The organism is Aureibaculum marinum (genome assembly GCF_003813905.1).
Classification (GTDB): domain Bacteria; phylum Bacteroidota; class Bacteroidia; order Flavobacteriales; family Flavobacteriaceae; genus Aureibaculum; species Aureibaculum marinum.
The window spans coordinates 1-50,999 of record NZ_RPFJ01000010.1 but is presented as its reverse complement, the minus strand read 5'-3'; the positions used below and the strand labels follow the sequence as shown (position 1 = coordinate 50,999).

Below are 50,999 nucleotides of genomic sequence, written 5' to 3'. Positions count from 1 at the left end.
TAGCACAGTTTAAAAGTAAAGTGAAAAAAAACAAAGCTTCACTGTTTTTTAGCAGTAGTATTTCGGCTTTTTTTCAAAATTCAGGCACATGTCAATATCACGGACCTTGTTATGATGGCTCTAAATGTATTATGTGCAATCAAAATCTAGAGGAAGTTGTTTTAATAGCAGGCGGTTCTACTGATGCTGGATTTTAAGTAACAAATATTTATTTTAACGGTCCTTCAGGTGGCGGAGATTTTAATGATGCAGAGGAAACTATCTCTTGGATTGCTGGAGGTGAAAGTGGTGGTGGATTTGAAGATCAAGATGAGGAGGACGACCCTTGTACCAAAATAGCCAACCAAATTGCCAATACCGCCTTTAAAGCAAAACTCGACCTTTTAAAAACCAAAACAGGGTTGAAAAAAGAAACAGGGTATGTACAAGATAAAAATGGAGTATTTACACAATTAAATGATACTAACGGAGGGCATTCTTTAGATATTAAAATTGACAGAGACAATACAACAGGTTATATTTATACACATTTAAATGACTTTCCAACTGGTAAGACAGATCCTAAAACAGGAAGGCCGTTTATTAATAAAATAAAAAGAATGTTCTCTCCTGCAGATGTTATAAAATTTTTGCAAATTGCAAAATACACCGAATACAATAATATCCCTTTGTCATCTGTTTATGGCACTATGGTTTCAAGTTCTGGCACATATACCCTAAAGTTTACTGGAAATACTGCTGATATAAAAGATCTAAAAACTGCGGAAGAGTATGAAAGCGATTATATAAAACTAATGAAAAAAGGAAATGAAAAAGGGTTTCTGCGTTTTTTAAGAGATCATATTAAAGTAGAAGGAATTGAATTGTATAAAATCAAAAATTCTGGACGCATTAGGCCAAAAACACTAGATGAAAGCGGTAAGGTTGAAACAGGTGATTGTTAATAATTAATTCAAAAAATGAAAAAAGTAATAACATTAATTTTAGTATTAAGTCTTTCAATATTTAGTTGCAAAGCACAACATATTATACCGGTAGAAAAAGCTGTAGATTATCTTGACAAAGAAGATGGTTTAATGGACGGTAAGGACTATGTGTACGTAAAAGACATTAACAACTTATTGACTAAGTTTACGGGTACTTGGAAAGGAACATATAACAGTAAAAACTTTGAATTCAAAATCGTAAAAACAACTACTGATGATGGTGAATTAAAAGAAGATTTGTTATTAGCTCGTTATAAGATTACTGATAGTAACGGGAGAGTTATTGAAAACACCCTAGATTTACCTGATGACAGCCCATATGTATTATTTGGTGGATATATAATTAAAGAAAGTATATACACTTATATGTTAAATTATATTGGTAAAAATACTAACTGTGGTCAAAACGGAAATGTTTTTATTTCCGTTTATGGTACAAACAATACGAAAATGAAATTATTTTTACAAGTAGCAGGTGAAATGTACTTTGATTGCACAACTGGAGCAGCTAAACAGGTTTTACCGACTAAGGTTGTTACTTTGACAAAGCAATAATCGCTTTAAAAAGGCTTAATTTATTTTACAACTTAACTTAAAAACATTACATTACTTATAAAAATTCATATGCTCAATATATTCCCAAACTTTATTAGGCAATAAAGGTTCTATGTTTTTTTTATCTGCAATAGCTTTACGAATAAAAGTAGAAGAAATCTCCATTATCGGAGCATCAACTTGATGTACTTTTGGATGATTATCAAACTGTGATTTCGGTTTTTCGCCATTATAAATACGGGGATAAACGTAAATATCATATTCTTCTAAAATAACTTCATAATTTTTCCACTTATGAAAAGAAGCTAAATTATCTTCTCCCATTATCAAATTAAATTGATGTTGCGGATATTTTTCTTCTAAATGTACTAATGTATTTATAGTGTAATTAGGTTGAGGCAAACGAAACTCAATAGTAGATGGTTTTAACCTTCTATAATCTTCTGTTGCAATTTGCACCAACTGATATCTATGATTATCCCCCAGTAAAGATGATTTTTTTTTAAAAGGAGAATGTGGTGTAATAACAAACCAAACCTCTTCTAAATCAGAAAATTCAACCATGTGGTTGGCAATAATTAAATGCCCAATATGTATGGGATTAAAGGTCCCAAAGTACAAGCCTATTTTCATTTGTTTTTATGCTTTACATCAATAAAATCTGCAACTAAATTTTCTGCTTCTTTTAACGCCACTTCCAAATCATAATTTTTTATAATTTTATCAAATTGTGGAGCTGTTGCCAATTCAACAGAGGCCTTTGCAATTCGCATATTTATTCGATCTTCGCTTTCGGTTTTGCGTTTTTTTAGTCGTATTTTTAATTCATCAACACTAGGAGGTTTCACAAAAACGGCTAATGTTTCTTTCGGAAATTTCTTTTTTATTCTTAACCCACCAGCAACATCAATATCAAAAATTACATGTTTACCTAAAGCCCAAATACGTTCTACTTCACTTTTTAAAGTTCCATAAAAATTATCTCTATAAACCTCTTCCCATTCTAAAAAATCATCATTTTTTATATGATTTTTAAATTCTTTTGTACTTATAAAATAATAATCTTTTCCATTAATTTCGTCACCGCGAGGCTCACGAGAAGTTGCTGAAATAGAAAACTCTAAATTCAACTTTTCTATGCCTAACAAATGTCTTACAATAGTAGTTTTACCAGACCCAGAAGGAGCTGAAAAAACAATTAATTTACCTTCTTTTTGGTTTGAACTTTTAGTTGGTAACATATTTTTATATTTCTGTTTCACAAATATGATTAAATACGCTTTAGTATTTATTTACCTGTAAACACGATATTAACTTTTGAATTTCAATTGATTATAAGAAAACTTATACTGATTAGTATGTTTTTTACTACTTAATTTACAATACATTTAGCAATTGTTCTTTAATTTTTTCCAATTCATCTTTCATTTGAACTACTACTTTTTGCATTGCAGCAAAATTAGATTTAGATCCAGTTGTGTTTATTTCTCTACCTATTTCTTGACAGATAAATCCAAGTTTTTTACCATTAGACTCTTCACTAATTAAGGCTTGTAAAAAATAATCTAAATGATTATTTAAACGTACTTTTTCTTCAGTAATATCTAACTTTTCTAAATAATACATCAATTCTTGTTCAAACCTATTTTCATCTACATTTTGTTTTAAATCAGCAACAGCTTTTTCTAACCGTTCACGTATCTGAGCCAATCTTTCTTTGTCTAATACCGCAACTTCTTCTGATAATTTTTGAATGTTTTGAATACGAATTGTAAAATCATGTGCCAACACTGCTCCTTCATCAGCTCTAAAACCTAATACCTCATCTATAGCTTCATCAATAGTCTGTTCAACTTTAACCCATTCCGTTTCGTCAAATTCTTCTCGTTGACATTTTAAAACATCAGGCAAACGCATTGCTATTTCAAGTAAACTTTCAGAAGAAACTTCTGTAACACTTCTTAATTGATCTATATAATTATTAACTACTTCTTGATTAATAATTGATGTAGTTTCTCCCCCAGTACTTTCAACATGGATTGTAAAATCTACCTTACCTCTAAATAATTTTTTAGATAATTTACTTCTAATTTCCAATTCCTTTTCTCTGTACATTGAAGGCACTCTGACATTCAAATCTAAATTTTTACTGTTTAATGTTTTAATTTCTACAGTTACTTTTTTTTGAGGTAATTCAGCTACGGCTTTTCCGTATCCAGTCATTGATTGTATCATATAGTAAGGGTAAGTTTACGCAAATTTAAACAAATTAAGTTATTTGTTTAGGGCGGTTGACATTTGTTACCATATAAACCCCTATAAAAATTAAAATTGTTGCCAATATTTTAACAATACTTAAGCTATCACTTTCAGTAATTAAGGCATAAACAGTAGCGATTACGGGTTGCAAGTAGACAAAAATACTTAATGTTGTAGGTTTTAACTTTGTTAGAGCAAACAAATTAAAAAGGTAGGTAAAAAAAGTAGTAAACACTACTATAAAACCTGCTTTTAATAGAACATCTGTAGGCATTAGTTGCCATTGTACTTCTTGCAACTCAGAAAATCCAAATGGTATAACTACAATTAATCCGATGGTATAAATCCACTTTACAAATGTAAAAGGATGATATTTGTCTGTTAACCGCTTTACCATGATTAAATAAAAACTATATAATGTAGCATTTACAAATACTAAAAAATTACCTAAAAGTGGATTTTCGCCTTTATTTATACTTTGTCCATAAACAATCAATATAAATGCACCTAACAAACCAATAGCTATACCAAATACTTTTATAAGATTAATTTTTTCTTTTAATATTAGTGTTGAAAGCAACAACACTACTATAGGTACAGTTAACATAATAACCGATGCACTTATTGGAGAAGTTAAGCTTAGCCCTTTAAAAAAAGTAAGCATATTAAAAGCTGCTCCAAAACATGCTACCAAAATAATTCTGATATAATCGTTTTTATCTATCTTCTCCTTTTTAGCAAAAAAACTAATAACCCAAAAAAGAATAGCCGCACCTAACACCCTCAATATAATAAATGCATAGGGTTTTACATATATAGGCATTACATCTTTTGCAACCGTAAAGCTAACTCCATAAATTAATGCAGCTAAAAATGCAAGGAGCAATGCAAAGTTTCTAGAATTCATAAAAGTTTATAGTTTGATTTGTATTTAAAGATTAGGTTTAGCTTTCTCTTTTCAATAATACTCAGATACGCACTTGTTTTAAATATTTAATTTTGGGGCTCAAAGCTAATCATAAAAAAAAGTAATGATTTGATATATCAAACCATTACTTTTAAAAGTTAACTTTTATAAATTCTTTTATAAACTATTTAGCAGCTTCATAACGTCTTTCAACCTCGTTCCAGTTGACTACTTTAAAAAATGCCTCAATATAATCTGGTCTTCTATTTTGATAATTTAAATAATATGCATGTTCCCAAACATCTAATGCTAAAATAGGTGTACCACCACACCCTACTCCTGGCATTAAAGGATTGTCTTGATTTGGCGTAGAACAAATTTCAACTTTACCTCCTTTATGAACACAAAGCCATGCCCAACCAGATCCGAAACGTGTTGCTGCTGCTTTAGAGAAAGATTCTTTAAATGCATCTACAGACATATATTCAGCTTCAATAGCCTCTTTTAATGGACCAGATAAACGGCCTTTTTCTTCAGGATTTAATATTTCCCAAAATAAATTGTGATTATAAAAACCACCTCCATTATTTCTAACTGCAGCATTACTCATGTCTAAACCAGTTAATATATCTTCAATAGATTTTCCTTCAAGGTCAGTGCCTTTAATAGCATTGTTTAGATTATTAGTATATCCTGCATGATGTTTTGTATGGTGTATTTCCATAGTACGTGCATCAATATGTGGTTCTAACGCATCATAAGCGTAAGGTAATTTTGGTAATTCAAAAGCCATAATTTTATATTTTTTTATTGTTAAACTTCATTTAAGAACTATAAATGTAACAAAGTATTTATACTTCAACTGCTCAAAGATAAAAATTATTAGTTTAAAAGCAGTTCTAGGCAAATAGAATGTTCCTATTAGACCATAGATTAATATTATTATTTAACTTTAATCTTTTCGGTTCTTAACTCATCCATTGCTTTACTTACTAAATTATAGGTAATCTGAGAACCATTTAATTTTTTTATAAGTATGTTTTTCTCATCTTTAGATGCTCCTAATTGATTTAAAATATTGTTTAGGTGCATTTTCATATGACCGTGCTGAATTCCGGTGGTTGTTAATGCTTTTAGAGCTGCAAAATTTTGAGCCAAACCAGCAACAGCAACAATTTGCATTAATTCTTTAGCTGTTGGATTTTGTAATAAATTCAAAGAAAATTTAGCCAATGGATGCAAAGCTGTCAATCCTCCAACTGTACCCAAGGCTAAGGGAACCTCTATCCAAAACTTAAAAACACCATTATCTATAGAACAATTACTAAGACTTTTATAGACACCATCTTTTGAAGCATAAGCATGTATGCCAGCTTCAACAGCTCTAAAATCGTTTCCAGTAGCAATTACAACCGCATCTATCCCATTCATTATTCCTTTATTATGAGTAACAGCTCTGTAAGGCTCAACTTGTGCAATTTGAACTGCCTGATAAAATTTTTGTGCAAATTCTAATCCATTGTCTCCTAATTCTTCAATCTTACAACTTACTTCAGCCTTTACTAAACAATCTGGAATATAATTAGATAAAATGCTCATTACTATTTCTATATCCTCTTTTTGAAATGTAGAAGCGATATTTTCTAAACATGAGTTAATAAAATTAGCACCCATACTATCTTTAGTTTCAAAAGTAACATGAAGTTGATAGTAATTTTCTAAACTTTTAGTTTTATCTTTTAGTTCAATATCTAAAATACCTCCACCACGCTTACGCATATTTTTAGTGATGAATTCTGTTGCACTTAACAAGTTAGATTTTACTGAATTGAAATAAGTTTCCAAATCTGCAAAATCACCAGAATACATAAAATGGACTTGCCCAATTTTTGTTGTAGATAGCACTTCTGCTTTAAACCCACCTCTTTTACTCCAAAATTTTGCAACCAAAGAAGCTGCTGCGACAACAGAACTTTCCTCAATTGCCATTGGAATAACATATGGTATATTATTAATCTTAAAGTTAGGTGCTACAGCAAATGGCAAATAAAAATTTGAAATTGTATTTTCAATAAACTCATCATGAAGTTGTTGTAATTTAGAATCTGAATTTAAATATTGACTTAAAACTGTTTTAGACTCTGGATAATCTAAAAGAAAATTATCCATAAGCCATGCTATTTTTTCCTCCTTATTAAGTTTAGAAAATCCAGAAATAAGTGTAGACATTTAGTATAAATTTAATTCAATTGTAAATATACTATTCAAACTTAAAATATCATGATTTTAAGATAATTTTTACCCAATTTTTGCCTAAAATTGAAACTCTTTTGAAAAAATGACTATTTTTATCAAAAATTATAATAAATCTCAACCTTATGTCAAATACTGCACTAAAACAACCCTATCAGAAAGAATTATTTGGACATCCAGTAGGACTTTATGTCCTGTTTTTTACAGAAATGTGGGAACGATTCTCTTACTACGGTATGCGTGCTATTTTAGTGCTATACATGATTTCTTCTGCAACGGGATCAAATCCTGGTTTAGGTTGGTCAAATTCAGATGCATTAGCCTTATACGGTTGGTATACAATGTTAGTATATTTAATGTCTATTCCAGGTGGTATTTTAGCAGATAAGTATGTAGGACAAAAGAAAGCTGTTTTATATGGAGGTTTAGTTTTGGTAGCTGGACACTCCATTTTAGCAATTACGGCACCTTGGGCTTTCTTTACTGGATTGGCTTTAATTGTAATAGGTGTTGGTGGGCTAAAACCTAATATTTCTACTATGGTTGGTGGGCTGTATCCTCCAAAAGATGAAAGAAGAGATTCTGGTTTTACCATTTTCTATATAGGTATAAATGTAGGTGCTTTTCTTGCTGCAATTATTGTAGGTTATGTTGGTGAAGAAATAGGTTGGCATTACGGTTTTGGATTGGCTGGTATAGGCATGTTATTAGGTCAAATAGTATATATGGCTGGACAAAAATTCTTAACACCAGTTGGAAATCCTCCATCTAAAGGAAAAAAAGGACAACCTTCACTAATAGATGCTGAAAATGAAGATGAAAACACTTCTTTTGGTCAGTTATTTGCCAATTTACTTAAAAGCCCGGTGCAATTAGCCATTACATTAATTGCTATTGTTGGATTAACAATTTTAGCATTCAATATTTTTGAAGAATTAGATAGATACCTTTATGCAGGTCTTTTTACTTTCTTAGCATTAGTAGCTGGATTAATGATGATGATTTATAAAGATATAAATTCCATTGAAAAAGATCGTTTTATAGTATTGCTTGTTTCGTTTCTAATAATTATCGTTTTTTGGGGAGCTTTTGAACAAGCAGGAGGTTTGTTAAACATTTACACTGATTCAAAAATAGACAGGTTTGTAAGCTTAAATGTATTGGATATACTTTTTTATGGTAGTGGTATAATATTATTAGTTTTAGGCATTATCAAAAAAATTAAAAAAAGTGATATAAGTTATATTTTTATCACTATTGCTTTACTTATTCTTGGAATTTACTTTTTCTTTAAAGATCAACTGTTCCACAGTAACCCTTATGAAATTCCAACATCCGTATTCCAATCTGTTAATGCATTATTTATTATTATTTTTGGAACTATTGTAAGTGGTGTTTGGCTTTGGTGGGCTCATAAAGGTAAAGAACACTCTTCTTTATTTAAAATGGCCATTGGTACCATTATTATGGGGGCTGGTTTCCTATTTATGGCTAAAGCCAGTTCAGATGTAACACATTATGGTGATAAGGCAGCTCTTATTTTACTTATTTTAGCCTATTTATTTCATACCATTGGAGAGCTTTGTACTTCTCCAGTAGCACTTTCTTTTATTACTAAAGTAGCCCCAGTAAAATACGTTTCTATTATGATGGGTGTTTATTTTGCTGCTACTGGCTTAGGAAACAAAGTAGCTGGCTCTATTGGTGAAGCCTCTCAAGCTAAACCTGTAAAAATTCAGTTAGCATCAAAATCTGTGGTACAAGATGGATTGGTAAAAAATGAAGATTTTTCTAAGGCTCATGATTTTGAACTTATATCTAAAGCCTACTTAAAAGGTAATGACATATTTTATATAGATAATTCTTTCAACGACTTACTTACGGTAAAAAATAACGACTTATTTGTAGAGTACTTAAAAGGTGAAGAGGCAACTGAAAACAACCCTAAAACAGTTATTGCTAGATTTAGTTACGACAAGGATAAAAAAATGGCTGTAGAAGAGGGTAAAATAACAGTCAATAGTGATGATTATAGTGGAACTATTGAAGTCTTTGATATGCAAAACAAACTTGAATTTAAAACCTATGTATATATCTTTATACTTACTCTAGTCTTTGGAATTTTATTATTAATATTTCTTAAAAAACTAAAGAAACTTACCCATGGTGCAGAATCTTTAGAAATTGATGATAAGGAAGAAGCCGAAACTTTTGAGTTAGGAGAACAAGATTCTAAAAAGTAAAACAATCAACCAAAATAGCATGAATACCGATATTGAAAATTTATTTAAAGACAAAGTTTTAGGACATCCAGCAGGATTATTTGTATTATTTTTTACTGAAATGTGGGAACGTTTTTCGTTCTATGGAATGCGAGTGTTGCTAGTTAATTTTTTAACAATGACCGTAATAGGATACAATCCTGGATGGGAATGGACAGCCGAAAATGCAGGTGCATTATTCGGTACCTATGCCATGCTATTATATATAACTCCAATTATTGGAGGTATTATTGCTGATAAATTGACTGGTTATCGTTGGGCTGTTGTAATTGGTGCATTTATCATGACTTTAGGGCATATATCAATGGCTTTTGAAACCGAGGCTTCTCTTTATATTGGTTTAGGCTTATTAGTAATTGGTACTGGTTTTTTTAAACCTAATATTACTTCAATTATTTCAGAAATGTACAAACATAATTCTGAAAAAAAAGATGGTGCTTACACCATTTTTTATATGGGAGTTAATGCCGGAGCCTTTTTCGGAATGATGCTTTGTGGATACTTGGCAGAAAAGTTAGGATGGTCTTACGGATTTGGTTTAGCAGGTATTTTTATGCTTTTAGGAACACTACAATTTTGGATGGCAAAACCTTTGTTTGGCCAAATTGGAGAAGTGCCATCAAAAATTCACGAAGTAGAAATTCCTCAAAATATAAATGAAAAAAATGTTGAAACTAACGAAGAAGTAGAGGTAGAAAAAAGAAATCCATTCACGTTACTTGATAAAATATTAATTGTTATTTGTTCTATTCTAGGATTAGGATATGCTATTAATGATCCTTTATCAAAAATTGCTGGAATAGATATGTTTTCAGCAATTCAAATCAACGATTTTGAAGGGCAATACGTTGCTATACTAATTGCTCTTGGGTTATTTTTATTCCTAGTTATTGGCAGAATTATGCGATATGCAAAAGTAATTAGAGACCGCATGCTAGCATTTATCATTTTTGCATTTTTTACAGTATTTTTCTGGATGAGTTTTGAACAAGGAGCAACATCCTTAATACTTTTTGCAAGAGATAGCGTAAATCGTGTATTAAGTGGTACTGCAGCCATCGCTTTTAACGTAGTTAATGCTCTATTAACGGTTGTACCTCTTGCCATTATTTCTTATGTTTTATTTCTACTATGGAAAAAAACAATCAAAAAAGTACCCTATTCAAACATAACTTTAGTTATTTGTTTTGTTTTAATGTGGGGTTTAGTTGGCTATATGTTAAACAGAGATTTCAATTCTATAGCCTATGAAGTAAATTACGATGCAATAAAATCACCTAAACTTGATAAAGACAACAAACAAGTTATTGACGATAAAGGAAATAAGGTATTTAATTACACTCCTATTACTCAAAATATGAGTTTAGCTGATACAGATATTGTTGTTAAACAAACCATAACCATAGCAGAGCCTGTTTCTTTAAATGAAGGTGAAGTAATTAATATAATACACAAAGACAAAGATAAAACTGCTTTTGGGTATTTGTCTCAAGAACGCTTAGATAAAGCAATAAATAATGCTAAAATTCGAAATACTGATGATGGTATTATAAAAGCCACAGTAAATAGAGTAAAAAGTAACGAAGTTGAAATAACAGTTTCTTGGTTTAGTATTCTAAATTCCTTTTTTATCATTGCCTTTGCTTCTTTTTTCTCAAAATGGTGGGATAGTAAATATAACCCTTCAGCAGCTGCAAAATATGCACTTGGGCTGATAGTAATGGCCTGTGGTTTCGGGTTGTTAGCATATGGCTCTTATGGACTTCAAGATGGAGTAAAAGTTAGTATGCTTTGGCTTGTTTTTGCCTATTTATTCCATACACTTGGAGAATTATGTTTATCTCCAGTTGGTTTATCTTATGTTAGTAAGCTTGTACCTGCTAGAATGATTGCTTTAATGTTTGGTATGTGGTATTTAGCAATTGCTATTGGAAACAAACTTGCAGCTGTTTTAGGTGGTCAAATTGAAAATATTACTAAAGAATATAGTCTATCTACATTCTTTTTAATTTTTACAATAGTACCAATTACCGCAGGAGTAATTATACTAGGATTAAATCCTCTATTAAAAAAATTAATGCACGGTGTAAGATAAAATAAACGAAAAAAACGACCGTTCTGTAATTTAGGCATATTATTTGCGACCTATTTTAAATAAAAAAGAAAAAATCACATGAAAAAACTGATCTTATTTGCAATGTTATTAATCTATTCTTTTAACGGAATAGCACAAGAAAAGGGTCAAATTAATTGGATTAGTATTGAAGAAGCAATCGCCGCACAAGATAAAGAACCTCGTAAAATTATGATGGATATGTATGCTACTTGGTGTGGCCCCTGCAAATTGCTTGATAAAAATACATTTCAAAATAAAGATGTTGCGGATTATGTAAATAAAAATTATTATGCGGTTAAATTTAATGCTGAAGGAAACACAAAAGTTACTTTTAAAGATAAGGAATATGGAAATCCAAATTTTGATGCCTCTAGAAAGGGAAGAAATTCTCAACATCAATTTGCTCAATATTTAGGTGTGCAAGCATATCCAACTATTATATTTCTGGATGAGAAAGCTGAATTAATTGCTCCAATACCTGGGTATCATGCACCAAATCAATTAGAAATTTTTCTAAAATTATTTGCAACTGACAAATACAAAGAGGTAACTACAAAAGAGCAATGGGAAGCATATCAAAAAGATTTTAAAGCTGAATTTAAAACAGAATAATAGAAGCTTTTAAACATTAAAACTAGAAAGTGCTACTTACATATAGCACTTCTTTTTATTGTACACTATACTAATCTTATTAATCTCGAAAAATTGCCTTACTTTGCAACACCTTAATTATCTGTTGTGAATTACCTATCTGTTGAAAATATTTCTAAATCTTACGGCGAGCGAGTACTCTTTGAAGACATTTCTTTTGGTATAAATAAAGACCAAAAAATTGCCTTTATTGCTAAAAATGGTACAGGTAAAACTTCTATTTTAAATATAATTACTGGCAACGACAGCCCAGATACAGGGCAAGTAGTTTCTAGAAAAGATTTACGTATTGCTTATTTATCGCAAACAGATAAATTAGATGCATCACAGACAATTGAAGAAGCTATTTTTAGTTCTGACAATCCCATTTTAAAAATAATTCATCAATATGAACAAGCCTTAAAAAATCCAGATGATTCGGAAGCATACCAAAAGGCTTTTGACTTAATGGATCAACATCAAGCATGGGATTTTGAAACTCAATACAATCAAATATTATTTAAATTAAAATTAGAAGACTTAAGCCTAAAAGTTAGTGATTTATCTGGAGGACAAAGAAAACGTCTCTCTTTAGCGATAATACTAATTAGCAAGCCTGATTTACTGATTTTAGACGAACCAACCAACCATTTAGATCTAGAAATGATTGAATGGTTAGAAAACTACTTTAAAAAAGAGAAAATAACTCTATTTATGGTAACTCATGATAGGTATTTTCTAGAACGGGTATGTAATGAAATTATAGAGTTAGACGATGGAAAGCTTTACAATTACAAAGGCAATTACTCTTATTATTTAGAGAAAAAAGAAGAACGCATTGCCATTGCCCAAACAACGATTGGTAAAGCCAAAAACCTTTTTAAAAAAGAATTGGATTGGATGCGTCGTCAACCAAAGGCTCGTACAACTAAATCTAAATCTAGAATTGACGACTTCTATAAAATAAAAGAACAAGCCAGTCAACGTAGAAAAGACCACCAAGTGCAATTAGAAATAAATATGGAACGCTTGGGTAGTAAGGTTTTAGAACTTCATAACATCTCTAAATCTTTTGATAAAAAAGTAGTATTAGACAAATTTGAATACGTTTTTAAACGCGGTGAACGTATTGGTATAATTGGAAAAAACGGAACAGGTAAATCAACTTTTTTAAATATGATTACTGGAAAGATTCCTGTTGATACTGGTAAAGTTGTCGTTGGTGAAACCATAAAATTTGGATATTATACTCAATCAGGAATTCGCGTTAAGGAAGGACAAAAAGTAATAGAGGTTATTAAAGAATTTGGAGAGTATATTCCACTCGCAAAAGGGCAAAAAATATCTGCTGGAGGTCTATTAGAACGGTTTTTATTTGACCGTAAAAAACAATATGATTATGTAGAAAAACTATCTGGTGGAGAATTAAAACGACTTTATTTATGTACGGTTTTAATTCAAAATCCTAACTTTTTAATTTTAGATGAACCAACAAATGATTTAGATGTATTAACCTTAAATGTTCTAGAAAGCTTTTTATTAGATTATCCAGGTAATTTATTAGTAGTTTCTCACGACAGATATTTTATGGACAAAATTGTTGACCACTTATTCGTATTTGAACAAGATGGTCTAATTACCGATTTCCCTGGAAACTACTCAGATTATAGGGTTTATGAAGATTCTCAACCATCCAAAACAGAAACACCAGCTCTTAAAACCACTTCTAACAATCAGAAGACTTCAACACCTCAAAAAGAAAAACTATCGTATAATGAAAAACAAGAATTTCGTCAATTAGAAAAGGATATTGCCAAGTTAGAAAAACAGAAATCCAAAATTGAACAGCAATTTATCGACAATAATATTGAAAGCGAAAAAATTGATGAAGTTTCACAAGAATTACAACAGATAATTAACACTATATCTGAAAAAGAAGAGCGTTGGCTAGAGCTTTCAATGAAAATGGAATAACCTAAAATAACACTCTTATTTTAATATATCAATTTACTTAAACTACTATAATTTCATTATCACTTAGTAATTCTAAATTATTAAAGCGTAATATTAACTGGGCTACAGCTAACGTATCTCTTTCACAATACTTAACAATTCGTTCTAAATCATTATCCTCATAAAACACTTTAGCAACTTGACTACCATCAATATCTTGTTTAGGCGAAGGAATTCCTAATATATTAGTCAATAAATTTAAAGATGTATAATGTTTATAATCTCCAAATTTCCATAATTCTAATGTGTCTAAATGAGCAACCTCCCAAGGTTTTTTACCAAATAAATTTAATTTTGAAGGTAATGAAATACTATTAATTATCATACGACGAGCTATATATGGAAAATCAAATTCTTTACCATTATGACCACATAGCAAATGATTTTCTTTATTAAAATGCTTATCCAATAATTGCTTAAAATCAATTAAAAGTTGCTTTTCGTCTCCAGCAAAAGAAGTTATTCTAAAACTTCTATTTTCCGTAGTATTTACAAAATAACCAACCGAAATACAAATTATTTTACCAAACTCGGCCCAAATACCTGCCCTTTCATAAAAATCTTTAGCAGAAATTTCTTCCTTACGTTGATATTCTGTTTTTTTGGCAAATAACTCCTTTTTTTGCTCAGAAAGTTCATCAAAAGTAGCTACTTCAGGTACGGTTTCTATATCTAAAAATAAGATATTCTCTAGCTTAATTTTGTTGAGCATAATTATTATCTTAAGTTATTTATTAAATGAACTGTATACTATATTAAAAGTAATATACAAATTAGTTGAATAAAACTACCCAACTGTTAAATATAGTCAATTAATTTATTATAAAAAAAGTGAGCTAGGTCTAGCTCACTCTCAATCAGGTTAATGGGCTGTACTATTTTACAACCAATTTTCTAATGGAAGTATTTCCTTTTTCATAAACCTTAATAATATAAACGCCAGAATCAAACTTAGCTATATTTAATTCTTTACCCCTTAAGGTAACATTAAGTACTTCTTTTCCTAAGATATTGAAAAGTTGCACTTTTTTATCTGTATTATAAAAAGTCTGAATATACAATTTACCGTTAACCACAGGATTTGGATAAATTTTAAACCCTTTAATTTCTTCAGATCTTTCAATCGAATTACTTGGTATAGTTTCAACATCATCAACACTTTGCCCGTAGAAACACACAGTTACTAACAATAATATTATAAACAAGTAGTTTTTCTTCATACTTATATTATCTTTACTTCTAGCAAAAGGTGGTTGATTGAACTACAACGGATAGTCAAAAACAAATTTAGATAAATATTGTGTACATTTATGTTAAATATTATAATTGTGAATAACTTTTAAAATTGTTGATGTTTGACGTATTGACAATCACAAGCATTAACAACGATAACTGCTTGTTAAACTGTCATTTAACAAAACTAACAAATCTTAATGTTAACTTAATATAACCATATTAAAAGATTGTTAAGTTTATAAAATTATTATATGAACCCCAACTTTTAAGGAATTAAACTATAAAATGAAGAAAAAAGATATAAAAATATTGCTGGTAGATGATGAACCAGATATACTGGAAATAGTTGGATACAATTTAAAAAACGAAGGCTATCAAATATTTACAGCGTCTGACGGAATGGAGGCTATAGATAAAGCAAAAGAAATTATGCCTCAACTTATTTTATTAGATGTGATGATGCCTAAAATGGATGGCGTTGAAGCGTGTCAAAAAATTAGAAAAATAGACAACCTTCATGATGTAATAATTGCTTTTTTTACAGCCCGTGGCGAAGATTATTCACAATTAGCTGGCCTTGATGCAGGTGCCGATGATTATATCACCAAACCTGTAAAACCTAAGGTATTAATTAGTAAAGTAAATTCATTGCTACGTCGTATCAGAAAAGATCAAAAAGAACTTAATTCTATTATAACTATTGGCGACATTACGATAAATCGTGAAGAATATTATGTACAAAAAAACAAAACAAAAATAGTATTGCCACGTAAGGAATTTGAATTAATGGCTTTACTAGCCTCAAAACCTAATAAAGTATTTGAACGAGATGTAATATTACAAAATGTTTGGGGTAATGATGTTGTTGTTGGAGGCAGAACAATTGATGTACACATTAGAAAGTTAAGAGAAAAAATAGGTGAAAATTATTTTAAAACAGTTAAAGGGGTAGGTTATAAATTTACAACCAAGTGAAGTTAAAAAAAACATATAAATTTGCGTTTAAATCGTCTCTGTACATAACTCTATTTTCATTTATTGTTGCTTTATTTTTAGGCTATTTTTTGACCCAAACTTTTAACTTTACACTTGCCATACTTACAGCACTTGCTATTTTTATATTTTCATTTGCTGTAATTCAGTTTAGGGTAGAACATTTTATTTACAAAAGAGTAAAAAAAATATATGAAGATGTATCTTCCTTTGCTAAAGCAGAAAACCTAGATAAAATAAGTGTTACTACTGACATGGAAACCTTATCACAAAAGGTTAAAAAGTTTGCAGAAGACAAACACCTACAAATAGAAATGTTACAGTTAAGAGAAGAGTATAGAAGAGAATTTTTGGGTAACGTTTCACATGAATTAAAAACTCCTTTATTTACAGTACAAGGTTATTTATTAACCTTATCTGATGGAGCTATTAATGATAAGCTAATTAGAGATAAGTATTTACAAAGGGCAAACATTGGTTTAGAAAGATTAGTTAGCATTGTCGAAGACTTAGACATGATAAATCAACTAGAGTCAGGAATCTTAAATTTATCCATTAAGCAATTTGATATAGTAAAACTAATTAAAAATGTATTTGAATTACTAGAATTTAAAGCAAAAAAAAGAGGCATTCTCTTACAATTAGATAAAGTGTATGATACTCCTATTTTAGTCAAAGGTGATAAAAAACGAATTGAACAAGTAGTTATAAATTTAGTTGAAAACTCAATTAAATATGGCAAAACTTCTAGTAAAACTGAGGCAAGTATTACAAATTATTCAGATACCCAATTCTTAATTAAGTTTAAAGATGAAGGTGAAGGTATTCCTGAGCAAAAATTAACTAGAATATTTGAACGTTTTTACAGAATTGAACCTAGCAGATCTCGAGAACAAGGAGGATCAGGATTAGGGTTGTCTATTGTAAAACATATTATTGAAGCTCACAATCAGAAAATATTTGCAAAAAGTGAGATTGGCAAAGGATCTACATTTTCTTTTACATTAGAAAAGTTTAAATAAGTCTGAATTAATTTTATCTACTTCTGTAGTACTTTTTAAACCTTTAAATGTATAGGCCAATGCTAACTTTTCAATATTAAAATTATCTTGACTTGCATAAGGAGCTAAATTTAACTTTGACATTCTTTCAGCTAAGTATTCTTGTTCGTACTGCCCTGGAGTAGGTATAAAAAATGCTTTTTTATTTAATTTTGCCAAGTCTAAAATAGTTGAATACCCCGACCTTGCTAAAATTACTTCACTTTCATTAATAACCTCCTCTAAGTCTTTACTTAACATATAATTAGCGGTGGCAACATGGTTTGCAATAATTGGAGGTTTTTTATCACTAAAAACACCTCTTACAAACATTATTTTTTTTTGATACTTTTTAATTTTTTCAATTAATATTTCTTCTAATAAACTACGTTGCGGCTCAGCACCAGATAAGACTATTAACAGATCATATTTTTTTGGAATATTCTTTTTTTTAAATCGACTAATAGCTCCTATGTATCTAACTTTTAATTTAGAATTTTTTATTAATGATAAATCTCCAGAAAATTGTGAATTTATATTGTCTGGAACCCAACATTCATCAAATTTTGCTATAATATTCTGATGAACTTTTGATGTAATTACAGTTGTTTTTCCAGAAAACACATTGATTTGATGTGTTATATAAACAGACGGTATTTCTTTTAGTCTTACTCCAAATCGATTATCAGAAATAATTCCTGACAGACCTTCTTCCTTATGTATTTTCTCAACTACTTTTCGTTCTTTTATACTTGCTTTTATTACTGTTGCACTGACTAATAGCAATTGTGTTTTTTGACTATTACCTGCACTATATTTTATATTGTAACTTGGTAATTGATAACTTTTTAAAGTTGGAAATTCCTTTCTTAGCAGGTTTAATGCATCTCCATCACTTGCTAAAACTGGTGTTAAATTATTAGCAATTAATGCTTCAATAATTGGTATACAACGACTGGCATGCCCTAACCCCCAATTTAATGGAGCCACTAAGATTTTTTTCTTATTAACACAAGGCATAACAGAAAGAATTTTAGATTAATTTCTAAAATAACTAAGGCAAAATATGTTTAAAATAACGTTTCTATATTTTAGAACACTCTTATATAGCTCGTCCTAGCAAGTTATTTAGCTTTTAAATAATAAATTACACTAAATCAAATCCAATATCTTTCCTAAAATTCATTTGTTCCCAATGAATCTTGTCAATACTTCGATAGGACTTTTTTAGAGCTTCATCAATGTTATTTCCAAATGAGGTAATAGCCATTACCCTACCTCCATTAGTTAAAGTTTTACCTTTTTTGGATATTGTTCCTGCATGAAAAACAATTGAATCAGTTACTTTTTCTAATCCAGTTATTTCCTTTCCTTTGTCATAACTTTCTGGATAACCACCCGCCACTAACATAACTGTTGTTGCCGTTTGAGAGGTGACAGAGAACGATTTTTTATGTAAATTTTGATTCACAACCCCTTCAAATAATTCTAATAAATCTGATTCAATTCTTGGTAAAACTACTTCCGTTTCTGGATCTCCCATTCTAACATTATATTCTACCACAAAAGGATTTCCTTTAATATTCATTAAACCTATAAATATAAAACCACGATAATCTATTCCGTCTTGGCGTAATCCATTTATAGTAGGTTTTATGATACGTTCCTCTACTTTATTTAGAAAATCATCATCTGCAAAAGGAACTGGAGAAATAGCTCCCATACCACCAGTATTCAGTCCGGTATCACCTTCTCCTATTCGTTTATAATCTTTAGCCGAAGGTAAAACTTTGTAGTTCTTTCCGTCTGTTAACACAAATACAGAAAGTTCAATACCATCTAAAAACTCTTCAATAACAACAGTATTAGAGGCAGCACCAAATTTTTGATTGGTAAGCATATCTGTTAATTCTTCTTTGGCTTCTTCTAAAGAATTTAAGATAAGTACACCTTTTCCTCCAGCTAAACCATCAGCTTTTAAAACATAAGGTGGATTTAAAGTTTCTAAAAACTTTTTCCCTTCGTCTAAAGTATTCTTAACAAAAGATTGGTATTTCGCTGTTGGAATTCCATGTTTTTCCATAAATATTTTTGAAAAATCTTTACTTCCTTCTAACATAGCTCCATCCTTTTTGGGTCCAATAACAGGTATATTCTGTAATTCGTTATCTGCCAAGAAAAAATCGTGCACACCCTCAACAAGTGGAGCTTCTGGCCCAACAATTACCATCTTTATATTCTCATCCAACACTAATTGTTTTATTGCTTTAAAATCTGTAGGACTTATTGCTACATTTTTAGCGATAGCCTCTGTACCAGAATTACCAGGAGCTACAAATAGTTGATTTATTTTTTTACTTTCAGAAAGTTTTAAAGCAAAAGCATGTTCTCTTCCGCCAGAACCTAAAATTAAAATATTCATTTTGTTTATTTTTTAATATGCCATTTATAAAAATACTGAAATACCGAAATAGTATGGTAAGTAAACAGTTTAATATTTTTTAATGATCTCTTTTTTAACACATGTATAATTTCTACACTAGGGTAATATAATTTTTTTAGACCTTGTTTATCCAATTTTCTACAAATATCAACATCTTCCATGTATAAAAAGTATCTTTCGTCAAATCCTTTCACATTTATAAAAGCTTTTGTTTTAAATAATAAAAAACAGCCATGTATAAAATCAGGATTAAAAGGTTGAGATAAATCTCTATCTCTATATTCCCCTTTTTCTGTTACCAAAGGAAAAAAGGTACTTAAAAATGGTAATCTTCTTATTATTAATTCCAATAAAGTTGGATATCTTCTACTGGTATATTGTTGTTTACCATCTGGAAACAAAACATTAGGTGATATTAATACTACCTTCTCATTTTTATTTATTTCGTCTAACAGTTTTGTGATAATATCTGCTTTAAAAATAACATCAGGATTTAAAACAAGATGATATTTTGAATAATTTCTGATCTTTTCAATAACTTTATTATGCCCTTTTCCGAATCCAATATTTTTACCAACAAATATATATTCAATATCAGAATGTTGAAATTTATCTTTCATTATATCGGTTGGAGAATTATCTACTAAAAATAATTTTTTAGATTGCGTAATGCTCAAAAAGCTTTCTATTGTTTTTGAAAGCTCAGTGATATTCTCTTTATAGAGAACAATGGTAGCGGTAATCGTTATGTTTTTATCGCTTTTAATCATTAATTGGACCTTAATAGGCTTTTTCCTCTGTTCTAAAAAGGTTTAATATAGTTTGAAAAATAATTTTTAAATCTAGAAAAAAAGACCAATTTTCAATATAATAAATATCAAGACGTATTCTATTTTCCATATCAATTTTGTTTTTAATTTCACCTCGGTAACCTCTTACTTGAGCAAGCCCTGTAATACCTGGTTTTACAAAGTGTCTTACCATATATTTATCTATCTCTTTCGCATATTTTTTAGTATGAACTAACATATGTGGCCTAGGACCAACCACACTCATATCGTCTAAAAGAACATTAAAAAATTGAGGAAGCTCATCTATACTTGTTCTTCTAATAAACTTACCTACCTTAGTAATACGTTTATCATCTTTACAAACCTGCATAGTGTTAGCTTCTTGATTAATTCTCATAGAACGAAATTTGTAACAATAAAAAACATGCCCTCCTAATCCATCTCTCTCTTGTTTAAAAAACAATGGCCCTTTAGATTCTAATTTTATAATTACAAACATAACGGGAATAAGCCATGATAAAAGAAAAATGATAATAAACAATGCAAAAACAATATCGAAACCTCGTTTAAAATATTTAACTATCGGTTTATCAAAAGGTAACTTTCTTAAGGATAAAACTGGTGTATAATCAAAATATTCTAAAACCATTTCTTTACTAAAAACATCTTTTACATCAGGTATAAGTTTAAAAATAATTAAATTGTTATCTGCAAAATCAATAAATTCTTTGATTTGTTGCTGACTAAGCTCTGTTGTAGAACAATACAATTCATGTATACCCTCATTAGAAATAAATTCAAATGCCTCATCTATTTTACCCAAAAAATTATCTTGATTAGAACAGGTGTTTGAGAAATAACCTATAAATCGATATCCATATTCAGAACGATCGTTTAAAAACTTGATAATACTTTTTACGTTTTCATTTTCTCCAATTACAACAACCTTTCTATAGTTACCTCCTCCAATTCTATATTTTTTTAATGCGTATAAAAAAGAAACTCTAAACAACGCAATAGCTAAATATATAATTGACAACACTTTAACATGAAAAAGTATAGAAATATTAATTCTAAAAATATTGATATAAGCAAAATAAGCTAGAGTAAATATTATAATCTGACTTAAAAATCTAGTAATTACCTTAGGAGCTTTTAAAAGACGATGTAAACTGTAAAATTTGGTATAATAACTAATTAGTAACCAACCAACATTTATATATGCAACATGATAGAGCTCAAACTTATCTCTGAAAAAATAGTACAAAACCCCATTTAAAATCACTAAATGGACTAACACCGAAATGGGTCTTATAAATTTAGAATATCGTTTTTTTTGCAGTGACATTAGTTCAGTTTAGCTTGTCAAAATTAAAGCTATTTTTATGATTTTGTATAGTGATAAAGGCGAAAAAGTTGACAATTAAAGAAAATAAAATTACACCCGACTGACGTTCTAAAATATTTTCGAAAAGCATAAGAATACAAAAGAACAAAAGCAAGCTAAAAAATAGGATGTTTTTTTCTTGTAAAGCCTTTTTAAAATTAAATAAAAGAAAACCAACATATAGTATTAATCCAACTATTCCGCAACACAACCAAATACTAAGATACTGATTGTGCGAATTATGGTCATCTTCTAACAATACCTCTGAAGTTTTTGCATAACACGACTGTAATTTATTTTTTACATCACCTACTCCATGCCCAAAAATGGGTTTTAGCATAATATTTTCAATAGCACATTTATATATACCAAATCTTATACTGGTAGAATTTGTATTTTCAATTTTATTATAACTTTTAGGATTAAATACTTCTTTAAATCTGTTTTGAGTGATTGGAGCAGCCAAAATCAATAATCCAATTGCTATAATTCCAAAAAGTATATATTTTTTATGTTTTCTGCTTTTTATTTGATAAACCATATATACAGTCACAGCCAAAATTAAAGCCAACAATACACTCTTTCTAGATAAAAAAAGTAACATTGCAAAAAGAACAATAAAACCCATAAAAATACCACTTTTATAAATCCATTTTTTAACTAAAAAAAGCAATTGTAAACCAAACAACACAGCAATTGCAATAAACATAGATGCATATATTGGGTGTTGATTAATGTACCACATTTCATTAGTTAGATAAGAATAGTACAAGTTGATATTTACGTTTTCGGATAAAAAGCCTAACTGATAAAAATAAATTACAATAAGCCCACAATAGACCACAGAAACTATAAAATATGTACTTAAAAATATTTGAAATTGATGTTTAGAAATTTCGGTTATTGAAGAGCCTACTAGACCAAATATCAATGGAAAAACGATAATAGACAACCTAGTAGCTAGAGGTTTATCTATGTTTATAAAATTTGTAGTAAAAAATAAGCTTAAAAGATAAAGCAAATATAACGATGCATAAAAAGCAACTTTTTTAACATTGAATTTATATTTTTTAACTGTTAAGAAAAGTATGAGTGCTATTGTAAAAAGTAAAATTACGGGCAGCCCTTTAATCTTATTCGGAATTAACGGGAAAAATGCAAAAAGCCACAATCCGTATAAAAAGAGTTTTTTCAATTTTTCCATTTAATTAGAATTTTCAATAATTTTATCAAAATTCCTTTTAAATTCACTTAGTATCTTTCCGCTAAAAAATTGATTAGAAACATATTTTCTTGCATTTACACCTATTGTATTTGCAAGTTTTTGATTCGTAATTAAATTTTCAAGTGCAGATAACACTCCATTTAAATCATCAGACTTTAAATAAAAACCTCCTTTAGATTTTTGTATAACATCCATCACTTCAGACTTTAAGTTACCCGTAATTATAGATGGTTTTTGGCTTGCCATCATGGCTAATATTTTTGAGGGCATTACGGTGTCAATACTATTTTCTTTTTGAAATAAAATATGAACATCAGCACTACATAACAAATCAGAAAGTTCTTGATACGCAACAGGTTTATAGTATTTAAAATAAGACAACTCTTTTAACTGAGGTATTATTTTATCTTTTTTAGCACCATCACCAACTAAAATTAGTTCTATGTTTTTAAAGGCTTTTAATTGTTTGGCAAATTTTATAAAGAAATCCCAATCTTGTTTTTCACCAATATTACCTGAATAAAGGATTTTAAATTTATCAGATTTTAAATAAGGATGCTTTTTTGCCTTTTCAGGATTAATTTTATCTACATCTACCCAGTTTGGCAATAAATAATTAGGAATATTTTTTGTTTTTCTTTTAACTTTATCAAGCATAGCAATACTAATAGTACTAATTGCATCTGCCCGATGTAATAGTAGCTTCTCTATTTTTAATACTACCTTAAATAAGAAATTGTTTTTTTCTACTAAGTTTGACTCAACTGCAGCATCTAATTCAAAATCTTGGATATGAATCCATAAATTAGCTTTCTTCATTTTTGCTAAAAGCTTAGCAGGAATAATTGTACTGGTAAAAGGCACAATACATAATACTAAATCTGTTTGTTTGATTTTGAAAACATGAACCAAACTACCAAAAGTAAAGTCTACTAAATGTAAGATTCTTTTCAAAAAAGTAGGCTTTTTTGGTACATATTGTTTGTAGCGATAAACGGTTATATTATTACTCCTTTCTTTTAAAAAAGTTTTTTTATTACAATAACTCTTATCAATTTTCCATGCTGGATAATAAGGAAAACCTGTAATAACAGTAACATTAAATCCATTTTCTGAAAGATATGTTGCCAATTGAGAGGTATATAAACCAATAGCAGAATCTTCAGGATAGTAATTGATGCCAATAATTGTAATATTTTTATTCAAGACGTTTTTTTATAGGTTTTGCAGGATTTCCATAGCACACCCATCCTTTGGGCATATTTTTAAACACACTGCTTCTTGCTCCTATCACACACTGTTTACCAACTGTTACTCCTGGAGCAATAAATACATCTGTAGCCAGCCAACATTCGTCAGAGATTTCAATTTTTTTCCCATAAATAGGAAAATCAGTTTTAGTATAATCGTGCGAAGCTGCACATAAATATGATCTTTGAGATATTACTGTATTTGAACCAATACTTATTTCGTCTAGACTATATAAAACAACTTCATCACCAATCCAACTATAATCACCAATTCTTATTTTCCACGGAAAAGGAATTGTAACAGAAGGTCGTATGATAACTTTTTTACCAATTTTAGCTCCAAATAATCTTAAGATAAATCTACGCCAACTGTAAAAAAACTGCGGCGAGAGTTTAAAAAATACAGCATGAACAAACCTCCATAACTGTACAATAAAAATATTTTTACCCCTAAAATTGGATGGCATTTTAAACAGATTAAGATGTTGCATTATACTTAAGCGTCAACTATTTTTATTAATGATTGTAAGAATATTTTTTCTGTAAAATTTGTCTTAATATAATTAAAATTATTAGACATTACTGGTTCAAATTTAACCAAATTATCAGACACAATTTTTAATTTAGAAACAATATCTTCCGGTGAATTTTTCCTTATAAAAAGTCCGTTTTGTTCAGAAAAGACATCTGAAATTCCAGCATGATTAGTAGTTAAAATAATATTACCTGTAGCCATGGCTTCTAACAACGATATGGGTTGACCTTCCATTTTATAAAATGTAGGAAAAACAAATACATTAGCTTCACATAATAGGTTCTTTTTCTTTTCTCCCCTGACAACGCCTTCATAAGAGCAGTTCTTAATATTTGAGATTCGAGACAAAATTTCCCCTTTAATTTTGTCATCAACATTTCCTGCTATTTTAGCACTAAATTTAACTTTTTGCTCTTGTAATATTTCTAAAGCTTTTAGTAAATCGAAAATGCCTTTTTCTGTCATCAAATTACTAAGGTAAACTATTCGTAATTGATCTTTATATTTACTTGTAATGATTTCTTTAGTATTTTCTAATAAATAATTTTCGACGTAATTTGGTAATACATAAATTTTCTGAGTCGATAAAAAAGGAGTAAGGTTTTGCTTCAATTTTTCAGACAAAACAATGCCTTTATCTACCTTTTTTAAAATACGGTAAAATATCTTTTTCTTAAAACCTGATAGTAATTCATATTGTGTTTTTAAATAATTTCCATGTATGTGAATAATTACCCTTTTATTTAACAGTTTTGCAACATAAATAAAAGGAGCGTACTTTAATACACCAAAAAACGTTTGACCAATGGTTAAATAAACAACCTCAACTTTTACTATTTTATATAGGTAAATGTAGTTTACAAATTGCTTTATAAATTTTACTACAGAAAATGCACCTACTTTTTCACTAAAAGAATTTACAGTTGTATTTATATAATCCACCTTAAAATCATAGTCTTTTGGTATTTTATCTAAAATTTTATCATTACAAATACTTACACCGGTAATTGGTGGAGAAAACGGACCTATAATTAGAATTTTTTTAATCAAGACTAGATTTCTTTTTAGGTAAATAGGGTTTGATAATGTTGAACAAATAAACCATTAATACTATAAAAAAAGCATAATATATGTAACGAAATGCTGAGCGTAAATTGTATTCAAAACCATATACAATATGTAAAACTAGTAATAATGTTATAATAAATGCTAAAGCTCTACTGCGTTGATTGAGATACATCCTCACTTTTTTTTCAAAAAAAGAAAATAATAATCCTGTAACAAAAAAATAACCTATTGTAAACCATGTACCCATAGTAAATATTCTTCCGTGTAAAGAATATGGTGCAAAAATATTTAACCGCATATCATTGGCATAATTGTACCACCCTACCATCGATCCAGGTAAAGGATTTAAGCTCATAAAAATGATGTTCCAATCAGGTTGAGCTTCTTTTAATGTTCCAATTGTAACATAAACTCCAAATATTATTGAATAATAAATGTTAAAATAAAAGTCATTTAAAAAATGATCATTTGGTGAAAAAATACTTTGAACATAAGGTATTATTCCATGAGAAGGCAATTTTCTCAAAGGCATCAAATAGGCTAAAAACAGAAACGATAAAAATAATTGAAAAGCAAATTTAATCTTATTTAACAATGTATTACCTTGACTTATAAAAAGTATACTAACATAAACCAAAAGAAATAAAAAAACTACTCTAGAGCCTGTCCCTGACGCAAAAAGAACTATAATAAAAAAGTAAAAGACACTAAATAGTTTATGTCTATGATAAACCAACGCTAATAAAATAACCTCAACAAAACTTAATATTTTAATAATCACTATTAATGCCCTACTTTTTTCAGGCAAATAATTCTCTCTAATAAATATATCTTTCCCGTATGTTATAAAATAAAGAATAATTATAAACAGAAACATGCCCCTAATAATCCATAGGGTTTGATTTGGCAATTTATATTTTATAAAAAGACTATGAGTATATGGTTTGTTAAATAGTTTTTTTATGCTACGCACCGATAAATCATAATACACAATTACTCCTAAAATAAAGGCCATTATAGCAATTAAATAACCTTTAATTACATTTAAAAATGAGGCTTCAGACACCTCATCTAAACTATATAACGAAAACTTATTATCAAAAAAATAAAAATAAAGAACACTAGAAACTATTGATATAATAGCAAATGTTACATATAAATAAATAGGACTTAAAATGAAATATTTTAATATCCTATTTAAAAAATATAATTCAAAAATCAATAAAAGAATTAAAACAATCACATCAATATAATTTGAATAGTCCTTTAAATTGTAAATATTTTTCTCTTAAAAGTATAATATAATCTAATACTTACTAAGACTAAATCAGAAACAATTCTAAGGTAAACTAAATTCCAAAAAGTAACTTTATCAAACACCATTAAAACTGCCACAATAGCAATATACAAAACGGATGATAGAATTAAAGAATAATTAAATTCTTTGTGGTAATTAAAGGCTACTAATGTACAAGTACCTAACATAAACGTAACCGCAACCAAAGGAGTAATTAAGGCTAAAGCTTTTAAAACATTTGCATATTTTATCATTTCTTGTCCGCCGAATAACCCTAATAACTGTTCAGAAAATAAAAATAGAAGACCCATAAATACAAGCCCCAATATAAAACTACCAAGTATTAGCTTTTTTAACATACTTTTATCTTTATTTCTAGATATTGTTGGAAAAACTGCCTGTTGAAGCATATCAAAAGGAATGATAGAAACTAAAACTATTTTTAAAGCCACATCAAAACCAGTAACATAATCCATTGTAAAATAAATACCTATTATAAAAATAGTTGCGAAATTAAAAGTTAACGATAAAAACCGCCCCAAAAAAAACATATAGGCCTCTTTAACAAACTGTTTTAACACTTCAATTTTAACCCATATAAATTTGAAATTATAATTTCTTAGCAAGGTAATATACCCTAAAACACCCATGACAACATTTGAAATAACAATTAAAACAACATGAATCATGAGGTCATCACTTGATTTAACAAACAATACAGTACCTGAGATTAATAATATCCTTGAAAACACAACGATATATGTGGCTAGTTTTAATTTTTCAATTCCTTGAAAATACCATATTGGAAAAAAAACTTCTCCAATGCCCATTAGCATCATCATAAATAAAATAGTTTTATGAGGAGCAAATGGATTAAAAAATGAAAGTATTAAAAGAGTTAAAAAGCTAAGAACTAACACTATTAACTTTATTGTAAAAACAGATGAAGTAATTTCATTCAACTTATCACTTCGACTTCTATTTTCTACAATATATTTTGCAGCATAAATGTTAAATCCAAAATTTACAAACATTATAAAATATTGGATTATAGAATCTGACCAAGTTAAAATTCCATAACTTATTTCGCCCAAAACACGAACTAAATAAGCAACTAATAAAAATTTTATACCAATATTAAATACTCTTAAAAACGTTAAATAAGAAAGGTTTTTTAAGATAATAGAATTGTCTGGCGATATAGTTTTAAATCTTTTTATCACAAAGCTTAAGCTTCAATATAGTTTTAAATATCAAGTAAGAATTAGTTCTCGGTTAAATTAGAACCTAAATAAAATTCTAATCACTCAACTTTATAATACTTTAGATATTTATTCAACTGTCTAAATAAAATAAACAATAACATTAGTAACCCAAATCCCACACCTAACAAAAACGTATATCTTTTTAAAATACCTCTTTCTTCTTCACCTACTTTACTAAATGTAGAAACTACATTTATAATATCCGTAGTTTCGGCTTTTGCTTTATTATTGCTTATTAAGTCTTTGTTTAAAGCAATACTTTTGTTAAATAATTCAATCTCATTTGTTTTCTTTTCCCCTTGTGCCAAAGTAATTACAGTACCCATTTCTGATTTTTTTGCCTCTGTAATTAAAACCTCGTTATAAATATTTCTAAGAGTATCAATTTCTCTCAAAGATTTTAATAAAACATTTTCATTTTGAAGTAAATTTTGATCATTTATTTTTTTTTGATTTTTAAAGTAAGGATTACTTTCAACTGAATTAACGATAGGAGCACTTAATTTTTCAAAAATGGAATTATTCAAAGATTTTACCTTAATTTGATGATACTTATAATCGTAATCTGTAAATCCTTTTTTAAATTCTTTAAAATCAATCTTTCTTACTGTTACGGTGTCAATCTCATTAACAAATTTATCAAAAAGCTCATATTTTTCATTTTCATTTCTTATCGGGTCTATATAAAAACCTCTTATTTTAGCTGCTTCACTTACAGAAATATTTAAAGCTTCAGCCAATAAAAATGAATCTTTCTGTTTTACTAATTCATGGTAAAATTCTACATTTTTATACAACTGTTGTGCACTTTTAAAATTATGCTCAATAATCATAGTTGATGAATATTGTTTTGGTTTAATCAAATCTATAACCAAACCAATTATTGCTCCTAATAAAATAGAAATTCCCAACTTTATGGCATTATTTCTAAGAAATACCAACGCCAAAATAAGTACATTAAATATTGCCATTATAAATCTACCAATGGCATTAAAAAGATCACGAAAGACTTTGCCAATAGCTTTAAATAAACTACCCAAGTCTACTTCTTCATCTTTGTTAATATTTTGTTGACTCATATCTTATTTGTTTAGTCATTTGTAATTAATTTTTCATTTTTAAAGTCAAAATTAATAGTTATAATTAGTATTGAATGTGCCTTTACAAAATGTATAAAGAGACCTTCTAACCTAACAATTACTTTTAATTAGTTATTCTGACTTAAAAATTTGCTCTAGAATTTTTTGAGTAATAGCATACGTTGGCTTTACTCCTGTTGTACCTAAACCTCCTGAGGCTAAGGTACTCCCAGTTTCTAAAGGATTATCTGATGCATAATAAGCATATCTTACTTTTACATTTTCTGATATATTTCCTCTAATTTTTGATGCCGACTGTATTGCTTTTTGGTAGTGAGCACCTTCCATTTCTAACCCAATAGCTCTCCAGGTAGATTTATGAAAAAACTCTAATAAATCTTTATTTTGTAACGAAGTACCTAAAACAGTGACCATTGAACCTTCATAAACATTAAGGCCAAAACCCTCTAAGTCTTCCTTCTTAAGCTCATTTGTAAATGGATAATTATCTGCAGTTCCTTCAAAAATATGAGCTGACGGAATCATAATATCTCCTTTTCCTCCTTGTAAAATACCTGCTTTACCCATTATGGAAACAGATTCAACATTCAAATGATGCGACACTGCTTGATTAGAAACATACGGTTTTAAAAGTTCATCTAACGTTTCAAATGCTTGCTCACCAAAAGCATAATCCATTACTATGATAATAGGTTTTTTATCATCTGTAAGTTTACTTGATAACGAATATTCTGAAGCTTCAAAATCAATTTTAGCAGTATCTATAATCTGAACATTTATATTAGTTCCTGAAGTATCTTTTACATAAATTAATCCTTTTTTGGAAGCTTGCTCTTTTACCCTTTTTTGTAAAGCTATATTTTCTTTATTACTTAGTAATTCAAATAGGGCAATTCCTTTATTTTGTTCAGCTTCTTTTGTTAAAAAGATTGGAGCATAAATAGAATTCATAACACTATGCATATTAGCACTTATGATATGGATTGGTCTTTTTAATAAATTATTTTTATCTAAAACCTCTTTAATTCTATGAGCCCACTTTTCACCATAAATGTGATGTCCAATACGTTCACGTAAAGAAGAGCTAAACACAATTGTTCTCTTTTTGTTATGTAACGTTTCATTTAACGCCAATTTACCCATCCAAAAAATGCAACTAAAAAATTTATTAGGATTTTCTTTTGTTGAAAAACTATTAGTTATGTTTTTCACTTCTATAAAAGTTCTTCCTAAAATATTTGCCAAATGTGTTATTAGAACTTCTCTTTCATTATCTGACAATTTTTTATTATTGATAACAACATCCTCTAAATGCATCCACTCTCTAATAGTAACCCCTTCTTCGTCAATAAGAATATTGTTTTTTATTTTATGCGATTCAATAAAAAGAAATGTTAAATGAGTAAGTACGTCATAAATATCTGATCTTCCTCTTGTAATCTCAATATTCATTTGGTTCTTGTCAATCCGATAACAATTTCTTCGTCTTTTTTCAGGAATAATGGGTTTAAAATGTGAATCTTTATACCCTTCATCAGAAGTAAGGTTAATAAACTGACATTCTTCAATACCTTCAGGCAATCTTTCAATTACGTATAATAAGCCATCAAGTTCAATGTTTTGATCAGCAATAGAGCCATAAATTTCGGGACGTAAAAGCAATAAAGATTCTCTTAACGTTTCTCCAGAAACTCCCATAGGTTTATAAAAGCCCCGATTGAACAAATGCCGCATTGCAGTATACATACGTTCAATAGCGTTCGAAGACTCTTGTGATTTGGTTGGTTTTAAAGTATTCATTCAAATATATTTGAACAAATATACCAAAATACTTACTAAAAAATTAGTTTAATATATTTTGATATTTACTTTCGTCATTTAACACTTCTACAGCCTTTAATATTGCGTTATCATGACGTGCTTTGTGAATATATTCTCCTTTTTTGTAATAATACCTTCTAACAATTTCATTAGTTAAAGCGTCTATAATTTCTGATTTATTCTGAGATAAATCCTTTAGCTTTTGACTATTAATTTTTGAAACTAGATTTTGATACTCTTGAATTATACTTTCACTATACCCCTCTTTTTGAGCTATTTTTAAAGTACTATCTAGATGTTTGTCTGTTTCGGTTTTAAAAACGTTATTATTTTCTGTCAAATACGTTAAAAACTCCTGATATTCAGCATCACTTAAAGTAAAATCCTCTAAGCTTTCAATAGTTTTATGCTTATTAGTATAATTGGTTGCATATATAAAAATAGCATCTGATTCTAATAAAGCTTTTGTAGCATTAGTTCTATCAATTTTATTTAACTTAATGTCTGGTTCAATACCACCTCCGTCATAAACTGTTCTTCCATTTCTTGTTTTAAATGCATTTCGTTTTACATCAGAAAATTTAGATACTTCACCTTTTTCATTTTTATGGGTATAATCTAACTCTTGAATACACCTACCACTTGGCGTATAATATTTAGAAATTGTCAATTTTAATTGTGTTCCGTATGTTAATTTTCGATAACGTTGAACCAATCCCTTACCAAAAGAACGCTCACCAATTATAACAGCACGATCTAAATCTTGTAAAGAACCTGCCACAATTTCAGATGCAGATGCCGAATAACGGTCAATTAATACCGCAATAGGAATATCTAAATCAATAGGCTCTCTTTTAGTTTTATAAGTATCACTCCACTTTTTTACCTTTCCTTTTGTAGTTACAACAATTTCATTTTTTGGTACAAAAAAGTTGGTAATTTCAACGGCTTCATTTAATAAACCACCTCCATTACCTCTAATATCTAGAACAAGTTTAGTCATTCCCTGAGCTTTCAAATCTTCAAAAGCTGCTTTTACACTTGATGATGCTTTTGTGTTAAATTTAATAAAGGAAATATATCCCACTTTATCGTCTAACATTCTATAATATGGAACTGGATCAAATTCATAAGCCTCTCTTTTTAAAGTAACTTTAAAAATCTCGTCTTGTCTTTTTAGTTGTAAAATAACTTCAGAATCTGGATTTCCATTTAACATTAAAACAGCATCTGATACAGGAATAGTATTTAAATCAATTTCATTGATTTTTTGAATTTCATCACCAGCTTTTAAACCTGCTTTATCAGCCATTGCACCTTCATAAAGTTCAGCAATAAAAAGTTTATCATCAATTATTTTAGTTCTAGCCCCTATTCCCGCATTATGGGAAGCTGCATTTATCCTTGCTTTTTCCACCCCTTGTTCGTCATAAAATTGTGTATAAGGGTCTAACTTCTTTAGCATGTTATCAATCGCTGTTTCCGTTAATTCAGCAGGATTGGTTTCATCGATATAATACATATTTAATTCTCTAAATAATGTAGTATATATTTCAATTTGTTTAGCGACTTCGAAAAAGTCAGATTTATAACCAACTGATACTGTTATAACAGTAATTAATACAGTAATAATTCCTAGCTTTTTAAACGTTTTCATGCGGTTAAGAGTTGATTTTTTCCAATAACTTTTTTAATAAAATTATCATTTTTTCTTCTATTTCAACGTATTTTAACTCGTTTTCGTCTATATATGTAAACATAATCACATACTTTTCATCAACAGCTTCGTATAATAAATGTTTGTTTTTTCGATAGGACTCTCTCAGTAAGCGTTTTATTCTATTTCTATCTACCGCTTTTTTAAACCGTCGCTTTGGAGCAGAAAATGCCACTTGAATAGGATAATCTGAAGTATGCTCTACTTTTAAATAAACCAAACGCAATGGATATTTTGACAAGGATTTTCCCTTATCAAACAATGCTCCGATAAGTCTTTTGCTTTTAAGCTTTTCTTCTTTTTTTAATGTAAATCTCACTTAACAAAAATAGTTATTTTGTAACAAGTAAGGATATTTAATTATTTTTATAAAAACATAAAGTTCTTTTAGAATCAATTATTAAATATCTAAAAAAGAAACATAAAGTAAAAAGGAATTCATTATTTTTGAATTTAAAATTAAAAAACAATGTCACAAGATTTATTCCAAGCCCCTGATTATTATCAATTAGATGATTTGTTAACCGATGAACACAAATTGGTTAGAGATGCTGCTAGAGAATGGGTAAAACGCGAAATTTCTCCAATTATAGAAGATTATGCTCAAAAAGCTGAATTTCCTAATCAAATTATTAAAGGATTAGCTGAAATAGGTGCCTTTGGCCCTTATATTCCTGAAGAGTATGGTGGAGCTGGATTAGATCAGATCTCTTATGGATTGATAATGCAAGAAATTGAAAGAGGTGATTCTGGAATACGCTCAACAGCATCTGTACAATCATCTTTGGTAATGTATCCTATTTGGAAATATGGTAATGAAGACCAACGTCAAAAATATTTACCTAAATTGGCTTCCGGAGAACTTATGGGATGTTTTGGATTGACTGAGCCCGATTATGGTTCTAACCCTTCTGGTATGGTTACTAATTTTAAAGACAAAGGTGATTATTATCTTTTGAATGGAGCCAAAATGTGGATTTCTAATGCTCCCTTTGCTGATATTGCTATTGTTTGGGCTAAAGATGAATCTGGAAGAATTCATGGTCTTATTGTTGAACGTGGAATGGAAGGGTTTACAACTCCCGAAACACACAATAAATGGTCTTTAAGAGCTTCTGCAACTGGCGAATTAATTTTTGATAATGTAAAAGTTCCAAAAGAGAATTTATTGCCAAAAAAATCAGGTCTCGGAGCTCCTCTAGGATGTTTAGATTCTGCCAGATATGGAATAGCTTGGGGTGCAATAGGAGCTGCTATGGATTGCTACGATACTGCTTTAAGATATTCAAAAGAAAGGCTACAGTTTGGCAAACCAATTGGAGCATTTCAGTTGCAACAAAAAAAATTAGCAGAAATGATTACCGAAATTACCAAAGCCCAATTATTAGCTTGGCGATTAGGTGTACTCCGTAATGAAGATAAAGCTACTTCTGCACAAATATCTATGGCAAAACGCAATAATGTTGATATGGCATTAACAATTGCTAGAGACGCTAGACAAATGTTAGGCGGTATGGGTATTACTGGAGAATATTCTATAATGAGACACATGATGAACTTGGAATCAGTTGTGACTTATGAAGGCACACACGATATTCACCTACTAATCACAGGATTAGATGTAACTGGATTGAATGCTTTCAAATAAAATATAATAAATTTACTTGCCTATGAGGTATTATTTGTTAGTTCTATTTTTTTTAACCGTTAGTAAAATAAATGGTCAATCAATTAATTCCGATAATGGATATCCAGAACATCTAATTGTTGGAACAATTATAGGAGGTGGTACTTCTTATTTAGTTTATAGAAAAACAAATAACAAACTAACAGCATGGCTTGTAGGCACAGCTACAGCAGTAACTCTTGGATATTTAAAAGAAAGAGTCGATCCGAAGTGGTTTAATGGAAATAGAAGTAAAAAAGATTTTTTATACACCTCACTAGGCGGTGGTATTGGTGCTAGTATTGTAATTCCTCTCAAAAGTAGAAAACCAAAAAGAACACCAAATATTGATAAGGCTTTTAATAACCCACAACAATAGGTGAGTTAACAATTGTAAATATCCTCTCTATTTATTAACCATACATTTCTTTATAATAATCTTTATAAGCACCAGAAGTAACGTTATTTAACCATTGTTCATTATCTAAATACCAGTCGATAGTTTTAGATAAACCTTCTTCAAAAGTTACCGTTGGTTTCCAGCCTAATTCTTTATTGATTTTAGTAGCATCAATGGCATAACGTTTATCGTGACCTGCTCTATCTTTTACAAAAGTTATTAATTTAGCTGCTGTTCCTGAAGGTTGATTTAATTTTTCATCCATTTGCTCGCACAATACCTTTATCAGGTTAAGGTTTGTCCACTCATTAAACCCTCCAATATTATAAGTTTCTGCAATTTTTCCTTTATGAAAAATTACATCAATCGCTTTGGCATGATCTTCAACATAAAGCCAATCTCTTGTATAGTTTCCATCACCATAAACAGGTAAATTTTTACCTGTTTTAATATTATGAATAAATAAAGGAATTAGTTTTTCAGGAAATTGATTAGCTCCATAATTATTAGAACAATTACTAATCTTATATGGTAATTTATAGGTGTTGCCAAATGACCGCACTACATGATCAGATGCAGCTTTTGACGCTGCATAGGGCGATTGTGGATCATAAGGTGTGGTTTCGGTAAACAATCCTGTTTTGCCTAAAGAGCCATATACCTCATCTGTAGAAACGTGATAGAATAATTTTCCTTCAAAATTACCAGCCCATAAATGGCGAAACGCATTTAATAAATTAGCAGTTCCTAACACATTGGTTTCAATAAAATCATTAGGGTTGGTTATTGACCTATCTACATGACTTTCTGCAGCCAAATGAATCACTCCATCAAACTTATACTTTTGAAATAAGTTATTAATAAAGTCAATATCCTTAATATCTCCTTTTACGAAAGTATAATTTGATGCCTCTGCAATATCAGCTATATTTTCTAAATTACCTGCATATGTTAATGCGTCTAAATTATAGATATGATAGTCTGGATAATTATTTACAAATAATCTCACTACATGAGATCCAATAAAACCAGCACCACCAGTAATTAATATATTTTTCATCTTATTCTTTTACTTTAAACAGGATTTTTTTATTCAATTTATATCGTTTACTTTAACGTCTTTTGCCATTTCCAAGCAGATGCCAATGCATCATCTAAACTTAATTCAGCTTTCCATTTTAATTCATTCTGTGCATAGGTTGTGTCAGCATAGGCTTCTGTAATATCGCCTTCCCGACGATCAACAATTTTATAATTTAATTTTTGGTCTGTAGCATTTTCAAAAGCCTTTATAACATCTAAAACAGAACTTCCTTTACCTGTTCCAATATTAAATACTTCAAAATCAGAATTATTTTCTCCATTCAACAGTCTTTTCATGGCAACTGTATGTGCTTTTGCTAAATCAACCACATGAATATAATCACGTATTGCAGTGCCATCTGGAGTTGGATAATCTCCACCAAAAACAGAAAGTTGCTCTCTAATTCCTGCTGCCGTTTGAGTTACGTATGGAATCAAATTTTGAGGAACCCCAATGGGAAGCTCACCAATTTTAGCTGTTTCATGAGCACCTATTGGATTAAAATATCTCAAAGCTATTGCCTTTAAATCAGAAACCTTTGAGGTATCAGCTATAATTTCTTCACCTATTTGCTTCGTATTACCATACGGAGATTCTGCCGTTTTAAAAGGAGCACTTTCAGTTATTGGCATTTGATCGGCTTGACCATAAACGGTACATGAAGAACTAAAGATAAAATTATTTACCTTATTAGTTCTCATCTCTTCTAATAGATAGATTAATGTTGAAATATTGTTATGATAATACATCAATGGTTTTTCAACACTTTCACCAACAGCCTTTGAAGCCGCAAAGTGAATTACACCTTCAACATCCTGATGTTTCTTAAAAAACTCTTGTATTGAAGGTTGGTTCTTTAAATCTAACTTTTCAAATAATGGTTCTTTTCCTGTAATTGAAGTTATCTTATCTAAAACATCAATAGTTGTGTTTGAAAGGTTATCAATAATTACAACTTCAAAACCTTCATTTTGGAGTTCAACCACGGTATGAGATCCAATAAAACCCAAACCACCTGTAACTAAAATCTTACTCATATTAAAAAGTATTAAATTGTAACTGTTTTTCTACCCACAGACTCGTAATAAAATCCATTATTTTCCATGACTTCTAAATCAAACATATTTCTACCATCAAAAATTATAGGATTTTTCAAAAGAGATTTCATCCTATTGAAACTTGGTTGTGTAAACTCGCTCCATTCTGTACAAATTAATAAACAATCAGCATCCTCTAAAATATCATAAGCATTTTTTCCGTACTGAATTTTATTACCATATATTCGCTCTATGTTTGTCATAGCTTCAGGATCGTAAGCAGCAATTTCAACATCTCTTAATAATAATTCATTAATTACATCAATAGCTGGTGCTTCTCTGATGTCATCTGTGTTGGGTTTAAATGCCAATCCCCATATAGCAACTTTTTTATCTTTTAAGTCATCTTTAAAATAACGAGACAGTTTTGGAACCAACGATTTCTTTTGGTTAACATTTACATCAATAACTGATTTTAATATTTTAAAATTATAATTGACTTCATCACTAGATTTTACCAAAGCGTTTACATCTTTAGGAAAACAAGAACCCCCATAACCAATACCCGGGTATAAAAATCGGTTCCCTATTCTAGAGTCTGTACCCATACCAATTCTAACCATATCTACATCTGAACCTATAATTTCACACAGATTGGCTATCTCGTTCATAAAGGTGATTTTGGTCGCTAAAAAGCAATTTGAAGCATATTTAGTAAGCTCTGAAGAGCGTTCGTCCATAAAAATAATTGGCCTTTTGGTACTAATAAAAGGCTTATACAATTTTGATAAAATAGATTTCGCTTTTCTACTTTTTGAACCAATAATAATGCGTTCAGGTTCCATAAAGTCTTTCACAGCATACCCCTCTCGTAAAAACTCTGGATTAGAAACAACGTCAAATTCTACGTCTGTATGACTTGATACAATATCTTTAACAATATCAGAAGTACCCACTGGTACTGTACTTTTATTTATGATTATTTTATAATCTTTAATTAGTTTACCCAAATCATGAGCAACATTTTTAACATAAGATAAATCTGCCGAACCATCCTCATCTTGAGGTGTTGGTAAAGCTAAAAATATGACTGTAGAATCTTTAATTGCTTCTTCTAAATTGGTTGTAAAATACAACCGGTCACCTGATATATTTTTGTGAAAAAGCTCTTCTAAATTAGGTTCAAATATTGGTACTTTTCCATTCTGCATTGCTTTGACTTTGTCTTTATCAATGTCAACACAAGTAACAATGTTTCCCATGTCTGCAAGACATGTTCCTGTAACCAAACCAACATATCCCGTTCCAATTACTGTTAAATTCATACTTATTTATTTATAAAATCCAACACTGTTTTGGTAATAAAATCTTGTTGTTCTTCTTCCAATTCTGTATGCATTGGTAAAGAAATAACCGATTCTACAAGTTGATTAGTTACTATAAAATCAGCCTCATTATATCGCTCATCAGCATAAGCTTTTTGACTATGTAGTGGTACTGGATAATAAATGGCACAAGGTATATTATTATCAATTAAATGTTTGTGTAATGCATCTCTATCTACATCAATTAGCCTTAATGTATACTGGTGAAAAACATGGGTAGAAAAAGCACTAGTGCTTGGTGTAATAATTTTATCCGTATTAGAAAAAGCTTTATTATAATATTCAGCTGCCTTTCTTCTAGCATTACAATAAGAATCTAAATGTGGCAATTTAGCACTTAACACAACTGCCTGAATGCTATCTAAACGTGAGTTTACTCCAACTTCATCATGATAGTAACGTCTGTACATTCCATGATTTACAATACCTCTCAATTTGTGGGCTAACTCATCATCATTAGTAAAAATAGCACCTCCATCACCATAACATCCCAAGTTTTTTGATGGAAAAAACGACGTTGTACCTACATTACCAATTGTACCCGCTTTTTTAGTTGTTCCATCAGAAAACGTATAATCAGCACCAATAGCTTGAGCAGTATCTTCAATAACATATAAGTTATGATCTTTAGCAACTTCTAAAACTGCTTCCATATTAGCACATTGCCCGAACAAATGTACCGGAACTATAGCTTTTGTTTTTGGCGTAATGGCCTTTTTAAGTGCCTCAATATCTATATTAAAAGTATCTGCCTCAACATCAACTAACACAGGTGTTAATTTTAATAAAGCAATTACCTCAACTGTTGCTGCAAAAGTAAAATCAGCTGTTATAACTTCGTCTCCGGGTTGCAGACCTAAACCCATCATAGCAATTTGTAAAGCATCAGTACCATTGCCACAGGGAATTACATGTTTAACATTTAAATAATCTTCCAATTCTTTTTGGAATTCTTTAACTTGGGGGCCATTGATAAAAGCAGTATTATCAATTACATTTTGAATAGAAGTATCTATTTCGCTTTTTATTTTTTTATATTGACTCTTTAAGTCAACCATTTCAATTGGTTTCATTCGCTATCGATTTTTACAATAAACGTACAAAAATACAATTTATTTAACGGTTGATATTGGAAATTCCTATTTTAGCAAACTCTTATGTACTTTATCTATAACATAGCAGTTTATATTACAATTTTTTTTCTTAAAATAATTGCTCTTTTTAATAAAAAAATAGCACTTTTTATTAAGGGAAGAGAAGGTGTTTTCACAAAATTAAAAAACACTTTCAGTACTGAAGATCAGATTATTTGGTTCCATTGTGCCTCTTTGGGTGAATTTGAACAAGGAAGACCTATTATTGAAAAGCTAAAAAAACAACTAATAAATTCTAATTTTTATAATTTTAAAATATTAGTAACCTTTTTTTCTCCATCTGGTTATGAAGTTAGAAAAAACTACAACACGGCAGATTTAGTTGTATACTTACCTTTAGACACTAAAAAAAACGCCAGAAAATTTATAGAAATTGTAAATCCAAAAATGGCTATTTTTGTTAAATATGAGTTTTGGCCAAATTTATTGAAAGCATTAAAAAATAAGCAAATAAAAACAATATTGGTTTCAGGTATTTTTAGAGAAAATCAATCCTTTTTTAAAAAATATGGTAAATGGATGCGAAAATCACTCAATACATTTGATCATTTTTTTGTCCAAAATGAAACCTCAGTAAGGTTGTTAAATACAATAGGTTTTAATAATATTACGCTTTCTGGAGACACCCGGTTTGATAGGGTTTATGAAATTACAAAACAAAAAATTAATTTAGATTTTGCTGAACAATTCAAAGATAATAAAATAACCTTAGTTGCTGGAAGTACATGGCCTAAAGATGAAACTATACTTATAGATTATATTAATAATAATGCAAAACTTAATCAAAAGTATATTATAGCACCTCATAATATTAATTCTCAAAATATTGAAAAGTTAAAGGATCGTATTTCCAAAAAGGTAGTGTTATATTCTGAAATTGAAAATAAAGATTTAAGCCAATTTCAAGTATTAATTATAGACACTGTAGGTATTTTAACTCAGATATATTATTATGGAGATATTAGCTATGTGGGAGGTGGTTTTGGAAGTGGTATCCATAATATTTTAGAACCAGCCACTTTTGGCATCCCAATACTTATTGGTCCTAACTATCATAAATTTAAAGAAGCCAAAGATTTAATTAACTTAAAAGCATGCATATCAATAAACGAAAAATATAAATTAAACGAGACTCTTACCTTATTGTTTGACAATGATGAATTACGAAAAAATAAGGGAAACATTGCCAAAAACTACATTATCGAAAATATTGGCTCTACAAAAAAAATAATAAATTATATCAACAACCAATTCTAACATAAAATGATTAAAGAAAAATTAACTTCCTATTTTAACATAGTTTTTGAAGAGGAGCTTGTAAATGAAATTATAAAAGTAGGTATTTACAAAAGGGTTAAGGAAAATGATTTATTATTAGACTTAGGTGATAAATTTGACAAAATCCCTTTAATACTCTCTGGAGCTATAAAAATTAGTCACGAAGACCACAATGGCGATGAAATTGTACTCTATTATTTAGAACACGGAGATACATGTACTATTACTTTTGGTAGTGGACTTCATGGTTCTAAAAGTGAAATAAGAGGTGTTGCAGAAATGGACTCTGAAATTATTTTTATTCCAGTTAGTAAAATGGACGAATGGTTAGCAAAATATAAATCATGGAGAACCTTTGTAATAGATAGTTACAATACACGATTATCTGAAATGATTGAAGCTATTGATACGCTAGCATTTATGAAAATGGATGAGCGACTTTTTAAATATTTATCTGATAAGGTAAAAATTATGCGAAATCCAATTTTAACAACTACACATCAACAAATAGCACAAGACTTAAATACATCAAGAGTTGTAATTTCAAGATTACTAAAACAACTTGAAAATGAACAAAAAATTAAGCTTTTCAGAAATAAAATAGAAGTTTTAGAATATTAAACTTTATTATAAATGAAATGTAAAATTATAGTACTATTAATAACTATGGTAGGTTTTCTGAGCTGTAAATCAGGTCAAGAAAAAGGTATAACAGGAACATACCATAATCTTAAAAACGATATCAAATTAACTATAAAAGAAACAAATGGATGGGGCGGAATCGAATATATCTTAACAGAGCTAAAAACAAACAAATTGGGAAGATTTGATGGATACGATTATAAGATGACGGTTTTTAAAGATATAAGACCAGATCATTTTGCTTATAAATTAAAATTTTCTGAAGATTATAAATTTGTATTTAGAGAGGATACAGGTGAATTAATTTATGTCAAAAAATATTATTTCAATAAATTGTCTGCCAAAGAAAAAGAAGCTCTCAAAACAAAAAAACTACAATAAACATGATTGATTTTATTTTACAACCTTGGCCTTGGTATGTTTCTGGCCCAGCTATTGCATTTGTTATGCTATTACTCTTCTATTTTGGCAAAACTTTTGGGGTTTCATCTAACTTAGAAACTTTATGTACCATTGGTGGAGCAGGTAGATTCAATAGTTATTTTAATTCTGATTGGAAATCAAACGCATGGAACTTAACTTTTATAGCAGGAACAATAATTGGCGGATTTATTTCTTATCAATGGCTTTCTACTAATGAAGTAATTGCTTTAAACACACAGACTGTACAAGATCTATCTGATATAGGCATACAAAATGCAGGACAAACATACCTTCCAAAAGAAATATTTTCAATTAACTCAATTCTATCCTTTAAAGGAATATTAATTCTACTACTTGGTGGATTTTTAGTTGGATTCGGAGCTCGTTATGCAGGCGGCTGTACTTCTGGACACGCCATTGTTGGATTAAGTAATTTAGAAAAACCATCATTAATAGCTGTAATTGGTTTTTTTATTGGTGGTTTAATAATGACATGGGTCTTAATACCTTTAATTTTTTAAATGATGAAGTATTTTAAATTTTTAGTTATAGGTGTATTTTTCGGAATTATTCTTAGTAAAGCCGAAGTAATTTCATGGTACAGAATTTACGAAATGTTTAAATTTCAATCCTTCCATATGTATGGTATTATTGGCTCCGCAGTACTCATTGGCATTTTAATGGTTCAATTATTTAAAAAAGGAATTATAAAAGACAATAAGGGAATACAAATCAAAATTCCACCAAAAAAAAATGCTTTTAAAGCCAACTTATTTGGTGGTATTATATTTGGGCTAGGCTGGGCACTTGTTGGTGCATGCCCAGGACCTATGTTTATTTTATTAGGTAGAGGAGTTTTAGCAATTGCTATTGTAATTATAGGTGCTGTATTAGGTGCGTTTGTCTATCATAATATTAAAAATAAGCTTCCAAATTAAGCAACTTTTTCTTCGTATCTTTACCTATAGTTTTTCAAAAACTAAAAGATATGTTATCAGACAATTTTGGTAGACAAATTTCCTATTTACGATTAGCAGTAACTGATCGTTGTAATTTGAGATGCCAATATTGTATGCCCGCTCATGGTATTAACATTGTTGATAAAGAAGAGCTGCTCACTTTTAAAGAAATGTACAGAGTTACAAAGGTTTTAAGTGAATTGGGAGTTCACAAAGTACGCCTAACCGGAGGAGAACCTTTTGTACGAAAAGACTTTATCAAATTAGTAGAAATGATTTCATCTAATAAGTTATTAGAAGAAATAAATATTACTACAAATGGAGTTTTAATTTTAAATCATATAAAAAAACTTGAAACTTTAAAAGTTAAAAATATAAACTTAAGTATTGACAGCTTAGACAAAGACAATTTTGCAAAAATTACGAGACGTGATACTTTTGAAAATGTTTTTGAAACCTTAGAAGCTCTCGAAATGAGCTCTTTAAATCTAAAACTAAATTGTGTAGTACAATCTGGTATTAACACTCATGAAATTATTGAGTTTATTGAATTGACCAAACATAAAAAAATTCAAGTTCGATTTATTGAAGAAATGCCTTTTAACGGTGTTGGCCAAAGATTAACGAAAGAAATGTGGAATTACAATAAAATTTTAAACCATATAAAATCTAATTACACAAATATTATCTCTGTGAAATCGAGTAAATCTTCAACTTCACATAACTTTAAAGTACCTAATTATATAGGATCATTTGGCATTATCCCTGCTTTTACAAGAACCATCTGTAATGATTGTAATCGCATTAGAATTACCTCAATAGGAATGCTTAAAAATTGTTTATTTGATAATGGAGTTTTTAATATTAGAGACTTTATTCGACAAGGAGCTAGTGATACAGAGTTAAAACAACTTTTTGTAAGAATTGTAAAACAAAAACCTAAAAATGGTTTTATTGCCGAAGCTAATAGAAAACATAATATTTCTGAGAGCATGTCAACAATTGGAGGATAAATTCAATAAAATATAAAATATGATAACTGTTGAAAAAGCATTAGAAATTATTTTATCGCAATCGCAAGATTTTGGCATTGTAGAAATTCCTTTTATGCAATCCTTAGGACGTGTTTTAAAAGAAGACATTATTGCAGATAGAGATTTTCCTCCATTTGACCGTGTAAGTATGGACGGTATTGCTATAAATTTTGAAGTTTTTGACAAAGGACAACTAACATTTGACATCGAAAATGTCCAAGCTGCAGGAGCTCCTCAATTACCATTAAATAACATGCACAACTGTATTGAAGTAATGACAGGAGCAATTACTCCTAAAAACACCAATACCGTTGTACCTTATGAATTCATTGAAATAACCAATGACCGAGCTACTATTATTCATAAAAGTATCAGAAAAGATCAAAATATACATAAACAAGGCCTAGACAGAAAAAAAAATGACGCTCTAATACCTAAAAATACTATTATTTCTTCAGCTGAAATAGGCGTCTTAGCAACTGTTGGAAAATCTACTGTTAAGGTTGCAAAGTTTCCTAAAATAATGATAATTTCAACAGGTGACGAACTGGTAGAAGTCAATCAAAATCCTTTAAAACACCAAATAAGAAGAAGTAATGCTTATACGCTATTAGCTCTTTTACACAAATTAAATATAAAACCCCAAACAACCCATATTAATGATAATAAGACCATTTTAAAAGAAAAAATCAGTCATTTTTTAAAGGAGTTTGATGTATTATTATTTAGTGGAGCAGTTAGTCAAGGAAAATTTGATTTTTTACCAGAAATTCTAAAAGAGCTAGGTATTAAAAAGCACTTTCATAAAGTAAAACAACGCCCAGGTAAACCCTTCTGGTTTGGGACAATTGCCCCAATTGATATTGATAGAAAAGAAGACTTACAAAACAACGTAACAACAATTTTTGCCTTTCCTGGCAATCCGGTTTCGACCTTTGTAAGTTGCTTAAAATACTTTTATCCCTGGTTGCAAAAATCAATGGGAATAGAACCTCTAAATAAAGAGAAAGCCAGCCTTAATGAAAATTTTTCCTTTAAACCAGAACTGACTTATTTTTTACAAGTACGTCTTCAAAATGAAAACGGAAAACTAATAGCTACACCAATAAAAGGAAAAGGTTCTGGAGATTTAGCTAATTTAGCAGATGCAGATGCCTTTTTAGAATTACCAGCTTATAAAACAGAATTTAAAAAAGGAGAAGTTTATCCGCTCATTACATATAGATAAATGAAAAAAAAATTCTCACATATCAATAAAAAAAATCAGCCTAACATGGTAAATGTGGGTAATAAAGCAGTTACCAAACGTAAAGCTATAGCCAAAGCAACCTTATTTTTAGGTAAAGAAATTGTCGCCAATTTTACAGACAATGATATTATTACAAAAAAAGGACCTGTTTTTCAAACGGCAATTGTGGCTGGTATTCAAGCTGTAAAAAAAACTTCTGATTTAATACCCATGTGTCATCCTTTATCGATTAATGGCATTAGTATAAACATTGATATTGTTGACCAAGAACATTTAGAAATTTTATGTACAGTAGATATTGAAGGAAAAACAGGTGTTGAAATGGAAGCCTTAACAGGAGCTACAGTTACAGCTCTTACGATATATGATATGTGCAAGAGTATTTCACAAAAAATAATTATCAAAGAGGTTAAATTGTTGGAAAAAAAGGGAGGCAAATCAGATTATAAATCTTAGTGAAATGGATGTAAATAAACACCAAAAACATACAAAACTAAAAAGGCGTGAAAATGAAAATTTCGCTCCTAATGAAATAGCTATTTTAGGCACAAAATGCTCAATTATTGCTGATTTTGTTCAAAAAATGAGTAAAAAACTGCAAAATCAAGCAAAAATAGGCTACTTAGATGCTTCACATTCTGAAACAGTTGATAGACCAAATTATGATAGTTTTGTGTTTCATCAATCAGGAAATTTAGACACCTCACAAAAAACAGAAATAAATTTGTATAATGAACGTATTCGATTTTCTCAACACGATTTACTTTTTATCAATGGGAACCACTATCAAGGCGAAAAACAGATCTTAATTTTAGACAACAAGAAAAAAGACTCTCTAAAAAAACGATTAGACCAATTAACACGAATTCAGTTTATTATTAAGCTAAATGATGAGTCAGATTATTTTGACTTTTTACTAGAAAAATTTCCTCATATTAGAAATATTAAAATCTATTCTATTGCAGAAGAAGACGCTATTGCAAAACATATCAATAATTTAATTCAAGAAAAAATTGCTCCCATAAATGGTCTGGTATTGGCAGGAGGTAAAAGTACACGAATGGGAAAGGATAAAACTCAATTAAACTACCATGGAAAACCCCAATTACATCATGCAGTTCAATTGCTTGAAAGAAATTTATTAAATACCTATATTTCTGTTGCCAACGGAATGGCTTCTGAAATAGACCAAACAATTGATGACAAGTTTATAGGTTTAGGTGCTTTTGGAGCTATTTGTTCAGCTTTTCAGTATAATCCAAATAAGGCGTGGTTAGTTTTTGCAAGTGACTTACCTTTTGTAAATACAGAAGTAATTCAACTGCTTTTAAAGCATAGAAATCCTTCTAAAATAGCAACCACACTCAAAGGAAAATCAAAACCTTTTGTTGAACCTTTAATCACTATTTATGAGCCAAAAGCCTACCCAATACTTTTAAGTTATTTAGCTCAAGGTTATACTTGTCCACGAAAAGTATTACTAAACTCAGAAATTGAAATTATTGAGGTTGATGATCATTTAATTAGAAACATCAATACACCAGAAGAATATCAACAAGCAAAAAAAGAAATTGATGGCTAAAACATTACATATTTTAAATGGAGATAGTACTGCTTCTACTTTAAAAAAATCTTCCATTGATGGTGACATTATCGTTTGGCGAGAAATGCTCTGTGATGGTCCCGTTTGTAATCAAGTTGGGAGCGATAAATTTTGGATGGATAGATATGCTTTTTTTGAAAAGGAATTAGGCATCAGTAAATTAGAATATTATGATAAAACCATACAAGAAATTATAAAAATAAAAAATGTTTCCAATTACAATGAAGTAATACTATGGTTTGAATATGATTTATTTTGCCAAATCAACTTAATGGCTTTATGCACCTATCTACTAAAAAATTATAGTAAATCAGTCTCTTATTATTTGGTTTGTGTTGGTAGAGAAAAAGATAAGGGACAATTACAAACATTAGCAGATTATAATGCAGAAGCATATCCAAAGTTACTTGAAAGCAAATTAAAACTAAGCCGAAATAAATTGTTATTTGCCAAACAATGTTGGGAGTTATATGTTGAGAATAATCCTGAACAACTAAAAGAATTCGATTTTAAAAAACAACCAACATTTGCCTATTTCCAAAAGGCTATAAACCAACATTTAAAACGATTTCCAAAATCAAATGGACTGAATCAAATTCAGCAAAAAATATTAGAAGTTATTGATAATCAACATTTAAAAAAAGATAAAATTATAAAAGAAATGTTGTTTTGGCAACAGAAGGAAACTATTTATGGCTTTGGCGATATACAATATTCTTATTATATAGACAAATTGAATGAATATTATTGTTTGAATGATGAAAGTTACCAACTAAACGAAAAAGGTAAAAATATTATACAAACTTAGCAACTTCTTTTTTTAAAGATACGAATAAAAACAAATGAATATTTCGTCGAAACAACTATTTATCCGTCAAACTACATTGTCTGAAGTAGGTGAAAAAGGACAACTAAAACTCCAACAAACACGTGTTTTAATTGTAGGATGTGGTGGATTAGGAAATTCGGTAGCAACTTCATTGGCGGCAAGTGGAATAGGAACTATTCATCTAGTAGATTTTGATAAAATTGATGTCACCAATTTACACCGTCAACTATTTTTTACCACAGAAGATATAGGAAAACCGAAAGTAAATATCTTAGGACAATATTTAAGAAAAATAGCTCCATTTACGCAGGTATTTGAGCATAATTTAGTCGTAAATAAACAAACAGTACAAAAATTAATAGCTGACGTTGATTATGTACTCGATTGTACGGATAGTTTACCAACAAAATACTTATTGAATGATACTTGTGTGTTAGAAAATAAGCCTTTTATTTATGGTTCAATTTATAAGTTTGACGGCTATGTAGCTAGTTTTAATATTCTCCAAAAAACTGGTGAATTTAGTGCCAATTTACGTGATGCTTTTCCTGAAATGACAAAAAATAATATTCCTAGTTGTTCAGAAATTGGTACGCTTAATAGCATTGTGGGTATTATAGGCATGTTTCAATCAAACGAAGTTTTAAAACTAGTTTGTAACATTGGAAAACCTCTAATTAATGAGCTACTTATTTATAATAGTCTCGAGAATACCCAATACAAAATGAACTTAAAAAACTCATTTGATAGCGAACATATTTCATTACTTTTTAAACAAGAAAGTTATTTAGATATTAGTTGTAGCCCTCAAAATACAGCTCTATTAATCACCTCAACAGAATTAAAAAAAATAATTAATCAGAGCTACAAAAAGGAAGTACATATTATTTCTGTAATAGAAGATATTTCAACATCTTTGCCCTTTCAAGTCGATGCTAAAATACCGTTGTCGTCATTCAACGAGATTGTAGGTTATATAGAACAAAATAATAATGTAATTAACTCAACATTTATATTTGTATGCCAAAAAGGAATTAGTAGTTATACCGCAACTCAAAAAATTAAAGAAAAATATCCTGATATTAAGGTATTGAGCCTCAAAGAAGGAATAAGCAATTTTTAATTTAATTAATTTTTGCTTAAGCATAAAAAATTCATAACACTTCAATGCAAAAACCAATAGAATTTTACAAGGCTGAAAAAGCAAAATACGAACTGGAATTAATTTCATTAAAAAAGAAATTAGCATTATCTAGTACTATTAGATTACTTCTTTTTTTAGCAATTGCCTTTGGTATTTACTTTTTTTTCGGAAATTTTAAAATAGTTATAGGTATTACAATTGTAGGTATTGCTCTATTTTTATACTTAGTTCTCAGACATGGAGACCTACAATACAAACGCGATTTTCTTAATCAATTAATAGCTATTAACACTACAGAAATTGAAGTGTTAAACGGAAACTACCTTCATTTAGATGAGGGATTGGCTTATGAAAATCCTAAACATTTTTACAGCTATGATATTGACCTATTTGGTAAGGGTTCTTTCTATCAATTTGCAAACAGAACAGTAACTAAAGAAGGTGCTGATGAATTTGCCAACCAATTGACTTTAAATAATATTGATGCCATTGAACAAAAACAAAATGGAATAAAAGAATTAGCTAAAATTGCACAGTGGCGACAAGAATTTTCGGCAATTGGCAGTTTGGTTAATGTAAAACATCCGGCAAAGCATATTATAAAATGGATTCATAATTACAAAGCTGGTTTACCAAAATTCATGGCATTTTTGCCAAGAGTTTTTGCTTTAATTTCTGTGATTTTAGCTGTGTTAATCAGTTTTGACGTAGTTACCTATCACTTTTTATTGGTTTGGTTTTTTATTGGCTTAGGTATTGCAGGTGCATATTTGAAAAAGGTGAATGCTATTTATGATGATGCAGGAAAAGCAAAAGATACATTTAAGCAATATCATAAATTGTTAGATAAGATAGAAGGTTCAACTTTTTCTTCTGAAATTCTTATTGCTCAGCAAAATGCCATTAAAACAGAAAAGGAAAAAGCCTCAGTTATTTTTAAAAAATTCTCTAAAATTTTAGATGCTTTAGATCAACGTAATAACATGATAATGGCTTTTGTTGGTAATGGCTTATTGTTGTGGGATGCACACCAAGCTTTTAAAATTGAAAATTGGATAAATACGTATAAAAATAAAGTTGAAAATTGGTTTAAAGTAATTGCTTTTTTTGATGCACAAAATAGCTTAGCAAATTTTGCATTTAATAATCCAAATTATGTATATCCTAAAATAAATTCGGATAAAAACGTGATTAACGCTAAAAAGTTAGGGCATCCATTGTTGAAAACCACCAACAGAATTGACAATGATTATACCATAGAAAACCAGCAGTTTTTTATTATTACTGGAGCTAATATGGCTGGTAAAAGTACTTTTTTAAGAACGGTTTCCCTATCAATAGTCATGGCGAATATGGGCTTACCTGTTTGTGCTAAATCTTATGAATACTCTCCAATAAAATTGATTACAAGCATGCGTACTACAGATTCTTTAGCGGATGATGAATCGTATTTCTTTTCAGAATTAAAACGCTTAAAATTTATTGTAGAAGAAATAAAGAATGACAATTACTTTATCATTCTTGATGAGATTTTAAAAGGAACAAACAGTACAGATAAAGCGATTGGATCTAAAAAGTTTGTACAGAAACTGGTAGCTTCAAATTCTACAGGAATTATTGCTACACACGACCTTAGCCTTTGCGAAATTGAAAAGGAACTTACGGCCATTAAAAACTATTATTTTGATGCCGAAATCATCAATGACGAACTTCATTTTGACTACCGACTAAAAACAGGAGTTTGTAAAAATATGAATGCTTCGTTTTTATTAAAAAAAATGGAGATAGTTTAATAAAACATACAATTATTTTTTACGGTTTCAACCGTAAAAAATTGCGGTTATTTATAGAATATTTTGAGGTTTTTAATAAAAAATTATAATTTTTTTTCTCTAAATTAGTAACTACTATATACAAAAACCATTATAGTAGAATCTTATTGC

49 protein-coding genes are annotated in these 50,999 nt (G+C 29.4%); 23 read left to right on the top strand and 26 right to left on the bottom strand.

What is annotated here, in order from left to right:
- From EGM88_RS15775 to EGM88_RS08545, 3 genes are all read left to right on the top strand, one after another.
- Nucleotides 1–197: hypothetical protein (locus tag EGM88_RS15775; RefSeq protein ID WP_203229447.1), on the top strand; the 197-nt coding region annotated here is incomplete at its 5' end.
- A gap of 204 nt (nucleotides 198–401) precedes the next feature.
- The gene (locus EGM88_RS08550) at nucleotides 402–944 is read left to right on the top strand and encodes a hypothetical protein (RefSeq protein WP_123897561.1); all 543 of its coding nucleotides are present in this window, start codon (nucleotides 402–404) and stop codon (nucleotides 942–944) included.
- A gap of 15 nt (nucleotides 945–959) precedes the next feature.
- On the top strand, nucleotides 960–1,541 hold the full coding sequence (locus tag EGM88_RS08545; protein WP_123897560.1) for a DUF6705 family protein: 582 nt from the start codon (nucleotides 960–962) through the stop codon (nucleotides 1,539–1,541).
- Between the two features lie 51 nt (nucleotides 1,542–1,592).
- On the opposite strand, the gene nadD is transcribed toward EGM88_RS08545, so the two are convergent.
- The 6 genes from nadD to EGM88_RS08515 form a co-directional block, all read right to left on the bottom strand.
- The gene (gene nadD, locus EGM88_RS08540; RefSeq protein ID WP_123897559.1) at nucleotides 1,593–2,174 is read right to left on the bottom strand and encodes a nicotinate (nicotinamide) nucleotide adenylyltransferase; all 582 of its coding nucleotides are present in this window, start codon (nucleotides 2,172–2,174) and stop codon (nucleotides 1,593–1,595) included.
- Nucleotides 2,171–2,782, bottom strand: a complete 612-nt coding sequence (gmk, locus tag EGM88_RS08535) for a guanylate kinase (RefSeq protein WP_123897558.1) — start codon at nucleotides 2,780–2,782, stop codon at nucleotides 2,171–2,173. Before gmk ends, nadD begins: the two co-directional genes overlap by 4 nt.
- Nucleotides 2,783–2,918: 136 nt before the next feature.
- Nucleotides 2,919–3,776, bottom strand: coding sequence for a YicC/YloC family endoribonuclease (locus tag EGM88_RS08530; RefSeq protein WP_123897557.1), 858 nt, complete (start codon nucleotides 3,774–3,776; stop codon nucleotides 2,919–2,921).
- Between the two features lie 34 nt (nucleotides 3,777–3,810).
- Nucleotides 3,811–4,707, bottom strand: coding sequence for a DMT family transporter (locus tag EGM88_RS08525; protein WP_123897556.1), 897 nt, complete (start codon nucleotides 4,705–4,707; stop codon nucleotides 3,811–3,813).
- Between the two features lie 184 nt (nucleotides 4,708–4,891).
- On the bottom strand, nucleotides 4,892–5,500 hold the full coding sequence (locus EGM88_RS08520) for a superoxide dismutase (protein ID WP_123897555.1): 609 nt from the start codon (nucleotides 5,498–5,500) through the stop codon (nucleotides 4,892–4,894).
- Between the two features lie 149 nt (nucleotides 5,501–5,649).
- Nucleotides 5,650–6,936: a hydroxymethylglutaryl-CoA reductase, degradative gene (locus tag EGM88_RS08515; RefSeq protein WP_123897554.1), complete on the bottom strand. Its 1,287-nt coding sequence runs from the start codon at nucleotides 6,934–6,936 to the stop codon at nucleotides 5,650–5,652.
- Nucleotides 6,937–7,085: 149 nt separating this feature from the next.
- On the opposite strand from EGM88_RS08515, the gene EGM88_RS08510 reads away from it, so the two are divergent.
- The 4 genes from EGM88_RS08510 (at nucleotide 7,086) to EGM88_RS08495 (ending at nucleotide 13,962) form a co-directional block, all read left to right on the top strand.
- Nucleotides 7,086–9,203, top strand: coding sequence for a peptide MFS transporter (locus EGM88_RS08510; protein ID WP_123897553.1), 2,118 nt, complete (start codon nucleotides 7,086–7,088; stop codon nucleotides 9,201–9,203).
- 19 nt (nucleotides 9,204–9,222) lie between these two features.
- Nucleotides 9,223–11,337, top strand: coding sequence for a peptide MFS transporter (locus tag EGM88_RS08505; RefSeq protein ID WP_123897552.1), 2,115 nt, complete (start codon nucleotides 9,223–9,225; stop codon nucleotides 11,335–11,337).
- 78 nt (nucleotides 11,338–11,415) lie between these two features.
- Nucleotides 11,416–11,970 (top strand): thioredoxin family protein, encoded by a 555-nt coding sequence (locus EGM88_RS08500; protein WP_123897551.1) that lies wholly within the window; start codon nucleotides 11,416–11,418, stop codon nucleotides 11,968–11,970.
- Between the two features lie 126 nt (nucleotides 11,971–12,096).
- Nucleotides 12,097–13,962, top strand: coding sequence for an ABC-F family ATP-binding cassette domain-containing protein (locus EGM88_RS08495; protein WP_123897550.1), 1,866 nt, complete (start codon nucleotides 12,097–12,099; stop codon nucleotides 13,960–13,962).
- A 37-nt stretch (nucleotides 13,963–13,999) separates the two neighbouring features.
- On the opposite strand, the gene EGM88_RS08490 is transcribed toward EGM88_RS08495, so the two are convergent.
- Together EGM88_RS08490 and EGM88_RS08485 are read right to left on the bottom strand one after the other, a co-directional pair.
- On the bottom strand, nucleotides 14,000–14,713 hold the full coding sequence (locus EGM88_RS08490) for a 3'-5' exonuclease (protein WP_123897549.1): 714 nt from the start codon (nucleotides 14,711–14,713) through the stop codon (nucleotides 14,000–14,002).
- Nucleotides 14,714–14,876: 163 nt separating this feature from the next.
- Nucleotides 14,877–15,221: a T9SS type A sorting domain-containing protein gene (locus tag EGM88_RS08485; RefSeq protein WP_123897548.1), complete on the bottom strand. Its 345-nt coding sequence runs from the start codon at nucleotides 15,219–15,221 to the stop codon at nucleotides 14,877–14,879.
- 301 nt (nucleotides 15,222–15,522) lie between these two features.
- Between EGM88_RS08485 and EGM88_RS08480 the strand changes: the two genes are divergently transcribed.
- Both EGM88_RS08480 and EGM88_RS08475 read left to right on the top strand, forming a co-directional pair.
- Nucleotides 15,523–16,212: a response regulator transcription factor gene (locus tag EGM88_RS08480; protein WP_123897547.1), complete on the top strand. Its 690-nt coding sequence runs from the start codon at nucleotides 15,523–15,525 to the stop codon at nucleotides 16,210–16,212.
- On the top strand, nucleotides 16,209–17,252 hold the full coding sequence (locus EGM88_RS08475; protein ID WP_123897546.1) for a sensor histidine kinase: 1,044 nt from the start codon (nucleotides 16,209–16,211) through the stop codon (nucleotides 17,250–17,252). Before EGM88_RS08480 ends, EGM88_RS08475 begins: the two co-directional genes overlap by 4 nt.
- Here the strand turns inward: EGM88_RS08475 and EGM88_RS08470 are convergent.
- From EGM88_RS08470 to rnpA, 14 genes are all read right to left on the bottom strand, one after another.
- Nucleotides 17,235–18,290 carry a glycosyltransferase gene (locus EGM88_RS08470; RefSeq protein ID WP_123897545.1) on the bottom strand — a complete coding sequence of 352 codons (1,056 nt, stop codon included), beginning with the start codon at nucleotides 18,288–18,290 and terminating at the stop codon, nucleotides 17,235–17,237. The genes EGM88_RS08475 and EGM88_RS08470 overlap by 18 nt on opposite strands.
- A 127-nt stretch (nucleotides 18,291–18,417) precedes the next feature.
- Nucleotides 18,418–19,692 carry a phosphoribosylamine--glycine ligase gene (gene purD, locus EGM88_RS08465; protein ID WP_123897544.1) on the bottom strand — a complete coding sequence of 425 codons (1,275 nt, stop codon included), beginning with the start codon at nucleotides 19,690–19,692 and terminating at the stop codon, nucleotides 18,418–18,420.
- Nucleotides 19,693–19,697: 5 nt separating this feature from the next.
- Nucleotides 19,698–20,483 (bottom strand): glycosyltransferase, encoded by a 786-nt coding sequence (locus EGM88_RS08460; RefSeq protein WP_238988412.1) that lies wholly within the window; start codon nucleotides 20,481–20,483, stop codon nucleotides 19,698–19,700.
- A gap of 10 nt (nucleotides 20,484–20,493) precedes the next feature.
- Nucleotides 20,494–21,852, bottom strand: a complete 1,359-nt coding sequence (locus tag EGM88_RS08455) for an undecaprenyl-phosphate glucose phosphotransferase (protein ID WP_123897543.1) — start codon at nucleotides 21,850–21,852, stop codon at nucleotides 20,494–20,496.
- A 4-nt stretch (nucleotides 21,853–21,856) separates the two neighbouring features.
- Nucleotides 21,857–23,095: an O-antigen ligase family protein gene (locus EGM88_RS08450; protein WP_123897542.1), complete on the bottom strand. Its 1,239-nt coding sequence runs from the start codon at nucleotides 23,093–23,095 to the stop codon at nucleotides 21,857–21,859.
- A complete protein-coding gene (locus EGM88_RS08445; protein ID WP_123897541.1) occupies nucleotides 23,096–24,322 on the bottom strand; it encodes a WcaI family glycosyltransferase in 1,227 nt (408 codons plus the stop codon).
- Nucleotides 24,315–24,833, bottom strand: a complete 519-nt coding sequence (locus EGM88_RS08440) for a WcaF family extracellular polysaccharide biosynthesis acetyltransferase (protein WP_317126540.1) — start codon at nucleotides 24,831–24,833, stop codon at nucleotides 24,315–24,317. Before EGM88_RS08440 ends, EGM88_RS08445 begins: the two co-directional genes overlap by 8 nt.
- Nucleotides 24,834–24,862: 29 nt before the next feature.
- Nucleotides 24,863–25,951, bottom strand: coding sequence for a glycosyltransferase family 4 protein (locus EGM88_RS08435; RefSeq protein WP_162497558.1), 1,089 nt, complete (start codon nucleotides 25,949–25,951; stop codon nucleotides 24,863–24,865).
- Nucleotides 25,944–27,212 carry a hypothetical protein gene (locus EGM88_RS08430; protein WP_123897538.1) on the bottom strand — a complete coding sequence of 423 codons (1,269 nt, stop codon included), beginning with the start codon at nucleotides 27,210–27,212 and terminating at the stop codon, nucleotides 25,944–25,946. The genes EGM88_RS08435 and EGM88_RS08430 overlap by 8 nt, the downstream gene beginning before the upstream one ends.
- A gap of 23 nt (nucleotides 27,213–27,235) precedes the next feature.
- Nucleotides 27,236–28,489 (bottom strand): oligosaccharide flippase family protein, encoded by a 1,254-nt coding sequence (locus EGM88_RS08425; RefSeq protein ID WP_123897537.1) that lies wholly within the window; start codon nucleotides 28,487–28,489, stop codon nucleotides 27,236–27,238.
- 80 nt (nucleotides 28,490–28,569) lie between these two features.
- Nucleotides 28,570–29,610 carry a hypothetical protein gene (locus tag EGM88_RS08420; RefSeq protein ID WP_123897536.1) on the bottom strand — a complete coding sequence of 347 codons (1,041 nt, stop codon included), beginning with the start codon at nucleotides 29,608–29,610 and terminating at the stop codon, nucleotides 28,570–28,572.
- Between the two features lie 132 nt (nucleotides 29,611–29,742).
- Nucleotides 29,743–31,431 carry a DUF6909 family protein gene (locus tag EGM88_RS08415; RefSeq protein WP_123897535.1) on the bottom strand — a complete coding sequence of 563 codons (1,689 nt, stop codon included), beginning with the start codon at nucleotides 31,429–31,431 and terminating at the stop codon, nucleotides 29,743–29,745.
- A 43-nt stretch (nucleotides 31,432–31,474) separates the two neighbouring features.
- Entirely contained in the window at nucleotides 31,475–33,109 is a 1,635-nt protein-coding gene (locus EGM88_RS08410) for a S41 family peptidase (protein WP_123897534.1), read from the bottom strand.
- A gap of 4 nt (nucleotides 33,110–33,113) precedes the next feature.
- Entirely contained in the window at nucleotides 33,114–33,488 is a 375-nt protein-coding gene (gene rnpA, locus EGM88_RS08405) for a ribonuclease P protein component (protein WP_123897533.1), read from the bottom strand.
- A gap of 150 nt (nucleotides 33,489–33,638) precedes the next feature.
- Between rnpA and EGM88_RS08400 the strand changes: the two genes are divergently transcribed.
- Both EGM88_RS08400 and EGM88_RS08395 read left to right on the top strand, forming a co-directional pair.
- Nucleotides 33,639–34,817, top strand: coding sequence for an acyl-CoA dehydrogenase family protein (locus EGM88_RS08400; protein WP_123897532.1), 1,179 nt, complete (start codon nucleotides 33,639–33,641; stop codon nucleotides 34,815–34,817).
- Between the two features lie 22 nt (nucleotides 34,818–34,839).
- A complete protein-coding gene (locus EGM88_RS08395; RefSeq protein ID WP_123897531.1) occupies nucleotides 34,840–35,214 on the top strand; it encodes a hypothetical protein in 375 nt (124 codons plus the stop codon).
- 34 nt (nucleotides 35,215–35,248) lie between these two features.
- On the opposite strand, the gene rfbB is transcribed toward EGM88_RS08395, so the two are convergent.
- Genes rfbB through EGM88_RS08375 form a run of 4 tightly spaced genes read right to left on the bottom strand, consistent with a single transcriptional unit; the run spans nucleotide 35,249 to nucleotide 39,814 of the window.
- Entirely contained in the window at nucleotides 35,249–36,295 is a 1,047-nt protein-coding gene (rfbB, locus tag EGM88_RS08390; RefSeq protein ID WP_123897530.1) for a dTDP-glucose 4,6-dehydratase, read from the bottom strand.
- Nucleotides 36,296–36,342: 47 nt separating this feature from the next.
- Nucleotides 36,343–37,356, bottom strand: a complete 1,014-nt coding sequence (gene galE / locus EGM88_RS08385) for a UDP-glucose 4-epimerase GalE (RefSeq protein ID WP_123897529.1) — start codon at nucleotides 37,354–37,356, stop codon at nucleotides 36,343–36,345.
- Nucleotides 37,357–37,367: 11 nt separating this feature from the next.
- Nucleotides 37,368–38,681, bottom strand: coding sequence for a UDP-glucose dehydrogenase family protein (locus tag EGM88_RS08380; protein ID WP_123897528.1), 1,314 nt, complete (start codon nucleotides 38,679–38,681; stop codon nucleotides 37,368–37,370).
- 2 nt (nucleotides 38,682–38,683) lie between these two features.
- Nucleotides 38,684–39,814, bottom strand: a complete 1,131-nt coding sequence (locus tag EGM88_RS08375) for a DegT/DnrJ/EryC1/StrS family aminotransferase (RefSeq protein ID WP_123897527.1) — start codon at nucleotides 39,812–39,814, stop codon at nucleotides 38,684–38,686.
- A gap of 84 nt (nucleotides 39,815–39,898) precedes the next feature.
- Between EGM88_RS08375 and EGM88_RS08370 the strand changes: the two genes are divergently transcribed.
- Genes EGM88_RS08370 through EGM88_RS08315 form a run of 12 tightly spaced genes read left to right on the top strand, consistent with a single transcriptional unit; the run spans nucleotide 39,899 to nucleotide 50,849 of the window.
- Nucleotides 39,899–41,152, top strand: a complete 1,254-nt coding sequence (locus tag EGM88_RS08370; protein WP_123897526.1) for a 3-deoxy-D-manno-octulosonic acid transferase — start codon at nucleotides 39,899–39,901, stop codon at nucleotides 41,150–41,152.
- Between the two features lie 6 nt (nucleotides 41,153–41,158).
- The gene (locus EGM88_RS08365; RefSeq protein ID WP_123897525.1) at nucleotides 41,159–41,794 is read left to right on the top strand and encodes a Crp/Fnr family transcriptional regulator; all 636 of its coding nucleotides are present in this window, start codon (nucleotides 41,159–41,161) and stop codon (nucleotides 41,792–41,794) included.
- Nucleotides 41,795–41,806: 12 nt separating this feature from the next.
- Nucleotides 41,807–42,196, top strand: a complete 390-nt coding sequence (locus EGM88_RS08360; protein ID WP_123897524.1) for a hypothetical protein — start codon at nucleotides 41,807–41,809, stop codon at nucleotides 42,194–42,196.
- Between the two features lie 5 nt (nucleotides 42,197–42,201).
- The gene (locus EGM88_RS08355; protein WP_238988413.1) at nucleotides 42,202–42,759 is read left to right on the top strand and encodes a YeeE/YedE family protein; all 558 of its coding nucleotides are present in this window, start codon (nucleotides 42,202–42,204) and stop codon (nucleotides 42,757–42,759) included.
- Between the two features lie 3 nt (nucleotides 42,760–42,762).
- Entirely contained in the window at nucleotides 42,763–43,176 is a 414-nt protein-coding gene (locus EGM88_RS08350; protein WP_123897522.1) for a DUF6691 family protein, read from the top strand.
- A 50-nt stretch (nucleotides 43,177–43,226) separates the two neighbouring features.
- Complete coding sequence (gene moaA, locus EGM88_RS08345; protein WP_123897521.1) at nucleotides 43,227–44,210, top strand: GTP 3',8-cyclase MoaA; 984 nt, start codon at nucleotides 43,227–43,229, stop codon at nucleotides 44,208–44,210.
- Between the two features lie 19 nt (nucleotides 44,211–44,229).
- Nucleotides 44,230–45,459 carry a molybdopterin molybdotransferase MoeA gene (locus tag EGM88_RS08340; protein WP_123897520.1) on the top strand — a complete coding sequence of 410 codons (1,230 nt, stop codon included), beginning with the start codon at nucleotides 44,230–44,232 and terminating at the stop codon, nucleotides 45,457–45,459.
- Entirely contained in the window at nucleotides 45,460–45,936 is a 477-nt protein-coding gene (gene moaC, locus EGM88_RS08335) for a cyclic pyranopterin monophosphate synthase MoaC (protein ID WP_123897519.1), read from the top strand.
- A 4-nt stretch (nucleotides 45,937–45,940) separates the two neighbouring features.
- Nucleotides 45,941–47,062, top strand: coding sequence for an NTP transferase domain-containing protein (locus EGM88_RS08330; RefSeq protein WP_123897518.1), 1,122 nt, complete (start codon nucleotides 45,941–45,943; stop codon nucleotides 47,060–47,062).
- Entirely contained in the window at nucleotides 47,055–47,891 is an 837-nt protein-coding gene (locus EGM88_RS08325; protein ID WP_123897517.1) for a DUF1835 domain-containing protein, read from the top strand. The genes EGM88_RS08330 and EGM88_RS08325 overlap by 8 nt, the downstream gene beginning before the upstream one ends.
- A 34-nt stretch (nucleotides 47,892–47,925) precedes the next feature.
- A complete protein-coding gene (locus tag EGM88_RS08320; RefSeq protein ID WP_123897516.1) occupies nucleotides 47,926–49,035 on the top strand; it encodes a HesA/MoeB/ThiF family protein in 1,110 nt (369 codons plus the stop codon).
- 44 nt (nucleotides 49,036–49,079) lie between these two features.
- Nucleotides 49,080–50,849 carry a MutS-related protein gene (locus EGM88_RS08315; RefSeq protein ID WP_123897515.1) on the top strand — a complete coding sequence of 590 codons (1,770 nt, stop codon included), beginning with the start codon at nucleotides 49,080–49,082 and terminating at the stop codon, nucleotides 50,847–50,849.
- Nucleotides 50,850–50,999: the final 150 nt, after the last annotated feature.

Bases quoted from the DNA above. Each gene is read 5' to 3' on its own strand.
- EGM88_RS08545 (WP_123897560.1), top strand. From the start codon at position 960: ATGAAAAAAGTAATAACATTAATTTTAGTATTAAGTCTTTCAATATTT.
- nadD (WP_123897559.1), bottom strand. From the start codon at position 2,174: ATGAAAATAGGCTTGTACTTTGGGACCTTTAATCCCATACATATTGGG.
- gmk (WP_123897558.1), bottom strand. From the start codon at position 2,782: ATGTTACCAACTAAAAGTTCAAACCAAAAAGAAGGTAAATTAATTGTT.
- EGM88_RS08530 (WP_123897557.1), bottom strand. From the start codon at position 3,776: ATGATACAATCAATGACTGGATACGGAAAAGCCGTAGCTGAATTACCT.
- EGM88_RS08525 (WP_123897556.1), bottom strand. From the start codon at position 4,707: ATGAATTCTAGAAACTTTGCATTGCTCCTTGCATTTTTAGCTGCATTA.
- EGM88_RS08520 (WP_123897555.1), bottom strand. From the start codon at position 5,500: ATGGCTTTTGAATTACCAAAATTACCTTACGCTTATGATGCGTTAGAA.
- EGM88_RS08515 (WP_123897554.1), bottom strand. From the start codon at position 6,936: ATGTCTACACTTATTTCTGGATTTTCTAAACTTAATAAGGAGGAAAAA.
- EGM88_RS08510 (WP_123897553.1), top strand. From the start codon at position 7,086: ATGTCAAATACTGCACTAAAACAACCCTATCAGAAAGAATTATTTGGA.
- EGM88_RS08505 (WP_123897552.1), top strand. From the start codon at position 9,223: ATGAATACCGATATTGAAAATTTATTTAAAGACAAAGTTTTAGGACAT.
- EGM88_RS08500 (WP_123897551.1), top strand. From the start codon at position 11,416: ATGAAAAAACTGATCTTATTTGCAATGTTATTAATCTATTCTTTTAAC.
- EGM88_RS08490 (WP_123897549.1), bottom strand. From the start codon at position 14,713: ATGCTCAACAAAATTAAGCTAGAGAATATCTTATTTTTAGATATAGAA.
- EGM88_RS08485 (WP_123897548.1), bottom strand. From the start codon at position 15,221: ATGAAGAAAAACTACTTGTTTATAATATTATTGTTAGTAACTGTGTGT.
- EGM88_RS08480 (WP_123897547.1), top strand. From the start codon at position 15,523: ATGAAGAAAAAAGATATAAAAATATTGCTGGTAGATGATGAACCAGAT.
- EGM88_RS08470 (WP_123897545.1), bottom strand. From the start codon at position 18,290: ATGCCTTGTGTTAATAAGAAAAAAATCTTAGTGGCTCCATTAAATTGG.
- purD (WP_123897544.1), bottom strand. From the start codon at position 19,692: ATGAATATTTTAATTTTAGGTTCTGGCGGAAGAGAACATGCTTTTGCT.
- EGM88_RS08460 (WP_238988412.1), bottom strand. From the start codon at position 20,483: ATGATTAAAAGCGATAAAAACATAACGATTACCGCTACCATTGTTCTC.
- EGM88_RS08455 (WP_123897543.1), bottom strand. From the start codon at position 21,852: ATGTCACTGCAAAAAAAACGATATTCTAAATTTATAAGACCCATTTCG.
- EGM88_RS08450 (WP_123897542.1), bottom strand. From the start codon at position 23,095: ATGGAAAAATTGAAAAAACTCTTTTTATACGGATTGTGGCTTTTTGCA.
- EGM88_RS08440 (WP_317126540.1), bottom strand. From the start codon at position 24,833: ATGCCATCCAATTTTAGGGGTAAAAATATTTTTATTGTACAGTTATGG.
- EGM88_RS08420 (WP_123897536.1), bottom strand. From the start codon at position 29,610: ATGAGTCAACAAAATATTAACAAAGATGAAGAAGTAGACTTGGGTAGT.
- EGM88_RS08415 (WP_123897535.1), bottom strand. From the start codon at position 31,431: ATGAATACTTTAAAACCAACCAAATCACAAGAGTCTTCGAACGCTATT.
- EGM88_RS08410 (WP_123897534.1), bottom strand. From the start codon at position 33,109: ATGAAAACGTTTAAAAAGCTAGGAATTATTACTGTATTAATTACTGTT.
- EGM88_RS08400 (WP_123897532.1), top strand. From the start codon at position 33,639: ATGTCACAAGATTTATTCCAAGCCCCTGATTATTATCAATTAGATGAT.
- EGM88_RS08395 (WP_123897531.1), top strand. From the start codon at position 34,840: ATGAGGTATTATTTGTTAGTTCTATTTTTTTTAACCGTTAGTAAAATA.
- rfbB (WP_123897530.1), bottom strand. From the start codon at position 36,295: ATGAAAAATATATTAATTACTGGTGGTGCTGGTTTTATTGGATCTCAT.
- galE (WP_123897529.1), bottom strand. From the start codon at position 37,356: ATGAGTAAGATTTTAGTTACAGGTGGTTTGGGTTTTATTGGATCTCAT.
- EGM88_RS08380 (WP_123897528.1), bottom strand. From the start codon at position 38,681: ATGAATTTAACAGTAATTGGAACGGGATATGTTGGTTTGGTTACAGGA.
- EGM88_RS08375 (WP_123897527.1), bottom strand. From the start codon at position 39,814: ATGAAACCAATTGAAATGGTTGACTTAAAGAGTCAATATAAAAAAATA.
- EGM88_RS08370 (WP_123897526.1), top strand. From the start codon at position 39,899: ATGTACTTTATCTATAACATAGCAGTTTATATTACAATTTTTTTTCTT.
- EGM88_RS08365 (WP_123897525.1), top strand. From the start codon at position 41,159: ATGATTAAAGAAAAATTAACTTCCTATTTTAACATAGTTTTTGAAGAG.
- EGM88_RS08360 (WP_123897524.1), top strand. From the start codon at position 41,807: ATGAAATGTAAAATTATAGTACTATTAATAACTATGGTAGGTTTTCTG.
- EGM88_RS08350 (WP_123897522.1), top strand. From the start codon at position 42,763: ATGAAGTATTTTAAATTTTTAGTTATAGGTGTATTTTTCGGAATTATT.
- moaA (WP_123897521.1), top strand. From the start codon at position 43,227: ATGTTATCAGACAATTTTGGTAGACAAATTTCCTATTTACGATTAGCA.
- EGM88_RS08340 (WP_123897520.1), top strand. From the start codon at position 44,230: ATGATAACTGTTGAAAAAGCATTAGAAATTATTTTATCGCAATCGCAA.
- moaC (WP_123897519.1), top strand. From the start codon at position 45,460: ATGAAAAAAAAATTCTCACATATCAATAAAAAAAATCAGCCTAACATG.
- EGM88_RS08330 (WP_123897518.1), top strand. From the start codon at position 45,941: ATGGATGTAAATAAACACCAAAAACATACAAAACTAAAAAGGCGTGAA.
- EGM88_RS08325 (WP_123897517.1), top strand. From the start codon at position 47,055: ATGGCTAAAACATTACATATTTTAAATGGAGATAGTACTGCTTCTACT.
- EGM88_RS08320 (WP_123897516.1), top strand. From the start codon at position 47,926: ATGAATATTTCGTCGAAACAACTATTTATCCGTCAAACTACATTGTCT.
- EGM88_RS08315 (WP_123897515.1), top strand. From the start codon at position 49,080: ATGCAAAAACCAATAGAATTTTACAAGGCTGAAAAAGCAAAATACGAA.